Genomic DNA, 55,638 nt, shown 5'->3' with positions numbered 1-55,638 from the left:
GATTCGGGCCGTCAACCTGAACACCAACGGAATTCGGCTCGCCAGCGACCGGAGGTTCGTGGCAGCGCTCGGCGAGCGGAACCGTCCCGACCGGGCGGTCAACATCTACCTGCAGTTCGACGGGTTCGACGAGCGGACACACCGGGAGATCCGGGGGCGGGACCTGCGTGAGATCAAGCAGCGCGCGTTGGACAACTGCGCCGAGGCCGGCCTCACCGTCACCCTGGTGGCCGCGGTCGAACGAGGGCTCAACGAGCACGAACTCGGCGCCATCATCAGCCACGGCCTGGCGCACCCGGCCGTGCGCAGCGTCTCGTTCCAGCCGGTCACCCACTCCGGCCGACACACGCCCTTCGACCCGCTGACCCGGCTGACCAACTCCGACATCATTCACCTCGTCGCGCGGCAGCGGCCCGACTGGTTCCGGGCCGAGGACTTCTTCCCGGTGCCGTGCTGCTTCCCGACCTGCCGGTCGATTACCTATCTGCTCACCTCGGGCACGCCCGGCGCCGAGGATTTCGCGGTGGTGCCGATTCCTCGGCTGCTCGATGTGGCAGACCATCTCGACTACGTCACCAACCGGGTGGTGCCGGACCCCGCTGTCCGGGAAGCGCTGGAGAAGCTGTGGTCGGCGTCGGCATTCATGGGCACCGACACGACCAACGTGCGCCTCGCCCAGACCGCCGCGGCGCTGGACTGTGCCGACGCCTGCGGCGTCAACCTACCCGAGGCGGTGGCGAACCTGACCGACCGGGCCTTCATGATCGTGATCCAGGACTTCCAGGACCCGTACACCCTCAATGTGCGGCAGCTGATGAAGTGTTGCGTCGAGGAGATCACCCCGGACGGCAGACTGATCCCGTTCTGCGCCTACAACTCGGTCGGCTACCGGGAACAGGTCCGCGAGCAGATGTCCGGGGTGCCGGTCGCCGACGTGGTGCCCAACGCACTCGCGCTGCGTTCGATGATCACCGACTCCCCGTACGGGTCGAAGGTCGCCCAGCGTTCCGACGGCGTCGCCGCCGAGCGGCGGGTGGCACCGGACGCCACCAACGTCGGGCGGCGGATCCGGTGACGGGGAGTGAGCCCGCAGCGGACCCGAAGGGCTGCTGCGCCGCGGTCTACGGTTCGGACCTGGTCGCCCTGCTCCTCGGCGAGGCATACCATCCCGGTGGTTCGTCGCTGACCCGCCGACTCGCCACCCGACTGGCCTTGACCGGCGGTGAACGCGTGCTCGATGTGGCGAGCGGACGGGGTACCAGCGCGCTGCTGCTGGCGTCCGAGTACGGCTGCACGGTGACCGGTGTGGACCTCGCCGGTCCCAACGTCGCGGCGGCCACCCGGGTGGCCCGGTCCGTTGGCCTCACCGACCAGGTGCGGTTTCGGCGGGGAGACGCCGAGCGGCTGGCTGTCGACTCGCACTCGGTTGAGGTGGTGGTCTGCGAATGCGCCTTCTGCACCTTCCCCGAAAAGCCCACCGCAGCGGGGGAACTGGCCCGGGTGCTGGTCCCGGGCGGGCAACTCGGGCTGGCCGATGTTGTCGCCGTCCCCGACCGGCTGCCCCCCGAACTGACCGGGTTGGGAGCGTGGATCGCCTGCGTTGCCGATGCGCGTCCCCTCGATGAGTACGTCGCCCTGCTGGCCGGCGCGGGGTTGACGACAACCCACACCGAACGGCACGACTCCGCGGTGACCACGATGATCGACCAGATCGAGGCGCGCCTGACCGTGCTGCGGATGACCGCCGCGGATCAGGCGGCGGCGCTCGGCCTGGACTTCGACCGGGCCCCGACGGTCTTGGCCGCGGCCCGGGCCGCGGTCACCGATGGTGTGCTCGGCTACGCCCTCCTGACGGCCAGGAAACCGGGAACCGGCCTGTGCTGAAGCTCTCGGCTCGTGGCGCAGCGTGGCGTTCGGTTCGCCGCAGCCGGCGGAGGCGGGTAGCGATTGGCGTGAATCGACAGCTTGCCGTCTGGGCGGGTGCCCGATAGCCTCTCGCCGTCAAGGTGCACGGGAAGCCGGTGGAAGACCGGCGCGGCCCTCGCCACTGTGACCGGGTAGTGATCTCTGACTGTGCCACTGGGCCCAACCAGGCCTGGGAAGGCTGGAGTGAACGTCGATCCGGAAGCCAGGAGACCGGCCTTGACACGGATCTCATCCACGAGGTGCTGGAAGGGAAGGTCATTCGATGCATATCGCCGAGGGGTATCTCCCTCCGGAACAGGCGGCGGCGTGGTTCGTCGTGTCCGCGCCATTCGTCGTACACGGGAGCCGGGCCCTGGTCCGGCAGGTCCGTGCAGATCCAGACTCGAAACTGCTGCTCGGCGCGGCCGGTGCCTTCACCTTCGCGCTGTCCGCATTGAAGATCCCGTCGGTGACCGGGTCGAGTTCCCACCCGACCGGCACCGGGCTGGGGGCGGTGCTGTTCCGACCGCCGGTGATGAGTGTGCTGGGCGGCATCGTGCTGCTGTTCCAGGCGCTGCTGCTGGCCCACGGCGGGCTGAGCACGCTGGGCGCGAACATCTTCTCGATGGCGATCGTCGGCCCGTGGGTGGCGTATGGGAGCTACACCATGGTCCGTCGTGCTGGCGGTGGACTGGGCCCGGCGGTGTTCGCCGCTGCGGCCCTGGGCAGCCTGGCGACGTACGGTGTCACCGTCGCCCAGCTGGCCCTGGCGTTCCCCGACCCGGTCGCCGGCGTCGGCGGTGCGCTGGCGAAGTTCGGCGGGATCTTCGCCGTGACCCAGATTCCACTGGCGATCAGCGAGGGACTGCTGACCGTTCTGGTGGTCCGCCTGCTGAGTCGGACCAGCGGGGATGACCTGCGTCGGCTCGGCCTGCTGCGCCCGGCGGCGGAGGTACGGGCATGAGGCGCTTCTCCTGGGTCAACCTGCTGTTGCTGCTCGCGGTGCTGCTCCTGGCGGTGGTGCCGCTGGCGTTCGGCCTCGGGTCGGGGGAGGAACCCTTCTCCGGCGCGGACGCCCTCGCCGAACAGGCCATCGTCGACGATCATCCGGACTACCAGCCGTGGTTCTCGCCGATCTACGAGCCGCCGTCGGCCGAGCTGGAGTCGGCGTTCTTCGCCCTCCAGGCTGCGCTCGGCGCCGGCCTGCTCGGCTACTACTTCGGTGTTGCCCGGACCCGGCAGCGGCAGCGCGACGCTGTCGATCGGCAGCGCGGTTAGCGTGTTCGCCCTCGACATCGCGGCGCACACCGGTCCCTGGCGAGGTCGGCACCCCGCCGAGAAGGCGCTGCTCGCGCTCGGGCTGCTGGTCTGTGCGGTGGCCCTGCCCACCTGGCCCGCCGCGTTCCTGTCCGGTGGTGCGGCGGCGGTGCTGCTGGCCGCCGCACGGGTGCCACTGGTCGTGGTGCTGCGGGCGGCCCGGGTGCCGCTGCTCTTCGTGGCCACGTCGACCGTCCCGTTGCTCGTGTCGATGCCGGCTCCGGCCCGACTGGCCATCGACCCCGCCGGCGTGCCGCTGGCGGTACAGACCGCGGGCCGGTCCGTGGCGGCGTTGACCTGCCTGCTGCTGTTCACCGCCACCACACCGTTGTCGGATGTCCTGCCACGACTGCACCGGCTGGGGATCCCCCCGGCGGTCACCGAGGTTGCCGCGCTGACGTACCGGATGCTCTTCCTGCTGGTGGAGAGCGTGCATGCGGTCCGACAGGCGCAGGCGGCCCGGCTTGGCTTCCGTACCTGGCGGACCGCCTACCGGTCGCTGGCCGGACAGGCGGGGGCGGTGTTCGTCCGGGCGTTGCACCGAGCGCGGCGGCTGGAGGAGGGACTGGCGGTGCGGGGCTACACCGGTTCACTCGCCGTGCAGGTGGCGGCCCACCGGGTATCGGTGCCGTTCGTCGCGGCGACCACGGCGTTGCTCGGCGCGATTGTCATGGTCAGCACCGGATTGGTGTCCCCTTGGTGAACGCCTCGCTGCTGGAGTTCGATGAGGTGGGCTTCGCCTACCAGCCGGGTCGGTCGATCCTGGCCGGGGTCAATCTTCGGATCGACCCTGGTCAGCGGCTGGCCGTACTGGGCCCGAACGGCGGCGGCAAGACGACGCTGTTCCGACTGGCGGCCGGCGCGCTGCGGCCCGCCACGGGCCAGATCGCCGTCGCCGGCACCCGGGTGCGACACACCCGGGCCGGCCTACGGGAGCTGCGGCAGCAGGTGCAACTGGTGGTGCAGGACCCGGACGACCAGCTCTTCTCCGCCAACGTCCGGCAGGATGTCTCCTTCGGGCCGGTCAACCTGGGGCTCCCGGCCGCGCAGGTGCGGCGGCGCTGTGACGCGGCACTGGCGGCGCTCGGTGTGTCGGCGATCGCCGAGCGACCCACCCATCTGCTCTCCTACGGCCAGCGCAAGCGGGTGGCCATCGCCGGTGCGGTCGCGATGCACCCGCGGCTGCTCATTCTCGACGAACCGACCGCCGGGCTCGACCCGGCCGGGGTGGAAGCACTGCTGCGCACCCTGGACGACCTGCACACGGCGGGTACGACGGTGGTGCTCTCCACTCACGATGTCGACCTCGCCTTCCGCTGGGCGGACGCGGTGGCGGTGGTCTCCGGCGGTGGCGTGCGGACCGTAGCCAGGGCGGACGGCCTTGCCAATGAGGGCCTGCTCGCGGCGGCACACCTGGTGCCGGCGTGGGCGCCGCTGGTGCACCGGCTCCTGGATCGGATTCCGGAGCTGGCGGGGGCTCGTCCGCGGGCGGTGACCGAACTCGCCGAGCTGCTCAACGATGCCGAGCTGCTCAACGATGCCGAGCTGCTCAACGATGCCGAGCTGCTCAACGAGGCTGTGCCGGATGACCGGTGATCGCCGCAACCCGCTGCGTGGCGTGGCCGGGGCAGCGGTCCCGCCGCCCGGCCGTGGCAACGGCGCTGATCCCGCTGGGACAGCGGCGCCAACGGGTGCCGGGCCGTGCTCGGCACCCGTTGGCACCCGTTGGTCAGGCTGTGCCGCGTCGGCGGCGCAAGAGCACCAGGCCGCCGGCCACCAGGACCAACAGGATCCCGCCGCCGATCGCCGCCGTGCCGATCCCGCTGCCGCCGCCGTCGTTGTCGGTCGCCGCCACCGGGCTGGCCGCCGCAGGCTCCGTCGGCGGTGTGGTGGGCTCGGCCGTGGGGGACGACTCCGCCGGCGTCTGAGCTGGCGCCTCGACCCCAGCGGGGTCGGCGACGGTGAACGCGTACGAACCCTGGACCGGGTGCCCGTCGGCGGAGACGACCCGGTACGCCACGGTGTAGGTGCCGTTCGCGAGAGTTCCGTCGATGCTGATCGTGCCCTTTGCCCCGGTGACCACGGGTTCACCGGTGGGGACCTTCTGCTCCGCGGCGTCGGAGAGGACGATGGTGGTGAACGCCGGATCCAGCTTCTGGAGGAACTCCAGGGTGATCTCGGCCGGCGCCTTGTCCAGCTCGGCGTTCTTGGCCGGTGTGGTGGTCTTCAGGGAATTGTGCGCGGCAGCCGGCGCGGCCGGTACGAGCAGCAGCGCGGCGGCGGCGAGGACGGCGGCGAGGAAGCCGGCGGGTCTCGGGCGGGTGTTGGTCCGCATGGTTCTCCTGTCGAGGTCAGCCGAGCAGTTGCTGGCCGATCCAGCCGCCTTCGGAGCAGCCGGGTGGGATCGCGAAGACGGCGGAGCCGATCGGGGTGGTCCACTCGTTGAGTAGGTCCCGCTCGGCCAGCCGTCGTTGGATGGGTAGGAACTGCTGGGTGATGTCGGCCTGGTATGAGGCGAAGATCAGGCCGCTGTCCGCAGTACCGTCGGCGCTGGGCACGCCGTCGTAATTGTAGGGGCGGCGCAGAATCCGGAGCCGGTCCTCGGTGACGTGGGAGCGGGTCAGGTGCGAGAAGTCCGGGATGACGGTGAGCCCGCCCGACCCGAGGGCGTCGAAGTCGGGCTCGTCGTGTTCGTCCGTGCCGGTCAGCGGCGCGCCGGTGTCGAGCCGGCGGCCGACGGACAACTCCCGGTCGGTGCGGCCGAGGAGGTCCCACGTCTCCAGGTTCATGCTGATTCGCCGGACGACCAGGGTGGTGCTGTCGCGTAGCCAGGCCGGCCCGTCCGGTACCCACACCGCGGTATCCAGGGGAGTGCCCGGCTTCGGGTTGGCGGTGCCGTCGAGTTGGCCGAAGAGGTTGCGTTGGGTGCGCCCCGGCTCGGCCCCGGCCGCGCGCCGGAAGCCTTGCTGAACCCAGGCGACGGTGGCGAAGGGGCGGCTGTCTTTCACCAGCACCCGCTGGGCATGCGCGACGGTCAGCGGGTCGTCGGCGCAGATCTGCAGCAGCAGGTCCCCGCCGGACCAGCGGGGGGAGAGCCGGTCGATGCGGAACGCCGGGAGGGCGGCCACCGATGGTGGCCGCCGCTCGTCGACGTTGGCCGCCTGGTAGAAACCGGGGCCGAAGCCGAAGGTCACCGTCAGCCGGGCCGGCAGCAGCCCGAGCTCCGGCTCGGTGTCGGCCAGGGCGGGACGGCCCTGGGTGAGGCGGGCGGCGTCGTCGGAGAGCAGTCGCAGCATCCGTCCCAGCGCCTCCCGGTCCGTCTCCGGTCGGAGGGCGAGCGCGACGAACGCCGCGTGTGCCTGCGGCTCGGTGGCGACCCCCGCCTGGCGGGTCCCGTGGAACGGTTCGACGGCGAGCCCGATCTCCGCCACCGGCGCCAGCTCGGCGGGGCGGGTCGCGGGGCCGTCCGAGGAGCCAACGGCGGTGACCGCCACGGTGGCGCCGAGCGCGCCACCGGCGGCCAGGGCGCCGCCCGCGAGTAGACCGCGCCGACTCACCGCGCGGGGGCCGCTCCCAGTCACGACGCTGCGCTGGGGCTCATGGACATATCCGGCATACTGTGCTCGGGGTCGTAGCTCTCCTCCGCGCCGGTGAACGGCTTCGCCACCGCGGTGAAGGACTGGGTCCGACCGTCGGCGAAGGTGAGGGTGAAGGTCAGCTCATCCCCGGCCCGCACCGGCTGCTGCAGATCCAGCATCATGAGGTGGTCGCCGCCGGGCTCGAGCATGTGGCTGCTCTTCGCCTTGATCACGATGCCGCCCTCCTTGGCCTGCATGACCATCTCCCCATCCTTCATGGCCATCTCATGCAGCTCCATCGGCGACACCTCGGTGCTGACGCCGGTCAGGGTCACGTCGGCGTCGCTCTCGTTCACCAGGGTGGCGAACGCCGCGGTCATCCCCTTGTCGGCGGCCTTCACCCACGGGTCGTTGACCCCGACCACGTCGGCGGGGGCATCCGCCGCCGGAGCGGTCGTCCCCGACGGGGTTGGGTTGGTCGCCGACGAGTCGCCGGAGGAGCCACAACCGGCCATGGCGGCGGTCAGCAGGGCAGCGGCGACCAGGGCGGCCGGGCGTAGGCGCCGACCGGTGACGTTGCTTGGCATGTAGGACCTCTCTGAGTTCGGTGTCGACTGTTGGTCGGTTCGGCAGGGCGGGAAAGTTCCCGGTGATTCGGTTAGCAACATCACCGGTATCGGGACGCTCAGGCCGCCGCGTTGTCCCGATGGCACGCCGTACCCGGAACCGGCGGGGACACGAGCCGCAGACCCGGCGCGGGCGGCTCATCCTCGGCCTGGATGCGCCAGCGGGGACGATCAGCGCGAAGGCCGGTGGGCGGGCCGTCCGGGCGTAGGCCCGGCCGGGACATGGCCACGACGATCGCATAGCCAACGAAGAGGAACCCGTGACTGACCAGCCGGGCGGTCTCCACCCGGCCGGTCATCAGGTCGTTGACCGACAGGAGTACCAGTGTGCCGACGAAGGCGCTCAACATGGGCAGCAGCCCGGTTGGTGGGGTGCGGCGGGCGGCCACGAACAGGAACCCGGCACCGACGGCGATGTTCCACGCCGCTGCCTCGTGCCACAGGTGGCCCGAGGCCAGCGGTCCGCCGGCGTGAATGTGCGGGCCTGCCGCCGCCTGACCGACCTGGGTCAGACCCAGCAGGACCTGCAGCGCCCCGGTCAGCCCGAGTGCTGCGCGCAGGGCGATCACCAGCCGCTGCCGCCCCGGCGGCCGCGTCGTTGACCCGGCCGGGGCTGCCGGGGCCGTTGCGGGAAGTGCGGCCAGGACCGCATCGGTGAGGTCGGGGCCGATCACGCTGACCGACAGCCGGGCCCGGCGGGTGATCGCCGCCGCCTGGTCGAACCACGTCCGGCACCCACTGCAGCTGGCCAGGTGGGAGTCGGCTGCCGCCCGCTCAGCCGGGGTCTCCTCCCCGTCCAACTGCGCCGACAACACCTCGCGCCACTGCTCACACCCCATGTACCGGTAGTCGGACCGGTGCCGGCGTTGGTTCCCGTGCGGGACGGGAAGGTCTTCAACCGGTTGCGGTGTGCCCGGCCGACCTGCTGGAGCGGGCCTGTAGGGCGACAACCAGGTCTTCCCGAGCCCGGGACACCCGGGACCTGATCGTCCCGACCGGGCAGCCGCACACCTGTGCGGCCTCCGCGTAGGAGAGGCCGAGAACCTGGGTGACGACGAATGCCTCCCGGCGGTCGGTCGGCAGCGCCGCGATGATCTGTTCCAGGGCGACCTGCCGGTCGAAGCTGCTCTCGTCGGCGTCGGTGATGTCGTGGGAGTCGGTCATCGGGACCGTCCGCGGCCGGGACGTGGCGGTCCGCACGTGGTCCACCGCGACCCGCCGGGCGATGCTGAACAACCAGGTACGCGCGGAGGAGCGGCCGGCGAATGAGGGAAGCGACCGCAGCGCGCGTAGGTAGGTCTCCTGCGTCAGGTCGTCCGCCTCGGCTGGGGAGATCAGGGCGGCCAGGAAGCGCCGTACCTGCTGCTGGGTGGCCCGGATGAAGGCGGCGGCGGCCCTCTGGTCACCGCGCCCTGCCTGGAGAGCCCACGAGGTGACATCGGTGTCGTCGGTCACGGTGGGTACCTCCGGTCGCCGTTCGGAGCGAACGACGGGCACAAATGCCCGTACGGGACGGCTGAGCATTGTGCTGAACGGTAGCGTACGACGTTCCCGGCACGCCGGTCTCTCGCCGGTTCGGGGCCGCCAACTGTTGTGGATCACTTCGCGGCGGTGGTTCCCACCTCCCGGACGGCCCGGCCCATCCGGGTGACGGCGTCGGTGAGGATGCCGGGGGAGGCGGCGAAGTTCAGCCGGACCCAGCCCGCGCCACCGGTGCCGAAGGCGTGCCCGGAGCTGAGGGCCACCCGCGCGTGTTCCAGGAACAGCTGGGCCGGCCCGGCGCTGTCCTCGCCGGGTGCGCTGTCGGGTTGGGCACTGTGCGGGCCGAGATGCCGGCAGTCCAGCCAGGCCAGGTAGGTGCCTTCGGGGCGGTGGTAGCCGACGGTGGGCAGGTGCTCGGCCAGCAGCGCCTCCAACCGGGCGCGGTTGGCGTGGAGTCCGTCGAGGAGGTGATCGAGCCACTCCCCGCCGGCTCGGAGGGCGGCCGTCTGCGCGACCACACCCAGGTGGCTCGGCCCGTGGCTGACCTCTTCCGGCATCCGGGCCAGCTCGGCCCCGGCGCGTGGTCCCGCGATCGCGAGTGCCGCCTTCAAACCGGCGAGGTTCCATGCCTTGGAGCCGGAGGTTACCGCGAAGGCATCCTGGGTGCCGGTCACGGTCAGGTACGGGGTGACGTCTGCCCCCGGCAGCGCCAGCGGAGCGTGGATCTCGTCGGAGATCACCCGTACGCCGTGCCGGTTGGCCAGCTCGGCGACGGCCTCGAGTTCCGTGCGGCGATGTACCACCCCGGTGGGGTTGTGCGGGTTGCACAGCAGGAAGGCCGGCCGGTTGCTGCGGGCCCGGGCCCGCCGGAAGGCCTCGTCGAGGGCGGCGAGATCGATCCGTAGGTCGGCCCCGAGCGGGGCCTCGACGACCTGCCGTCCGGCGTGCCGGGCGAACGCGTAGAAGGGCGGGTAGACGGGGGAGCAGACCACCACGGCGTCGCCGGGGTCGGTCACCAGCCGGAGCACCTCGACGATGCCCAGCATCACGTCGGCTACCACCGCGGTTCGGCCGGGGGAGAAGTCGGTCCAGCCCCAGCGTTCGGCGGCGAACTTGCCGAACGCCTCCGCGTACCCCGTGGGGTGGGCGTAGCCGGTGTCGCCGAGCGCGATGGCGCGCTGTAGCGCGTCGGCGACGGCGGGGGCGAGGGGGACGTCCATCTCCGCCACCCAGAGCGGAAGCACGTCCGGGGCGTACCTGCCCCACTTCACACTGGTACGTCGCCGCAGCTGTTCCAGCGTGAGCTGGGTGAGCGGGTTCGGTGCGGCGGTGGGGTGATCGTCGGAGGGTGCGGAGCGGGACATCCGCCCACCCTAGGGCGTCCCGGCGGCGGCCGGACTCGCGGCACTGGTCGTTGGCGCTGGACCGGACGCCTCGGCCCGGTACGTGCTTGCCCAACATTGAACGACTGTTTAATCTATCGGGGTGGCATCCGACGGCGGCGTTGTCGAGACTCGGGTTGGTGGCTTCGGCACCACGGGTCCGCGCCGCGGTGCCACCGGGACCGCATCGGGCCCGCACCGCGGTGCCACCGGTATCACGGCGCCGGTCCTCGCGCGTTTCACCCAGGGGCTGCACGTCGACCGCTCAATGCTGGATGACTATCTGATGTACGTCCCGGACCCGCCTGCGGTGGGCGACGCAGCAGGCACTGCGTACCGGCTGTCACGCCCCTCGGCGTGAATCTTCTCCGCGGCGGCTCACCGACTCTTTGTGGCTCCGCGTGACCGACGACATCGGACCAACCCCGGGGCTCAACCCTGCCCGGGGTCCTCCCTCGAACGAGGTCTACCACCATGACCACGGCAATCGATATTCAACACATCGACAAGCACTTCGGCCGTATCAAGGCACTGGACGGTCTCGACCTGCGGGTCGAGACCGGTACCGTGCACGGCTTCCTCGGCCCCAACGGTGCCGGCAAGTCCACCACCATCCGGATCCTGCTGGGGCTGCTCCGCGCCGACCGCGGCCGGGTCCGGCTCCTCGACGGCGACCCGTGGGCCGACGCGGTGCGACTGCACCGCCGGCTCGCCTACGTCCCCGGCGACGTGGAGCTCTGGCCCAACCTGACCGGCGGTGAAGCGATCGACCTCTTCGCCCGCCTGCGCGGCGGGACCGACCCGGTTCGCCGCGACGAGCTGTGCCAACGCTTCGACCTCGATCCGCGCAAGAAGGGGCGGACCTACTCGAAGGGCAACCGGCAGAAGGTCGCCCTGATCGCGGCGCTGGCCAGCGACGTGGACCTGCTGCTGCTCGACGAGCCGACGGCCGGGCTGGACCCGCTGATGGAGGCGGTGTTTCAGGAGTGCATCCGGGAGGCCTGCGCGGCCGGCCGGACCGTTCTGCTCTCCAGCCACATCCTTGCCCAGGTCGAGGTGTTGGCCGACCAGATCTCGATCATCCGACAGGGCCGGATCGTCGAGACCGGCTCCCTGACCGACCTGCGTCACCTGACCCGGACCTCCGTGGACGCGATCGTCGACAGCCCGGCCGCCTCGCTCGCCACCCTGGCCGGCGTACACGGGCTGCAGGACATCGACGGCCACGTCCGCTTCGAGGTTGACGGCGAGCACCTCGCCGTCGTCGTCCGGCGGTTGGGCGACCTCGGCGTACGCGGGCTGACCGTCCGGCCGCCGACCCTGGAACAGCTGCTGCTGCGGCACTACGGCGATGAGTCGGCCCGCCACGGGGCGGTGGCGTGATGGCCACCGTGATGGTGAACCGTCCGGTGCTCGCCGCGCCCGGTCAGGGCGGCGGCCCGGTCACCGGGACCGGCACGCTGCTGCGGTTCATGCTGCGCCGGGACCGGATCCGCCTCCCGGCGTGGACCCTCGGCCTGGCGCTGCTGATGGGATACTTCGCGACCGCGCTGGAGACCTTCGTCGAGAGCCCAGCGGATCTGGAAGGGCTGACCGCCTTCTCCGGCAGCCCGGCCGGTGCGCTCTTCGGCGGCCCGGGATTCGGCTTCGACGACCTGACCATCGAGCGTTTCCTCGCCGGTCAGTACGGCCTCTACGTGGCCATCGGCGCGGGCCTGATGGGGCTGTTGACCGTCGTACGGCACACCCGCGCCGAGGAGCGCTCCGGTCGGGCCGAGCTGATCCGCGCCAGCGTGGTCGGCCGGCACGCCCAGCTCACCGCCGTGCTGGTGCTCGCCGCCACGATGGCGGCGGTCGTAGCCATCCTGATCGGTGGCCTGATGGCCAGCCGGGGGTACGACCTCGGGGGGTCGTTGCTGTTCGGTGCCTCGGTCGGTGCGGTGGCGCTGGTATTCGCCGGGGTCGCGGCGGTCACCGCCCAACTGTCGGAGTATCCGCGGGCCGCCTCCGGCACCGCCGGTGCCCTGCTCGGAGCCGCGTTCGTGCTGCGCGGGCTGGGTGACATGGCGGCGGTGCAGGGCGGCGGCGCGTCCTGGCTGTCCTGGCTGTCACCGGTCGGCTGGTCCCAGCAGACCGCGCCGTACGTGCACGACCGCTGGTGGCCACTGGTGATCTCGCTGGCCTTCGCGGTGACCGCCGCGGTCGCCGGGTACGCGCTCTCCGCCCGCCGGGACTTCGGTGCCGGGCTCGTGCCGCCCCGCCCGGGGCCGGCCCGGGCGGCGGCCTGGCTGGACGGGCCGCTCGCGTTCGCGTTCCGGCTGCACCGGGCCAGTCTGATCGGGTGGAGCCTCGGACTGCTCGCCGCCGGTCTCGCCTACGGCTCGTTCACCCAGCCACTGCTCGACGGGTTCACCGATGCACCCGAGGACATGGTCGCCATCATGGGCGGTGCGGAGAACCTGCTGGACGGCTACCTCGGCACCATGGGGCTCACCATGGCCCTCGCCGTCGGGGTCTACGCGGTGCTTGCCATGCAGACCCTGCGCTCCGAAGAGAGCGAGGGGCGGGCCGAGTCGGTCCTCGCGACGGCCGTCAGCCGGTCGGCCTGGATCGGCAGCCACCTCGCGGTGACGGCGGTCGGCGTACCGTGGCTGTTGCTGGTCGCCGGCACCGGCATGGGGGTCGGGGCGGCGGTGAGCACCGGCGACGCCGGGTCCTTCGGTGGCCTGCTGCTCGGCCACGTGGCGCACACTCCGGCGGTCTGGCTGCTCCTCGCCGCCGCCGCGGTGCTCTATGCGGTGGCGCCGCGGGTGCTGCCGCTGATCTGGGTGGTGCTCGGCTACGGGCTGATCGTCGGGTACTTCGCCCCGATCCTCGAGATTCCCGCCGGCGCCGTGCGGCTGTCCCCCTTCGCGCACGTCGGCGAACATCCGTTGGAGGAGGTCAGTGCGGTCGCGGTCCTGGTACTGACCGTGCTTGCCGCGGTGACCGCCCAGGCGGCTCGCCTGGTGTTCCGGCGGGACGTGGTCGGTCGAACCTGACCGGATTGTCGAGCCTGACCGCGTTTCTGTGGGGCGGCGAGGGATCGTCGCCCCACGGGAACCTTCCGGCGCCCGGCCACGTCTGATCCGACATGACCAATAGTCGACTCCGTTGGACGGCGCCCGCCGTGTCGCTGCTCCTGCTCGTCACCGCCTGCGGCCCGCAGGGTGAGGCGGCCAACGCGGACGATCCCGGCCAGCCGGAGGCGCCGCACCCCGCTGACGCGGTGGTGTTCCAGATGACCGCCATCGGTGGGTTCGGGATGCCGTCGGCGCTGGCCAGCCGCATCCCGTCCCTCAGCGTCTACGGTGACGGACGGGTGATCAGTGAGGGCCCCACGATCCTGATCTACCCGGGGCCCGCGCTGCCCAACCTCCAGCTGCACCCGATCGCCCCCGAAGACGTGTCGACGCTGCTGGAGTCAGCGCGGGCCGCCGGCCTGGACGGCGCGGTGGACTTCGGCACTCCGGCGATCGCCGACGCCCCGACAACCCGATTCACGGTACGCGGCGCGAACGGCACCGAGCAGATCGACGTCCCGGCCCTCACCGAGGCGAGCGCCGACGCGCCCGGCCTCACCGCCGACCAGCGGGCGGCCCGGACGCAGCTGCGGGCGTTCGTCGCGTCGCTCACCAGCGATTCGGGTCTGCTGGCGCCGACCAAGGCGGACAGCGCGAAACCCTACGTGCCCACCGTGGTCGCGGGTGTCGTGGAACCGTTCAGCGACGCGGAGGGCCTCGGCCAGCCCGAGGTGGCCTGGCCCGGGCCGACGCTGCCCGGCGAGCCCCTCGGTGCCGACACCGGGCCGGGCTGTGTGACCGTAACCGGAGCTGAGCTGCAGACGCTGCTCGCGACGGCGGCGGAGACCACCGTGGCGGCGCCGTGGACCTCGGACGGCAAGAGCTGGACGGTGCAGCTGCGACCGTTGCTGCCGGATGAGACGAGCTGCGGGGATCTCGTGGTCAACGGCTGACGCGGGTCCAGGCCGGGCAACGCGAGCCACCCGGGGGATTGCGGAGGCGAACGCGAGGGTTGATCATGTGCTGCCATGGACTCGGCATTGACCCTGATCGGATTGCCCGTCGCGCTCGGCATCATCATGCTCGGCCTGGGCCTCGGGCTGACCGTGGCGGACTTTCGGCGGGTGGCCCGTTATCCGAAAGCTGCCCTCATCGCCCTGGTGTGTCAGGTGCTGGTGCTGCCGGCGCTCTGCTTCGGGCTGGTGCTCGCCTTCGACCTGGCCCCGGAACTTGCCCTCGGGATGATGCTGCTGGCCGCGTCCCCCGGGGGTACCACGGCCAACCTCTTCAGCCACCTGTTCGGCGGGCACGTCGCCCTCAATATCACCCTGACCGCCATCAACTCGGTGCTGGCAGTGGTCACCCTGCCGATCGTGGTCAACCTCTCGGCGGCGTACTTCCTCGCCGACAGCGGGGGCCTGGGTCTGCAGTTCGACAAGGTGCTGCAGGTCTTCGCCATCGTGCTCATCCCGGTCGCGATCGGCATGCTGATCCGGGCCCGGGCGCCCCACGCCGCCGTACGCCTGGACCGGCCGGTCCGGGTCCTGTCGGTCGTGGTGCTCGTCGCGGTGGTCGTCGGCACGGTGCTGAACGAACGGGAGAACCTCGCCGACTACTTCGTCTCGGTCGGCCTGGTGGTGTTGGCGTTCAACGTGCTCAGCCTCGCTGTCGGCTACGGGGTGCCCCGGCTGGCCGGGGTTGACCGGGGCGCCGCGACCGCGTCCGGATTCGAGATCGGCATCCACAACAGCACCCTGGCGATCACCGTCGCGCTCAGCCCGGCGTTGCTCGACAACACCCGGATGGCCGTACCCGGTGCGGTCTACGGCATCGTCATGTTCTTCACCGCCGCGGCCTTCGGCTTTCTGGTGACCCGTACCGGGGCCCGGTCGGAGGGGCCGGTTGGCCGGAATCCGTAGCAGCGGGGGGATGGTAGACATGCGGCGTGGTGGAGCGGAGTAGGACCGGTGAGCGTGGCATCGAGGACGCGGTTCTGGACGCCGCCCGTGACTGCGTCCTGGCCTACGGCGTACGTCGCACGACCGTGACCGACGTGGCGCGTCGGGCCGGGGTCTCCCGGATGACCGTCTACCGGCGCTGGCCGGACGCGCAGTCGCTGATCGGCGATCTGATGACCCGGGAGTGGCAGCAGGTGCTGCTGGCCACGACCGACGAGGGTACGGGACACGCTCGATCCCGCCTGGTCGAGCGGGTGGTGGCGGGAGCACGGGTGATGCGCGAGCACCCGCTGCTGTGCAAGATCCGCGATGTCGATCCGGAGGTGCTGATCCCGTACCTCCTCGACCGGCGCGGCGCGGGCCAGGAGGAGATGCTGCGGTTCCTGGTGGACGCCGTCGCCCACGGCCGGGCCGACGGCTCGGTCCGGCCCGGCGAGGCCGAGACCATGGCCCGGGTTGTCCTGCTGACCACGCAGTCCTTCGTGCTCTCCGCTCGGATCGTCGCCGACGGTCTTCCCGCCGCCAGCCTGGACCGGGAACTGGCCCGGTTGGTGGACGGCTACCTGCGGCCAGACTAGAACTCATCCACGCTGATCTCCTGCATGTCTCAGAGGTGGCCGGTGGCAGGCGGTCGAGGTTCGTGGGCGAGCCGCACCGCTGTCGTGAACGCTGTTGTCCAGGGGAAGGCTTGCTGCCGCTCGTTGCCGCTGCCGGGCGGGTGCGGTTCCCATTGGTCGTCGGGGCCGAGTAGGACGTGTACCCCCTCGTCGCGGAGGCTGGCCACGGCGTGCCGGAACGGCGCCCGGGCGGCGAGGGCGGCGTTGACGAACGGGACGATGACGGTCGGTACCTGCCTGCCGATCAGCTCGGCGACTGAGGTCATGGCGTAGTTGTCCGCTAGACCGAGGGCGATCTTGTTGATCGAGTTGTAGGTCGCGGGGGCGATGACCAGGGCGTCGGTGGCAGGAAGCGACCGGCGGGTGCCGGGTGGCGATTGGTGGGTCGACCGGACCGGACCGCCGGTGAGGCTTTCGAGTGGCTGCGACTCGATGAAGTTCATCGCGCTCGGTGTGGCGGTGACCGTGGCTGTCCAGGATCGGCCCTGTGCGGCCTTGACCAGCTGGGCTGCGTTGGTCGCCGGGCCGGCGCCACAGACGACGATCTGGAGGTGACCGCCGATCACAGCGCGATCCCGGCGCTCTGGGCGAAGTCGACAGCGGCGGTGCGGGTGGAGCCGGTGGCGAGAATGGCGAGGTCGCTGGCGACGCGGTGGACGTTCGGCCGGCAGCGGATCTCCTCGGGTGCCACCTCGTACGCGTTGCGCAGCGCGTTGAGGCCGTGTTCGTAGCGGCCCCACTGGGTGTAGGCGCGTGCAACGTCTACGTACAGAGATGCCCGGCGTTCTACCAGCGTCACCTTGTCGAGAGGAACGGTGCGGGCGACCGCGATGGCGGTGCCGGCATCGCCGAGGGCCAGCGCGATGTTGACCTGGTGGAGCAGGACATTGGCGGCGCCGAAACCGGTCCACCGATCGTTGCCGTCGTAGCCGAGGCGGGTCGCGGCGCGGGTCGCTCCATCGAGCATCGCGTAGGCGGTGTCCCGGTCGTCTCGGCGGGCGGCGGCGATGGCCCCTCGAAGGACGAGGGCACCGTAGACGGCCACCGCATCGGTCGACGCGAGGCGGGTGTCCCGGTCGAGTGAGTCGGCCGCTTTCGCGGCGAGGGTGACTGCCTGGTCGTCGTGGCCGTTGCCCATCAGCGCATGGGTCATGATCCGGGCGCTCGCGGCAATCGCCACCGGGTCCTGGCTCAGGGCAGCGGCGCGGGTACTCCGTTCGGCTGCTACCAGGGCCGGCCCGCGGTCGCCCACTTTCAGCAGGACGCTGCCGACGACGTGGTACAGGTCAGCTGCTAGGACCTCGACGCGTTGCCGTTGCTCACCCGTCGCGCCTGACCGCACCGCTTCGAGGCAGGGCAATAGCATCACGAGTCGGTCGAGTACCCGTTCGTACCGGCATGCCTGATAGTCGACCTTGGCGGCGGCGACGGATCGGGAGAACTGCGGAAAGGTGAGAGCCGCATCCGCTGCGGGAGCGGGCGAGAAGAACGCGTCGAGCAACGGAGCGACGTTGGGCGTGGCAGCGACGCCGATCGCTACTCCGCGTAGGAGGGCTCTCCGTCGCACGTCACCCCCCGAATCCGAGTCGCGGTCTCCGCCATCGCCAGTATCCGCATGCCCGCCGGCACCCGGCCGTGCGGCACCCGCAGCTGTACCGCTGGTGCCCACCGTACGCAGGGCCTCGAAGCGTTCCCGTGCCTCAGGTGTGGCTCGGGACAGCACGGTGTCGAGCGCGGCCTGCATGTCGGCGCGGGGAAGCACCTTGTCGCCCTGGCTGCTCCACTTGGCCACGGTCCGCCGCGCCGCGCCGAGGTGCTCGGCGAACCCGGTCATGCTCATCCGTAACGCCTGTCGCAGCGCGTTGGCGTCCCGGCCGGTCCAAGTCGTCACCGTCGTCATCGCATGTCCTTCCGGAACGGACAGTCATCGGTGGAGGTGATGCTAGCCGCACATGGGGTGACGGTAGGTGCACCGCGGGTGCATCGCCGAGACATTCCGGCCGTGCGCCGACTGGGGCCAGCCTGGTTGTGCCGACGCAACCGATCCAAGCGGTGCGCCGGTGGGCCAGCGGCAACCTTACGGCAGGGAGATCCAGATGGACGTGTCGATCGGTGACAGGTCGGAATGGGACCCAAACCACCGGCGAGGGCTTGTGCCGGGCACTCCGTCGACCGCACGGGTGATTCCCCATTCGCGTACCGCCAGCAGGGCTGCGTGGGTGGGTGACCGGCGGTCTGCTCCCAGCCGCCGGCCGACGGCGGTGGGCTTGCCAGCATGCGGGCAAGCCCACCGCGCACCCGCGTCCTCTGGACGCCGGCGATGACGACGTATGTGTCTCGGTACGCTGCGACCGGCGAACTGGGAGCAGACCGCATAGCGCCGATCGCGGCATCGACGCGGCCGTGCTCGGCTGATCCGCCACTGCTGACGCACGTGTGGCGGATCGTGTTTGAGCGTCAGGCGCGGGACAGCGAGCCGCGATGAGCAGGCATGGCGTGCCTCCTGTTGCGGTCGGACCGAAGATGCCGTCGGAACATCTGCCGCTGCGTCCGTTCTGGCTGTGCCGTCGATGCGGGCAGCCGTGGCCCTGCGGCGCGGCGAAGCTTGCGCTCCTGGCTGAGTATCGAGAAGTGCCGGTGAGCCTGTTCCTCTACCTGGCTGGCTGCCTGCACGACGCGATCGACGACCTGCACCGGCTCAACCCGAGCGTCATGGGCAGCGCCGCCGACCTGTTCGACCGGTTCCTCGGCTGGCCTGCCCGAGTGGCGTGCCCACCCCGCGCTGAATAGCCAGCTCGGCCCAGCACCGCGCTGGGGTACGGCTACGGCACCAGGATGCCGGGGTTGAGGATACCGGCCGGGTCCAGCTGCCGCTTGACCGTGCGGAGCAGGTCAACGGCGAGCTCCCCGATCTCGGCCGCGTACCAGTCGCGGTGATCGGTGCCGACTCCGTGATGGTGGGTGATGGTGCCCCCGGCGCGGGCGATCGCGTCGCTGGCCGCCGCCTTCGCGGTGCGCCACCGGTCGATCGGATCGGAGCCGGGGGAGCAGATCACGGTGAAGTACAGCGAGGCGCCGGTCTCGTAGACGTGGGAGACGTGCGCCAGCACCAGCGCGCCCCCCGGCAGCGCGTCCAGGATCGCCGCCCGGACCCGCTCGTGCACCTCGGGCAGCCGAGACCAGTACGCCGCGGTCTCCAGGGTCTCCGCGAAGGCCCCCGCGTCCAGCAGCGCGTCGCGCAGGTACGGGGCGTCGAAGCGGTGCCGCAGCCACTGCCGTCCCGGCTCGGCGCCCAGCGGTTGGCCGCCCTGCGCGGTCAGAACCGCGGCGGCCGCCTCGGCGGTGGCATGAACCTGCTCGCCCTCGTACCCGACGACCAGTAGGCAGCCCCCGTCGGACTGGCCCTGGCCGCTCGCCCCGATCAGGGTTTCGACCTCGTCGGAGAGCCGCAGCACCGTGGCCTGCGGCCCCTCCTGCGCGAGCCTCCGGACAGCGTGTAGCCCGGCGGGGAAGGAGTCGAACCGCCAGCCCTCGTAGTGGGTCTGCGCCGGGATCGGTCGTACCCGCACGGTGACGTCGGTGATGACGCCCAGCGTTCCTTCGCTGCCCAGGAAGAGCTGTCGCAGGTCGGGGCCGGCGGCCGAAGCGGGGGCGCGTCCCACCCGGATGGTGCCGCGGGGGGTGGCGACGGTCAGGGCGGTCACCAGGTCGTCGAAGCGGCCGTACCCGGTTGATGCCTGCCCGCAGGAGCGGGTGGCGGCAAAGCCACCGATGGTGGCGTATTCATAGGACTGGGGAACGTGGCCGAGGGTGAGTCCGTGTTCGGCGAGCAACTCCGCGGCGCGGGGGGTGGGGAGTCCCGCCTGGAGGGTCGCGGTGCGGGAGACAGCGTCAACGGCGAGGACCCCGTCCAACCGGCTCAGGTCGATCGTGACGTGGGCCGGCGCGGTAGGTGTCAGTCCGCCGACGACCGAGGTGCCACCACCGAAGGGGACCACGGCCACCTGGTGCTGGGAGCACAGTTCGAGTAGGGCGAGGACCTCGGCGTGGTCTGCCGGGCGGACCACCGCCTGCGGGGCGTGGTGGAGTCGGCCCAGACGCCGCCGTAGTAGGTCGGGTGTGGATAGACCGGTGGCGTGGCGGGCTCGGATCGGCCGGGAGGTCAGCACGTGCTCGGTGCCGACGGCCTCCCGGAGGGCGGCCAGGATCGCGCCGCCGGGTTCGGCTGCGGGCATCGCGACGTCGGGCAGGGGTACGGCTGGGGGCGCGGGGGTCAGCTCGAGTAGCTGCGCCAGGAGCTCCGACGCGGATTCCGGTAGGGGCTGTGCTCCCGAGGCCGCCCCCCAGCGGGTCCATCGGTCGGCGTCTTCCCCAGCATCATTCACGTGTGACACAGTGACATTCAGTGTCACTTTTCCGCAAGGGGGTGTGCGCGTGGACGCCACGCTGACCGGGCCGCGCCGGGACCGGGAACTCGCCGAGTTGGCCGGTGGCGCCGGCGTCGACCTCCTCGTCGTCGGGCTCGGCGTCACCGGCGCGGGCGTGGCGCTGGACGCGGCCAGCCGCGGCCTCTCCGTGGCGGCCGTCGAAGCCCAGGACCTGGCCCACGGCACGTCCCGCTGGAGCTCCAAGCTGGTCCACGGTGGACTGCGCTACCTCGCCCACGGTCAGGTTCGCATCGCGTACGAGAGTGCGGTCGAACGTCACGTCCTGATGACCCGCACCGCCCCGCACCTGATCCGGGCACTGCCGATGTTGCTACCCACCACCGACTACACCGCCGGTTGGCGGGACCGGGCCGCGACGGTTGGGCTCCGCGTCGGCGACCTGCTCCGCGTCAGCGCGGGAACCAACCGCCGGACCCTGCCGGGAACCCGACGGCTCGGCCCGGCCGAGGCGGGCGCGATGGCACCGGGGTTGCGTCGGGTCGGCCTCCGCGGCGCCCGGTTGTCCTGGGACGGCCAGCTCTGCGACGACGCCCGGCTCGTGGTCGGCCTGGCCCGTGCGGCGGCGGCGCGTTCCGCCCGCATCCTGCCCCGCGCCCGGGTGGTCGCCCTGCACGGCGACGGCGCCACCGTCGAGGACACCCGCACCGGGGAGACGCTGCACATCGCTGCCCGCGCCGTGATCAACGCCACCGGGGTCTGGGCAAGTAGCCTGACTCCGCACGTGCGCCTGCGGCCCTCCCGCGGCACCCACCTCGTACTGCCCGCCGCGGCGCTCGATGGGCTCTGGGCCGGTCTGACCATCCCGGTCCCCGGCGAGTTCACCCGCTACGTCCTCGTGCTGCCCCAGCCCGATGGACTGGTCTACGTCGGGCTGACCGACGAGCCGCTGGCTGGGCCCATCCCGGACGTACCGGAGCCCACCGAGACCGACATCGCGTTCCTGCTCGACGTGCTCAACGGCGTCCTCGACCGGCCACTACACCGCGGCGACGTCCTCGGTGCCTACGCCGGGCTCCGGCCGCTGCTCGCCGACGCCGCCGACCGTACCGCCGATCTTTCCCGGCAGCACGCCGTCATCGACGACCCGGACGGGATCATCAGCGTTGTCGGCGGAAAGCTCACCACCTATCGGCGGATGGCCGAGGACGCGGTGGACACCGCGGTGCATCGTCGGAACCTGACCGCCGGTGTCTGCCGTACTCGCCGTCTCCCGCTCCCGGGCGCCGCGAGCCCCGCCCACCTGGCCCGGGTCCCGGCCCCCCGGCGGCTGGTCGCCCGCTACGGTGTCGAGGCGGTCAATGTCCTGGCCGAGGCGCCGGCGCATCTGCACCGGCCGATCGGCGCAGAGATCCCGGTCACCGGCGCCGAGCTACTCTGGGCCGCCCGGCACGAACTCGCCCGTACCGTTGATGATCTGTTGGACCGGCGAACCCGCCTCGGTCTCGTTCCTGCCTACCGGGACGCGGCGTTGCCCGTGGCGGGTGAGGTCCTTGAGCTCGCCGCGACCCGGTGACCCGGTGTCGTACGCCGGCTCGCCGCCGGGTCCGGAACGCCTACCGGTCACCGGTCGGTTCGGCCCGGACCTCGCCCGACGTCCGGATGCGTCGGCGGTCCTCGCGGACTGCGTGCCGGATCGACCCGAGGGAGGCGTCCGGCGCGAAGATCAGTGCGTACCAGCTGTCCAGCGTGGTGCGAAGCTGGGCGATGCTGGCCTGGAGCCGACGGCTTTGCTCGTTCGAGGCGCGTAGCTGCTCCCGGATCGTCTGCGCCTCGGCCTCCAACTCGGCCATCCGGATTCGCATCGGCTGCACCAGGGTCAGGGCGGTATCAGTGATCACACCAGCCGCCTCGGCGCGGAACTTTCCCCGCTTCACCACCACCGCGGCGATGGTCGCGAATCCGCCAGCGCCGCCCAGGACGCCGAGTATCGACAGCACGACCTGGAGCCACTGTGGGGCGGCAGCTGCTGCGTCGGTCGCGGGTGGAGGTGGAGGCGGGGGTGGGGGTGGGGCTGTCATGGGAACTCACCAGCCAGGTCCGGGGCTGGGCGCTGCGGCTCGACCAGCCGGTACAGATCGTGTAGGAGCTCCCCGCCCCGCCACCATGAAGCGAGCGCCACCGCGGTGATGAAGGAGACGGAGGTGACGGCCGCCAGACCGCCACCCACCCCCATGGTGATCGCGTACATGCTGGTGACAGTGCCGAGCATCAGCATGGACGCCAATTCCAGCCCGAGCCCGGTGGCATACCGGCCTGGCCACAACAGCCCGGCGATGCCGATCAGGCCGGCTACGATCAGCCCCAGCTGCCAGCCGATGCGGATCGGCTCCGGCATGGCGACCCCCAACGAAGGTGGCGCCCCCAGGACGAGCATCACCGTGCCGCACATGGGCGAGGTGAAGACGACGGCGTTCTCGAAGGGCCGTCGATTTCGCCAGATAAGCCTTTTCCGCACCGCAGCTCCTCAAGTGGTCACTCGCCGAGCCGGTCTCAGGGACACGCTCGGACCGGCGCTGCGCGAGGAGGGGATGACGACGAGCGTCATTGATTGCCGATAACTCAGTCATATCACCCAGCGGAGCTGTCGCCCAAAAGATGCTGAGATCCGACAAAACTGCAGGTCAGGAGGGGTGTAGAGGTGATTTGGCCCGGTTGTCGACCGTGGTCATGATGGCCCGGGCGTACAGGGCGACGCCGGCGAGGAGGCTGACCATGGCGATCGGCACGCCGTAGAGGGGTCGTACGTACATCGCCAGGAACCAGGACTTGACGTTGATGTCGGCCAGGATGAACACCAGCGGGATGGTCCCCTGCGGGATCAGCAGGATCGAGCCGAGGCCCCAGCTCAATCCCTCGACCGTGCCGCCCTTCCTGGCCGCCGCGCCGCCGACGGCGGCGGCGCGGACCACGGTGGGTCGGCCGGTGCGCATGGTGTGCAGCAGGTCCGGCCCGTGCCGAGATAGACCATTCAGCGCTGTCGGCGTCCATGCTGCGCTACTCGCAGGGTGTTGCACACGTCGGCCACGCCCGGGATGTCCCACGCGAGTTCGCCCGCGACCTGCCGGGTTTCGAGGTCGGCGATGATACCGGTCAGGATGATCACCCGGTTCTGCACGGTAACGGTGATCTGCTGGCGACGCGTCGTCCAATCAGATCGGAGCCGCTGGGCGGCTATCGAGGCGAGCCGGGCGTCCTCGTCGTGGTGCGCCGGCGGGTTCCAGGCCGGGTGGAACGGGTCGTCGTCGGGCGAGGGCCAGGGCACCATGTGGCAGTCCTCATCGCTGGAGCTGGCAGCGGGGTGCGGCCGGTCGCGGGTCGCGACGCGCCCGTCCGCTGTTCACACCAGCACCTTGGGTTCGTTCGTGGGGTTTGGTTGGTCGGTCACGACGGGGAAGGCGGTGTCCAGGCGCATCGTGTGTAGCACGGTCAACACGAACCGGGAGGGCGCGCGGAGGCACAGCTCCGCGCCGCGCTGACGAGCCTCCTGTCGGGCCCGGACGAGTAGGCCGAGGCCGACGGAGTCGATCTGCTCGACGGCGGAGAGGTCGACGACCACGCGTCCCTCGTGCTCGGTGGCCTTGCTCAGCGCGGTGCGTAACGGGTCCGTCGTCGCGGTGGCCTCGACGACCTCGTCGTGGTCGGCGCCCCCGAGCGGCTGGGCGGGGGCGGCCCGGCCGGGCGGGGATGGGGGTGGGGTGCACCCGGCGCACCGGTGTGGACCGGTGGCGAACGGAGACCCGCTCCAGCCATGCTCGGACACGAGCGTCCAGACCACTTCGTCATCGGGTAGCACGACGGCCGTGCTGGCGGCGGTCTCTCCGCAACCATCGCAGATCAGGGTCATCATGTTGTCGTCTGGCACGACCGTCATGGTTGGTTCCCTTCCTGGTCCGTCGGCGCCGAGGGGTCGGCGGCGGTACGCCACCGGCGATTGGACCGCCTCGTCGGCCCCGGCGTACGCCTCGCCGTTACGACCGCGAGGGTAGCCGCGGCGCCGGCGAAGCCGACCTGCACGGCCAGCCGCAGTCCGGAGGGAGCAGCGACATCGACGCCAGCGACTCGGGCGGTGATGGTGCCGAGTAGGGCGGCGCCGAGGCCCACGGCGACGGCCAGCCACACCGGGGCAGCATCACGGCCCGGGAGAACGAACCGCCCGAGTAGGCCGACGAAGACGCCGACGAGAACGCCGACGACGAGGGCGTGGATGAGGGCGTTGCCGGTCACTGCTGCCTCCTCTCAGTGGGATGGGGCCGGCGTTGGCGCGGCGGGCGGCCCGACACGCCTCTCACCCTCTAAGTGGGTCGTGTAGCGGTCGGTGCGGTTGGATGACAGTCACATGACAAAAAGTGTGGCGGCTGCCCCGGAGTGGGTGGTTGCCGGGGCGCCGGGGATGATGCCGTAATGACCGCGGTACTGGTGATCGAGGACGACGACCGGATCCGGTTGGCACTGTTGCTCGCCCTGGAGGAGGAGGGCTACACCGCGCGAGGGGCGGCGACTGCCGAGGAGGGGCTGCGGATGCAGCGGTCCGACCCGGCCGATAACGTGTTGTTTGACCTGATGCTGCCCGGCATCGATGGATTCGAGGGGATCCGTCAGCTGCGCCGCGACGACGATGTCCCGATCGTGGTCGTCAGCGCCCGGGACGACACCCACGACATCGTCGCCGCGCTGGAGGCCGGTGCCGACGACTACGTGGTCAAACCGGTCGCCATCAAGGAGCTGTCCGCCCGGCTGCGGGCGCTGCGCCGGCGGGCCCGGACGGTGGCTACCCCGGTCGCGGTGCAGGTCATCGGGGACCTGGAAATCAGCCCGGAGGCGGGGGAGGTACGTCGTGCCGGAGCGCCGGTGGCGTTGACCCGCACCGAGTTCCGACTTCTCTGCGAACTGGCCGAGCACGCCGGCCGGGTGTTGTCCCGGCAGCAGTTGCTGCAGCGGGTATGGGGGTACGACAGCGGCGACGAGCGTCTGGTGGACGTGCACGTCGGGCGCCTGCGCCAGAAGATCGAGGCGGAACCGGGTAATCCGCGACATCTGGTCACGCTCCGTGGCCTCGGCTACAAGCTGCAGCGATGAGACATCTCGGGCTCCGCGCGCGGGTGACGGCCGGGTTCGCGGTCGGCGCCGCGTTGCTGGCCTCCTCGATGGCGTTGATCTCCTATGACCTGACCCGGCGCAGCCTGCTCGACGAGCGGGAGCGCACGGCTGTACGGGCCGCCTACTTCGACGCCGGCGTCGTACGGATCGGGTTGAACACCGACGACCCCGACGTCGTCGAAGTGCTCCGCTCGTTGGACACCGGCAGCTCCCGGCGACCTCTGCTCCACCTCGACGGCTCCTGGTATGGGCGTACCGCCGAGACGGCGGCGACGAGCGTGCCGGTGGCCTTGCAGCAGCGGGTCCGGGCCGGACAGCCCGGGGTGCAGCGGGTCCAGCTGGCCGGGCAGGCGACCCTGTTGGTTGGGGTGCCACTGCCCGATGGCGCCAGCTACTACGAACTGACCTCCCTACGGGAGTTGGAGGAGACCTTCCAGGTTCTCGCGTTGGCGTTGACCGCCGTGGCGATCATGGTGGCCGGCGCCGGCGCCGCCTTCGGCTGGTACGCGACCCGGCACAGTCTGCGCCCGCTGACCGCCGTCGCGGACGCCGCCGAGCGGATCTCCGCCGGAGACTTCACGACCCGGCTGGCCCCGGCCACGGACCCGGATCTGACCCGCCTGTCGACCTCCTTCAACGACATGGTTGACCAGCTGGCCCGACGGAACGAACGGGACCGACGCTTCGCCGCCGACGTGAGCCACGAGCTGCGCTCGCCGTTGCAGACCCTCTACGCCGCCGCGAGCGTGCTGACCCGTCGGCGGGGACACCACGACGAACGGACCGCGACCGCGGCGGGGTTGGTAGCCGACGAGATCGGCCGGTTCCAGCAACTGGTCAACGATCTCCTGGAGCTGGCCCGTACCGACCAGCCCGCCCAGCGGGAGTCGGTGGACATCGTCGCGCTCGCCAGCGAGGTGTGCCAGAGCCGGGAGCTGCCGGAGAACCTGGTGCAACCCGAGTCCGGTATGCCCACGGAGTGGCGGGTGGACCGGCGGCGCACCGAGCAACTGCTGGTCAACCTGCTCGAGAACGCGGTCCGCTACGGCGGGGGCCCGGTCGCGGTCCGGCTGTCAGCGGTCGGCGCCACGGGCATCGTCGAGGTGGACGACGCCGGTCCGGGCGTACCGGCGGCCGATCGTGGTGTCATCTTTGACCGCTTTGTTCGCAGTCGCGCCGCGCGCGCCCGCGGGGGTACTGACGGCACCGGGCTCGGCTTGGCGATCGTCGCGCAGCACGCGACCGCGCACGGCGGGCACGCCACGGTCGCCGACCGGCCCGGGGGCGGGGCGCGGTTCCGGGTGGAACTACCGGGGAGCGTGGAGTGAAGGCCCGTCTGGCGGTGGCCATGCTGCTCGTGCTGCTGACAGGTTGCGGTGTGCCCACCGACGACCAGCCGCGGGCGGTAGAGGCGCCGTACGGGCCGTTCCCGACCCCGAGTACGGCGGTCTCCGACCCGGCCGGGCGGTTCACCGAAGCGCTCTACTTCGTCCGCGATGACCGCCTCGTTCTGGTCCGCCGTCGCCTCGACGTCCTGCCCACGGTCAACCAACACCTGGAGCACCTGCTGGCCGGGCCGAACGAGGCCGAGCGGGCCGAAGGGCTGGCCACCGCGCTCTTCGGCGCGGTCACCGTGGCCGGCATCCGCCTCACCGGGACGCGGGCCGAGGTGGACGTACCGTCGGTGGCGGAGGGCGCTGGCCGGAGCGACGAGGTCTTCGCCTTCGGCCAGATCGTCTGCACCCTCACCGCCCGCCCCGAGGTTGACTCGGTGTCCTTCCTACGTGACGGTGCGCCGCTGGGCGTCCCTCGGGCGGACGGGTCGCTGTCGCAGGGGCCACTCACCGCCGCCGACTACGTCGAGCTGTCCGGGGCGGACTGAGCCGTAGCGGTCGAGCTGTCTGGGCTCCGGCGCAGCGGTGGTGGTCAGCCGGCCTGGCGCCGGCGCAGCGGTGGTGGTCCGCCGGCCTGGTGCCGGCGCAGCGGTGGTGGTCACCTGGCGACCGCTACCGTCTCGCCAGGGAGGGTCGGCTGGTCGGGGTGCGCCGGGGCTGCGCCGGGCAGTTCCGAGGCCTCGCCGCGGTGCCCGTTGTCACCGCCGGCGCCCTCGTCCGGTAGCTGTGCCGGCTGGCCGCTGGCCGGGTGATCCTGGCCGGGCGCGGGCGCGGGCGCATCGCCACCGGCGGGGACGTTGCGGGCGACCACCTGCGGGTACTCCGCGGTCGCGGCACCGCCGGTAGCGGCTGCCATGACCGCTGCCGCGGCCAGGTCGGCCACCCGCTTCGCCTCGCGCTTGACTCGCGACCTGACTTCCTTGGCGTGCTGGTCGGCGTAGTCGGCCGCGCGCCGGGCCTCCTCCAGCCGGTGCAGCTCGTCGGCGAGCTCCCGACGGGTGGTGCCGAGTCGCTGCTGCTGCTTGGCCAGCTCCTGGTCGATGGCGTTGCCGTCCTGGCGGACCTGAGCGAGCTGCTGCTGGCCGGCCTCCAGCTCGGACTGGAGCCGGCCGAGCCCCTCCCGACGGTCTCGGATGTCCTGCTGCACCGCGGCGAGCTGCTGCTGGTGGCTGGCGGCCTGCTCGTCGATTCGCTGGCGTACCTTCGCGGCGTACTCCTGGGCCTCGGCGATGAGCGCGGCGATCTCCTGCTCGGCGGCGGTACGTTGGGTCGCGAGCTCCCCCTCGGCCGTGGTCCGCTGCTCGGTTATCTCCTGTTCGACAGCGGTACGCCGGTCGGTCAGCTCCCGCTCCACAGTGGATTGCCAGCGGGCCAGCTCCTCCTGGGTTCGGGTCCGGGCCGCCTGCACCTCCTGCTGGATCTGGGTGCGGGCGGAGCTGAGGAACGCCTCGGCCTCGGCCCGGGCCTGCTCGATCCGCTGGGCGCTCTGCTCGTCGACCTGGATCGCCTCCTGCCGGGCCCGCTCGTGGGCGGCCTCGCCCGCCTCCCGCAGCTGGTCGGCGGCGGCGCGGATCTCGGCCAACTCGGCCTGGGCGGCGGTCCGCCGCTCCTCGTCCGCCTGCTCCTGGTCGGTCCGTCGGGTAGCCAACTCCTCCTCGAAGTCGCGCATGGTTCTGGCGGCGTGTTCCTGGGCCTCGGTGAGCGTCCGCTCCGCCTCCGCCGTGAGCTCGGCGGCCTGCTGTCCGGCCGCCTCGCCGATCATGCCGGCCTGCCGTTCGGCCAGCACCAGGATCTCCTCGACTATCGGTCCCAGATCGCGGAACGCGGCACGGTCGACCCGGGCTGGCCGCTCGCGTAGCTCGGTGACCTCCGCCTCCAGGGCGGCGAGCTGGGCCGTCAGTGCCTCGGCTCGGGCGTGTGCCTGGTTGCGGTCGGTCACGGTCTGGAGCAGCTCGCCGTCGAGCTGGTCAAGGTGCCGTTCCACCTGCCGTTTGTCGAAGCCTCGCATGGTGACGTCGAAAGCCGGCCGCGACACCTTGTGGTCGCTGACCGCGAACGACTCGTCGCCGTGGGACATGGCTGCATCCTCCGTACGATCGCTAGCGCCACGCCGGGGCGGGGACCACCCCACGGGCAACGGTGTGGCGACACGCTACCGCCGTCGTGATGTGGGCTGAAGACCTGCCCCGCCCTTGGGAGCCGTGGTGGCGAGCTGTCGGCCGGTCGAGTCGTTCGACTGCGTCGATCTCCACTTGACAGCGGTCAAGGTAAGGCTAACCTAACTGGGTCGAGTGCGGCGCGGGACCGGTTCCCACGTCCGACCCCGGAAGGCATCATGACCCAGACCCTGCCCGTTGCGCCCTGGCGGCTGTTCACCGTCGAGGTTCGCGCCGTACGTCGGCTCAGCCCGTCGTTCGTGCGGGTTACCTTCACCGGCCCGGACCTGGACCGGTTCGCCGACAACGGCTACGACCAGCGCGTCAAGCTGGCATTCCCGCTGCCGGGCCAACGGGAAGCCAGGTTGCCGGAGGGTCCGGACTGGTACGCCCGCTGGCGGGTACTGCCGGAGCACCAGCGCAATCCGATCCGCACCTACACCGTCCGCGCCGCGCGTCCCGAGCTCGCCGAGGTCGATGTTGACCTCGTTCTGCACGGTGACGGTGGGCCGGCGACCCGCTGGGCGCGTCGAGCGCAGCCCGGAGACCAGATCGTGATCGTCGGCCCGGATGCCGGTCACGACGGCGAACACGGCGGCGAACACGGCGGTGTCGAGTTCCGCCCACCGGCCGCCGCGAAGCTCCTGCTCGCCGGCGACGAGACGGCGGTGCCGGCGATCTGTTCCATCCTGGAGCGTCTCCCCGTCACCGCCCGTGGTCGGGTGCTGCTGGAAGTGCCGGAGGTCGGCGACGCGCAGCCGGTGGCGGCGCCACCCGGGGTGGCGGTGCAGTGGCTGGCCCGAGGCGGACACCCACCCGGCAGCCGGCTGGTCTCGGCCGTGTCGGCCGCGGCGGCGGAGTTGATGTCCGGTCCGTCGGTCGGGGTGCCGGTCACCGAGCTCAACCTGGACGTGGAGCTTCTCTGGGAGGTGCCCATCTCGGTTCTCCCGACGCCGCTGTACGCCTGGCTGGCGGGCGAGGCGGGCGTCATCCGTACCCTTCGTCGTCACCTCGTCACCGAACGCGGCCTGGATCGTCGGGCAGTGGCCTTCATGGGCTATTGGCGCCTCGGTCGCGCCGACCCGGTCTGACCGTCGGGGCGGGGGTGGGGCACGGTCGGCACGGGGCAAGGAGCTCGGGCCAGATCGAATGCGACCGGGCCGTCGTCCTGTCGGGTCACCGACGACACCCATCGCCATGAAAGAATTGAGCGATGCACAGCCTCGCTCAACCACTCGACGGCATGAACGCGCTGGTTATCGGTGGCGGAGGCAGAGGAATCGGACGGGCGATCTCGCGGGCGTTCGCCTCGGCCGGCGCTGCCGTCGCCGTCGCTGACATCGACGAAGGGCGCTCGCGGGATGTCGTCGAGGAGTTGATCGGATCAGGCGCCCACGCCCTTCCCCTCGTCGGCGACGTACGGTCTCAATCGACTGTGGACGAGTTTGTTGCCGCCACCATTGCCGAGTTTGGGCGGCTTGACACGCTCGTAACTGTCGTGGGCGGGCAGGTCGCGTTCGTGCCCGCGGTGCGGCTGCACGAGATGAGCGACGACGACTGGGATCTCGCGTACGAAATGAACCTTGGCTATGCCGTCCGTGCGGTCCGCGCCGCGATCCGTGCCTTCCTGGCCCAGGGGCAGGGCGGTTCCATCGTCAGTGTCGGTTCGGTCGCTGGGGTAATGGCCGCACCCAGGCAGGCCGGCTATGGTGCCGCCAAGGCCGGCCTCGTGAGTCTCGCCAGGACTGTCGCTGCCGAGTACTCCGCCGACGGTATCCGCATGAATGTCGTGTCCTGCGGTGCCATCGCGACGGCGGTGGCAAATTCCACGCAGCCTGCCGGCGAGGTGCCCGAGATCCCGCTGCGCCGACTTGGCGCTCCGGACGATGCTGCTGCAACCGCCGTTTACCTGGCCTCACCGCTTTCGTCCTACGTGACCGGGCAAAGCGTTGCCGTCGACGGGGGCGTGACGGTCCGAGGCCCGTTCGCCGCCTGAGTCGCCCTTCGGCGCAATCGGGCTGCGCCAACTACAACCGGGCTGCGCCAACCTCCGTGGGGCTCGACCGCGGTTGGAGGAGGAATCGTCCTGGCCCCCCGCCCGACGGTCCAGCGTCGCTCGATGCCCCATCCTTCCGGTGCCCGGGCGTCCCGCTCCCGGCGGCCCGGTCAGCGGCCCCGGCGGCCCGTTCAGCGGCCCCGGCGGCCCGTTCAGCGGCCCGCGGCGGCGCGGTCCAGGAACATCAGCCGGGCCTGCTTGCCCGGCAGGTCGACCAGCGGCCCATCGACGAAGCCGGTACGGCGCAGTCGAGCGTGTGCCCGCTCGTTGCGGGCGTCTGGTTCAGCGACGATCCGCTGGTGGGTGGGGTCGGCGAAGACGAAGTCGACCAGGAGCCCGAAGAGGTGGCCGGTGAAACCCGGCTCGGGGCGGGCGGGGCGGGCCGGCGGGCCGATCAGAAAATGGATGCCGTGGTCGCCGGGCTGGACCGGGTACACCTCGCCGACCGGATCGGCGTCCGGCTGGTACGTCTGGAACAACGCCGCCGGAACCCCGTCGCGTAGCGCCAGCCAGGCATGGTGGGTGGGGAGTGAGTCCAGGTAGCGGTAGATCTCCGCCACCCGGTCGCGACCGGCGTCGCGCATCCCCCAGAACCGGGCCCGCTCCTGGCTGACCCAGCCGTGGATGAGGTCCAGGTCGCCCTCCGGATCCACCGGCCGCAGCTGCACCTCGCCGAAGCCCGCGATCACCCGTCCGAAGACCACCCGGTCACCCATTTCGCTCCTCAGTCAGCTTGTCCCAGTCGGTGACCACCGGTAGCAGCTCCCCGCGCTGCCAGGCGGCCAGCTGGTCGTCGTCGTGCGCCGAGCCCGGCACCCCATCAGCGCCGAGGGGCACCACCCAGCGGCTGTTCTCGCGCCGCGCGAGGTCCCAGGCGTACCGGGCGGCCGGCCCGCGCCGGCACAGGTCGGTTACCCCCGGCACGCTGGAGGTGGAGAGCACACAGTCGTGCTCGCCGCCGAGTTCCGGTCCGGCATCCACCTCCGGGTAGCCCGGCATCGGATTGTCCGCGAGCCCGGGCTCCGCCACCACGGTGACCGGCACCGCCCGCCAGGGCGCGAGCCGGTGCCGGGCGCCCCACCGGGCCGCCTCGCCGCCGATGGCCGGGTCGAGGTCGCTGCCCGCGACCTCCAGCAGTGCGGCCCGGACCAGAGCCGGCGCGTCCAGCCCGGGGAGCGCGTCGGGAGCGAGCAGCGCGCCCAGCGCCGTCCCCACCCGAGGGGCCAGCGCCAACCAGGGCGCGAAGACCTCCGGGTACGCCGGTGGGTCGGCGAGCGACGCCAGCGCCGGATGCGCGGTGATCCGCCGGACCAGGGCGGCCCGGACGGCGGCGAAGGCGCCCGCGTCGGCGCTGTCGGCGGCCATCCGTCGATCCCAGCTCAGCAGCCGGTCCCGCAGCGCGGCGGCCGGCGTCGGCAGCTCCGCCAGGCCCGCCAGGAGGGCGAGCAGCGGCCCGGCGGCGGCCGTGTACGTGTCGGTGTGCACGTCGGCCATTCGCTCCACCGTCCAACCGGCGGTCGCGTCGAGTAGCTCGCGGATGCGCCGGGCCCGGTGCGGGGGTGCGAACTCGACCCCCAGCGGAGCGGAGACAGCCCTCTCGTTGGCCATCACGGCGACCTCGGTGGCGGTGGCCCGGGGCATCGGGCACCAGCCGGACCAGGCGTAGCGGGGCTCCCACGCCGGCACGACCCGTAGGCCGTTGTCGGGTGGGCGGGTCGGCACCGCACCGGCGACCCGGTGCAGTAACCCACCGGCGGTGTCGGCAGCGAGCACCACGTTGACCGGCTCCACCCAGTGCTCCACGGCGGCGTCAACGTCGGCGACGGTGCATGCCCGCAGTAGCGCGGGCAACGCGGCGAAGCCCAGCTCGCCGGTGACCCGGGGCGGGTAGCGGAGGCTGATCGCCTCGGCCGACTCCGGGCCGCCGACGACCACCGGCCCCCGGTCGGTCTCCACCACCTCCACCTCGACCGGCTCGCCGCCGGCCACCGTGATCGTCTCTGCGTGGGTATGAGTCGGCTGCCAGCCGTCCGGCCCGTACGCCTCCACGCCGCCGCCCCGTCGACGTAGCCGCTCGGCGTACAGGTCCTGGTAGTCGGCCATCGCGTTGGTGATCGCCCAGGCGACCTCGCCGGTGTGCCCGAAGTGGGCGATGCCGGGGACTCCCGGCACTGCCAGGCCGACCACGTCGTACGCCGGGCAGGCGAGGCGGATCTGCTGGTAGATGCCCGGGTCCTCGATGTACCGGTGTGGGTCGCCGGCGAGTAGGGCGGCACCGGTGGCGGTACGTTCGCCGGCCAGCAGCCAGCCGTTACTGCCGGAGCTGACCGGCGCGTCCGCCTGGAAGAGCGCGACGGCGTCCGGGCCGAGTCGCCGGGCGACGTGCTCGCGCCAGAGCTTGCTGGGGAAGCCGGCGAAGAGGACGTGGTGGGCCAGCCAGATCGCCAGCGGGGTCCACGGCTCCCACCGACCGGCGTCGAGCCCCGCGGTGGCGAAGCGCGGGTCGCGGGCCGCCCCCGCGGCCAAGCCGGCGTTGACTCCGGCCACGTACCGGCCCACCCAGGAGGCGGTCGCCGGGTCGAGGCGGGCGTGGCAGCGCCGGGCGGTGTCGGCGAGGCGGGCCTGGCGGGCGAGCCGGTCCCACGGCACCGCCTCGGTGCCGAGGAACGCGGCGCTCGCCCCCAGCGATCGGTGCCGCTCCACCTCGATCTGCCAGGCCCGGTCGTACGCGGTGACCCGGCCCTGGGCGTTGGCCAGCTCGTCAGGGTCGGCGGCCCGCAGGTGCGGCACACCCCACCGGTCTCGGAAGAGTGTCACGTCGTGACTCCGATCGGGCTCCGGCGCCGGGCCGCCGGCACCACCAGCGGGGTGCCGGTCTCCGGATCGTCGATGACCCGGCAGGGGAGGCCGAAGACCTCCTCGACGAGCGCGGCGGTGACCACCGTCCGGGGCGGGCCCGTCGCCACCACCTGCCCGTCGCGCATCGCGATCAGGTGGGTGGCGTAGCGGGCGGCCTGGTTCAGGTCGTGGAGTACGGCGACCAGCGTACGGCCCTCCTCCTCGTGTAGCCGGGCGCAGAGGTCGAGGATCTCGATCTGGTGGGCGATATCCAGGTACGTGGTGGGTTCGTCGAGCAGCAGCAGGGGGGTCTGCTGGGCGAGGGCCATGGCGAGCCAGACCCGCTGTCGTTGCCCGCCGGAGAGTTCGGCTACCGGACGGTCGGCGAGGTCGGCGACGCCGGTGGCGGCCATCGACTCGGCGACCACCGCCTCGTCCTCGCGGGACCACTGCCGCAGCAGCCCCTGGTGTGGGTACCGCCCCCGGGAGACGAGTTCGGCCACCGCGATGCCGTCCGGGGCGATCGACGACTGGGGCAGCAGGCCGAGGGTCTTCGCGATCTCCCGGGCGGGGCGTCGGTGGATGTCCGCCCCGTCCAGCAGGACCGCACCGGCGCTCGGCCGGAGCAGCCGGGACAGGGCGCGTAGCAGGGTGGACTTGCCGCAGGCGTTCGGGCCGATGACGACGGTGAACGACTGGTCCGGAACGTCAACGGTCAACTCGCGGGAGATGGTCCGCCGTTCGTACGCCAGGGTCATCGCGCTACCGCGTAACCGGGACCGCATCTTCGGTGCTCCGTTCTCCGTCGGGGTCACAGCCGGCCCGCCCGGCGCTCGGCTGCCAGTAGCCAGATCAGGTATCCGCCGCCGATCACGCCGGTCACCACGCCCACCGGAAGTTGGTGGCCGGGTACGGCGCGCTGAGCGAGCTGGTCGGCAACGACCAGGAGTAGCGCCCCGAGCAGCGCGGAGGGCAGCAGGTTGGGCCCGGGTGCGCGGGTGAGTCGTCGGGCCAGGTGTGGCGCGGTGAGCGCCACGAAGTTGACCGGGCCGGCCGCTGCCGAGGCGAGGGAGACCAGCAGCACGGCCGCGCCGAGCAGGGCCAGCCGCAGGCGCTCGACCGGCACGCCGAGGGCGTTGGCGGAGTCATCGCCCATCTCCATAAGCCGCAGGGCGGGTCCGGCGCCGGCCAGCACCGCCGGCCCGAGTAGGGCGAGGGCGATCAGGACCGGCAGGGCGTGGATCCAGCCCCGGCCGTCGAGGCTGCCGGTGAGCCAGAGTACGGCCCGGGCGGCGTCCATCAGTGGGGCGCGGGTGAGCAGCCACCCGTTGATCCCGGTGAGGATCGCGGCGATCCCGATGCCGGCCAGCACGAGTCGGTAGCCGTGCACCCCGCGTCGCCAGGCGATCACGTAGACCAGGAGGCCGGTGGCGAATCCGCTGATGGCGGCGGCGCCGGAGAGCATCGTGCTGGTGCCGCCGACGACGATCACCACCAGCGCGCCGGTCGCCGCGCCCTGGGTGAAGCCGAGCAGGTCGGGACTGCCGAGGGGGTTGCGGACCAGGGTCTGGAAGATGGCGCCGGCCAGCGCCAGCGCGGCGCCGACCGCGATGGCGGTGGCGAGGCGGGGGAGCCGTAGCTCGTGGACGATGAACTCCTCGGCCGGGCTACCGTCGCCGGCCAGGGTGCGGAGCACGTCGGTGGCGCTCATCGGGTAGTCGCCGCTGCCCAGTGCCAGCACGCCCCCGGCGAGGGTGAGTAGCGCGCAGGTCAGGCCGACGGCAAGGGCGCGCGGGTGCAGGCGCAGCGAGACACCGCCAGGAGTACGCAAGACGATCATGGCCGCCCCACCCGCCCGCGAAGTACCAGCCAGAGGAAGAGCGGTCCCCCCAGCACGGCGGTGACCATGCCGACCTGGAGTTCGCCGGGGCGGCTGAGGATCCGGCCGAGCACGTCGGCACCGAGCAGGAGCACGGGTGCGAGCACGGCGCAGTACGGCAGCAGCCACCGCAGGTCCGGCCCGGTCAGTGCGCGTACCAGGTGCGGGACCAGCAGCCCGACGAAGACGATCGGTCCACAGGCGGCGGTGGCGGCGCCGCAGAGCAGGGTGACCGCCGCGATGACCGCGGCCCGGATCAACGCCGGCCGCGCGCCGAGCGCCCGTGCGGTGTCGTCGCCGAGGGCGAGGGCGTTCAGTGGGCGGGCCACGGCGAGGGCGAGCAGCAGCCCCGCCGCGATGAACGGCGCCACCGTGCCGACGAGGGCCAGTTCGGCGCTGGCCAGCGAGCCCACGGTCCAGAACCGCAACCGTTCCAGGGAGGCGGTGTCGAGCAGCATGATCGCGCTCACATACGAGTAGAGGGTGGCGTTGAGCGCGGCGCCGGCGAGGGCCAGCCGCGCGGGAGTGGCGCCGCGCCCGCCGCCCACGACGTAGCCGGCGGCGGTGACGACGGCAGCGCCGATCAGCGCGAACCAGACCTGTCCGTTCAGTCCCGCGACTCCGACGAGGGCCGTGCCGGTGGCTACCGCCGCCGAGGCGCCGGCGTTGATGCCGAGTAGCCCGGGGTCGGCCAGCGGGTTGCGGGTGAGCGCCTGCATGACCGCCCCGGCCACCCCGAGGGCGGCTCCGGCGAGCAGGCCGAGCAGCGTGCGGGGCAGTCGCATCTGGTGGACCACGGTGTACTCGTCCGCGCCGGGGTCGAGCAGGGCGGGCCAGACGTCGGCGAGGGGGAGGGCCTTCGCCCCGACGGCGATGCTGAGCACCGCGACGACGGCGAGCAGGAGCACGGCGGCGGCGAGGCCGCTGGCGCGGGTGACGGTGCGACCGCCTCGGATGGGGTGCGCCGAAACCGTTTGCGCAGCGGACGGCGGTGAATGAGTGACGGACAGGGTGGGCTCCGAGTTGGTGCGAAACGCGGGGGCAGGACTTGACAGCATCATCGGTTAGGTTAGCCTAACCTCGCTGTCCATGGTCACCCGCGACCCCGACCGAAAGATCTAACATGTCGCATCCCGCGTCCGCCCGTCGACTTTCCCGTCGCGGCCTACTTGCTGCCGCCGGTGGCGTCAGCCTGGCCGCTCTCCTCGCCGGCTGCGGCAGCGAGGACACCGACACCCCCGCCGCCGACACTGACTCCGGCCCCTGGTCGTTCACCGACGACCGAGGCGAGAAGCTCTCCGCCGACGCGCCTCCGACCCGCGTCGTCGCCTTCACCGGGGTGGCCGCGGCGCTGGTCGACTTCGGCGTCGACAAGCAGGTCGTCGGCGTGTTCGGCGAGACCACCCGCGCCGACGGCAGCAAGGACCCGCAGGCCGGGGAGCTGAACGTGGAGAGCGTGGAGATCCTCGGCAACACCTGGGGCGAGTTCAACCTGGAGAAGTACGCCGGCCTGCGGCCCGAACTGCTGGTCACCCACATGTATGACCCCGATGCGCTCTGGTACGTGCCGGACGAGAGCAAGGACAAGATCGTATCCCTCGCCCAGGTCGCGGCGATCACCACTGCCCGGGTGCCCATGACCCAGCCCATCGAACGGTACGCGCAGCTCGCCGAGTCCCTCGGCGCGGACCTGTCCGCGGCGGCGGTCACCAAGGCGAAGGCCCGCTTCGACGCCGCCGCGGAGTCGGTCCGCGAAGCCGTCAAGGCCAACCCGGGTATCAAGGTGATGGCCTGCTCCGGCAGCCCCGACCTGTTCTACGTCTCCAACCCGCAGGTCAGCACCGACCTGATGTACTTCGCCGAGCTCGGCGTTGACCTCGTGGTGCCCACCAAGCTGGAGGCGGGCGACTACTTCGAAGCGCTCAGCTGGGAAAACGCCGGCAAGTTCCCGGCCGACCTGCTGCTGCTCGACAACCGCGGCACCGCGCTGCAGGCCGACGACCTCGCCACCAAGCCGACCTGGGCGCAGCTGCCGGCCGTGGCGGCCAACCAGGTCACCGCCTGGGACTCCGTGCCCCGATTCTCGTACGCCGGCGCCGCTCCGTTGCTGGAGAACCTGGCCACCGCGATCAAGGGTGCGAAGAAGGTCAGCTGACCGTCGTGTCCCGGCCGGCGACGCCGGCCGGGACTGCCCGAACCTACTCCCGCAACCGCCGTCAGCGCACGGCGGACGATGGCGGCTGCCCTAATCCGGGCGCCATGAACATGAGGATCACCCATGAACCCGTCCGCAGGCCGCGTTGACGCCGTACCACTCGACCCGGGGCCCGCCTCGGCCCAACCCGACCCGGAGTCCGCAGCACCGGGGGCCCTCGAGGCCGCCCAGGCGTACCTGCTCGGCAATGGCTCGGTCGACCACTATCGACAGGCGCTCGCCGACGGGGTGGAGCGGGTGGCCCATCGGGTCGCGACGGTCGAGAGACCCTTCACCGGGATAACCCCGGACGAGCTGGCCCCGCTCGTCGGCGGCATCGAGCTCAACCGGCCGCTCGGCGACCACACCACCGCCCTGGACGAGTTGGACGAGCTGTGGCTGCGCGACGCGGTCTGGTTCCACCACCCCCGCTCCCTGGCCCACCTCAACTGTCCGGTGGCGATCCCCGCGCTGCTCGGCGAGGCGATGCTCACCGCGGTCAATCCGTCGCTGGACACCTGGGACCAGAGCGCCGGCGCCACCCTGATCGAACGCCGGTTGATCGAGTGGACGGCCGCCCGGATCGGCCTCGGAGCGGCCGCCGACGGGATCTTCACCAGTGGGGGAACCCAGTCCAACCTGCATGCCCTGCTGCTCGCCCGGGAGGAGGCCGTCGCGCACGCCGCGGATGCCGACGCCCGGGCCGCGCTCCTGCCCCGGCTGCGGATCCTCACCTCCGCCGCCGGGCACTTCAGCGTCCAGAAGGCCGCGAAGCTGCTCGGACTGGCGCCGGACGCGGTGATCACCATCGAGACCGACGCGGCCCGGCGGATGTGCCCACAGGCGCTGGACCGGGAACTGGAACGTTGTCAGCGGGCCGACCTGCCGGTGATGGCGGTGGTCGCCACCGCCGGTACCACCGACTTCGGCACCATTGACCCGCTGCCGGAGCTCGTCGGGCGCTGCGCCACCGCGGGCGTCTGGCTGCACGTCGACGCCGCGTACGGCTGCGGCCTGCTGGTCTCGCCGACCCGCCGGCACCTACTCGACGGCATCGAGCAGGCCGACTCGGTGACCGTCGACTACCACAAGTCCTTCTTCCAGCCGGTCAGCTCCAGCGCGCTGCTGGTCCGGGACCGCCAGGTGCTGCGGCACGCCACCTACCACGCCGACTACCTCAACCCGGCCCGGGCGGTCGCCGAGCGCATCCCGAACCAGGTGGACAAGAGTCTGCAGACCACCCGCCGGTTCGACGCGCTGAAGCTGTGGTTGACCCTGCGGGTGATGGGCCCGGACGCCATCGGCGCGCTCTTCGACGAGGTCTGCCGCCGCGCCGTCGACGCCTGGACCCTCGCCGACGCCGACCCCCGCTTCGAGGTGGTCGCCCGCTCACCGCTGAGCACCGTCGTCTTCCGCTGGTGCCCCGCCGGCACCCACGCCGAGCTGGCCGACGAGGCCAACCGGCACGCCCGGGCCCAACTCGCCGCCTCCGGTGCCGCCATGGTGGCCGGCACCATGGTGGACGGCCGGGCGCACCTCAAGTTCACCCTGCTCAATCCCGCGACCACGAGCGCGGACGTGACCCTCGTGCTGGACCTGATCGCCGAACACGCCGGCCGGTATGCGCACGACCACGCCCCCGGGCGGAGCGGTCGCCCCGCCGACCTGTCCTGCTCGGTCGCCTGACCACATCATCTTTGCAACACCGCGTCTGGAGAAGCACATGACCACCCACGACTTCATCGCGATCGGACTCGGCCCGTACAACCTGGGCCTGGCCTGCCTGACCGAGCCGATCTCCGAGCTGGACGGGCTCTTCCTGGAGGCCCGGGCCGATGTCTCCTGGCACCCCGGGATGCTGCTGGAGTCCACCCGACTGCAGACGCCGTTCCTCGCCGACCTGGTGACCTTCGCCGACCCCACCTCACCGTTCTCCTTCGTGAATTTTCTGAAGGAGACCGGCCGGCTCTACCCCTTCTACATCCGGGAGAGCTTCTTCCCACTGCGGGCGGAGTACGACGCGTACTGCCGGTGGGCGGCGGACCGGTTGTCGAACCTGCGCTTCGGGCACACCGTCACCACGGTGTCCTACGACGAGGCCCACGGCGAGTACGTGGTGCACGCGGAGACCGCCGACGGTCCGGTCACCCACCGGGCCCGGCGCCTGGTGCTCGGTACCGGCACCTCGCCGGAGGTGCCCGCCGTCTGCCAGGGCCTGGGTGGGGACGCGTTCCACAACGCCCGCTACGTCGAGCACCGCGACGCGCTACGGAGCAAGCGGAGCATCACCATCGTCGGTAGTGGGCAGAGTGCCGCCGAGATCTACCACGAACTGCTCACCGACATCGACAGCTACGGCTATCAGCTCAACTGGGTGACGCGGTCGCCCCGCTTCTTCCCGCTCGAGTACACGAAGCTGACGCTGGAGATGACGTCACCGGACTACGTGGACTACTTCCACGCGCTGCCGGAGGAGACCCGCTACCAGCTGGAATCCGAGCAGGTCGGGCTGCTCAAGGGGATCAACTCCGACCTCATCAACAGCATCTTCGACCTGCTGTACGCGCGCAGCGTCGACGGCCCGGTCCGTACCCGGCTGATCACCAACACCGAGCTGGTCAGCGCCGCCCACGACGCCGGTACGTACACGTTGGGTCTGCGCCACCACGAGCAGGGTCGGGACTTTACCCTCGACACCGAGGGCCTGGTGCTGGCCACCGGCTACCGGTTCCAGGTGCCGGCGTTCGTGGACGGGATCCGGGACCGGCTCCGCTGGGACAGCCACGGCCGGTTCGACATCGCCCGTAACTACAGCGTCGACCACACCGGACGGGAGGTCTTCCTGCAGAACGGCGGCACCCACACCCACAGCGTCACCTCCCCCGACCTGGGCATGGGACCGTACCGGAACTCGTACCTCATCCGGGAGCTGCTCGGCCGGGAGTACTACCCGGTGGAGAAGAGCGTCACCTTCCAGGAGTTCGGGGCCCCGGCGGCGGTGGACGCGTGACCGTGCACACCCGCCGAGACCCGCTGCTGGGCGAGTTCACGCTGCGCGCTCTCGACCCGGACCGGGACGCCCCGCTGCTGCACCGTTGGGTGACGCATCCGAAGGCGGCCTTCTGGCTGATGCAGGACGCCGACGTGGCGCAGGTCGCCGCCGAGTACCGGCGCATCGCCGACCACCGGCACCACGATGCGTACCTCGGGTGGCACGAGGGGGCGCCGGTGTTCCTCGCCGAACGCTACGACCCGGCCCACGTGGAGCTCGTGGGCCGGTACGACGCGCACCCCGGCGATGTCGGCATGCACTTCCTCTGTGCTCCCACCGAGGCGCCCGTGCCCGGGTTCACCCATGCCGTCCTCACGACGGTGCTGGACTGGCTCTTCGCCGACCCCGCCACCCAGCGGGTCGTGGTCGAGCCGGACATCCGCAACACCGCCGTGCACGCCCGGAACGCCGCCGTGGGCTTCCAGGTCGTCGGCCCGGTGGAGCTACCGGCGAAGACCGCCCTCCTGAGCATCTGCACCCGTACGGCCTTCCGCGCCGCCACCGAAGGAGCGCCCGCATGACCCCCGGCGACGCCGTCACGCACCTCACCCCGGCGCGCTGGGAGCAGGCCAACCGGCTGCTGGTGCGCAAGGCCCTCGCCGAGTTCGCCCACGAACGGCTGCTCACCCCGGAGCCGATGCCGGCCGAACCGGGTCGCTACCGCGTCCGCAGCGACGACGGCACGGTCGAGTATCGTTTCGCCGCCCGGCTACTCGCCCTGGACCACTGGCAGATCGACCCGGACCGCATCACCCGGCACGGGGAGTCCGGGCCGCTGCCCGTTGATGCCGGCGACTTCTTCCTGGAACTGCGCGACACACTCGGTCTCTCCGACCGCGTCCTGCCGGTCTACCTGGAGGAGATCACCGCCACCCTCGCCGGGACCGCGTACAAGCTCGCCCGAGGTGGGCCGGCGGCGGAGAAGCTGGTCAACGCCGACTTCCAGACCGTGGAGTCGGCGATGACCGAGGGGCACCCCTGCTTCGTGGCCAACAACGGCCGGCTCGGGTTCAGCTCCGACGAGTACCACCGGTACGCGCCGGAGGCCGCCGCGCCGGTGCGGCTGATCTGGCTCGCCGCGCACCGGGACCACTCGACCTTCAGCTGCTCGGCCGAGCTGGACTACGACACCCTGATCCGTGGCGAGTTGGATGACCAGACCCGGGCCCGGTTCGCCGCCACCCTGGCCCGGCTCGGCCTGGACCTCGCCGACCATCACCTGATCCCGGTGCATCCCTGGCAGTGGCAGCACAAGCTCTCGGTGACCTTCGCCGGGGAGGTGGCCCGCCGGCACCTGGTCTACCTCGGTGCGGGGCCGGACGAGTACCGGGCCCAGCAGTCCATCCGGACCTTCTTCAACCTCACCGAACCCAGCCGGCACTATGTGAAGACCGCGCTGTCCGTGCTGAACATGGGCTTCATGCGGGGCCTGTCGGCCGCCTACATGGCGGCCACCCCGGCCATCAACGACTGGCTCGGCGACCTGATCGACGGCGACGAGGTGTTCCGCGGCACCGGGTTGACCATCCTGCGCGAGCGGGCCGCCGTCGGCTACCGGCATCGGCAGTACGAGGCGGCGACGGATCGCTACTCCCCGTACCGGAAGATGCTGGCGGCGCTGTGGCGGGAGAGCCCGGTGCAGGGGTTGGCGCCGGGCCGGCGCCTGGCCACCATGGCCTCGCTTCTACATGTGGACCCGGACGGCCGGTCCCACACCGCCGCGCTGGTCGCCGCCTCGGGGCTGACCCCGGCGGCCTGGCTCCGCCGCTACCTCGACGCCTACCTGGTGCCGTTGCTGCACGCCTTCTACGCGTACGACCTCGCGTTCATGCCGCACGGCGAGAACGTCATCCTGGTCCTGCACGAGGGCGCGGTCGAGCGGGTGATCTTCAAGGACATCGCCGAGGAGATCGTGGTGATGAGCGCCGATGCGCCGCTACCCCCGGCGGTGGAGCGGATCCGAGCCGACGTACCGGAAGAGCTGCGACTGCTGTCGATCTTCACCGACGTCGTTGACTGCTTCCTGCGGCACCTCAACGCCGTGCTGGTCGAGGCGGGGGTCTGCCCGGAGGAGACCTTCTGGCGGACGGTCGCCGAATCCGCCGCGGGATACCTGGACCGGGTGCCGCACCTGGCCGAGCGGGCCCGCCGGTACGACCTCTTCGCGCCCGAGTTCGCGCTCTCCTGCCTCAACCGACTCCAGCTGCGGGACAACCAGCAGATGGTTGACCTGGCCGATCCGGCGGGGGCGTTGCAACTCGTGGGGACGCTGGCCAATCCGCTCGCCCCGTACCGCCCCGGGACCTGACGGCCCCGAACCCGAGACGGACCGCGTCGCCGCGCCCGCTACCCCGCCGGGTAGGCGTGCGTCTCCGTCACCCCGACCGCGGCCCACACCCGTTGACCCGGAACCAGGCGCAGGGTCGCCGCGGAGGCGGGCGGCACGTCGGCTGCTACTCGGACCGGCCCGTCCAACTGCACCCGCAGGTTGTCACCGTGGCGTTGCAACCCGGCGACCGTGGCCGGCCAGGTGTTGGGTGGGCTACCGGCGGGCTGGTCGTCGTGCAGCGCCACCGCCGAGGGGCGGAACGCGACGAAGGCGTCGCCGTCGAGGCGCTCCGGGACGGTGAGCAGGAGGTCGTCGGCGACCCGGATGTGGTTGTTCTCGGCCTGGCCCCGGTGCAGGTTCAGCCCGACCAGCTGGGCGACGTAGTCGGTACGGGGCCGGGCGGTGACGGCGGCCGCATCACCCTCCTGGACCACCCGGCCCTCCTCCACGATCACCAGCCGGTCGGCCAGCACCAGCGCGTCGAGCGGGTCGTGCGTGACCAGCACGGTGGCGCCGGGGTGGGCGGCCAGGTGCCGGTGCAGCTCGGCGCGGGTGTCCAGGCGGGTACGGGCGTCCAGGGCGGCCAGCGGCTCGTCGAGCAGCAGCACGGCCGGCCGTACCGCGAGCGCCCGGGCCAGCGCCACCCGCTGCGCCTGCCCGCCGGAGAGCTGCCCGGGGCGCCGGCGGGCGTGCTCGACCAGCCCCACCCGGGCCAGCCAGTCGCTGGCGCTGCGCCGGGCGGCCCGCCGGTTGGCGCCGTGCCGGCGCGGGCCGAAGGCCACGTTGTCGAGCGCGTTCAGGTGCGGGAAGAGCAGATAGTCCTGGAAGACCACGCCGACCGAGCGGCGCTCGGCGGGGACGAACGTGCGCCGGTCCGGCCGGTCTAGGTCGCTGCCCGCCACCGTGAGGTGGCCGGCGGTCAGGGGCTGCAGGCCGGCCAGCGCCCGTAGGGCGGTCGTCTTGCCGGCGCCGTTCGGACCCAGCAGCGCCACCACCTCACCGGCGGCGACCCGCAGCGGTACGTCCAGCCGGAAGTCGCCCCGCTCCACCGCGAGGCGCGCGTCCAGGAGGTGCCCGGTCACGGTGTGCTGATCCACCGGTCGCGCAGCCCTGCCAGGATCACGACCGAGACGACGAGCAGGATCAGGCTGAGTACGATCGCGGCCTCGACATCGGTCTCCAGCGCCAGGTAGACCGCGAGCGGCATGGTCTGGGTCCGGCCCGGGTAGTTGCCGGCGAAGGTGATCGTGGCACCGAACTCGCCCAGCGCGCGGGCCCAGCACAGCACCGCGCCGGCGGCCAGGCCCGGGCCGACCAGTGGCACGGTGACGTGCGTGAACGCGGTCCACCGGCCGGCGCCGAGGGTGGCCGCGGCCTCCTCGTATCGGCGGTCGGCGCCCCGTAGCGCCCCCTCCACGGCGATGACCAGGAACGGCATCGCCACGAACGCCTCGGCGAACACCACACCGGTGGTGGTGAACGGCAGCGTGAACCCGAAGGTCTGGTCGAGCCATCCACCGATCAGCCCGCGCCGACCGAAGACCAGCAGCAGGGCCACCCCGCCCACCACCGGCGGGAGCACCAGGGGCACGGTGACCAGGGCGCGCACCAGCCGCCGGCCGGGGAAATCCACCCGGGCGAGTAGCCATGCCAGCGGTACCCCGAGCAGCAGGCAGAGCAGGGTCGCCAGGGTGGCGGTGAGCAGCGACAGCCGCAGCGCGGCGAGCACCCCGGGCTCGGCGAGCCGCTGCGGCAGGGTGCTCCACGGGGTGCGGGCCAGCAGACCGATCAGCGGCAAAGTCAGGAAGGCCAGACCGAACAGCGCCGGCAGCAGCAACGCGACTGGGACGCCACTGCCTCGCCGCCGGGCGCCGCGCGGCCGGCGGGCGCCCGTGGACTGACGGACCGGATGCTCGGTGAGCGTCACGGCGCCTGGAACCCGGCCTCGGTGAGCACCGCCCGCGACCGGGCGGAGCGGACGTGGGCCACGAAGGCGTGGGCCGCGGCCGGGTTCGGCGCGTCGGCCAACACGGCGATCGGGTAGTCGTTGACGGCCTGGGCGGACTCGGGGAACTCCACCGCCGCCACCTCCGGCGCGGCGGCGCGGGCGTCGGTGCGGTAGACGAGGGCGGCGTCCACCTCGCCCAGCCGTACCTTCGCCAGGGCCCCCCGCACGTCCGCCTCCAGGGTGACCGGGGTCAGCGCGACGCCGGCGGCGTCGAGCGCCCGGTGGGCCGCCGATCCACACGGCACCTGCTCGGCGCAGAGCGCCACCTTCAGCCCGGGCCGGGTCAGGTCACCCGGGCTCCGTATCCCCTCGGGGTTGCCGGCGGCGACCGCGATGACGAGCTGGTTGCGGACGAAGACGGCCGGTGTGCCGTCCGTGCCGTCGGCGGTGGTGACGGTGGCCAGGTGCTGCGGGGCGGCGGAGGCGAAGACATCCGCCGGGGCGCCTGCGGTGATCTGGGTGGCGAGGGCGGAGCTGCCGGCGAAGTTGAACACGACGGTGCTGCCGGGGTGGGCTGCCTCGAAGTCGCGCCCGATCCGGTCGAACGTCGCGGTGAGCGACGCGGCGGCGAAGACGGTCACCGTGCCGGTCACGCCACCGCCGACGGCTTCACCACCCGGGGTGCCGCAGCCGGCCAGGATCAGCGTGACGGCGCCGGCCAGGACCGAGGTACGCGGCCTCACGGCGCCGGCCTTCCCCGGGTGCCGGCCGGCGGCGTAGCCCGCTCGACCAGTACGTTCGTCGACTTGATTACGGCGACGGCCAGCGAGCCGACCCGCAGGTCCAACTCGTCGACGGCCTCCCGGCTCATCAGGGAGACGATGCGGAACGGGCCGGCCTGGATGTCGACCTGGGCCATCACGGTGTCCCGGACCACGCCGACGACGATGCCGCGTAGTCGGTTGCGGGCCGACGAGGCGTCGGACCGCTCGTCGCGCTCGGCTGCCTGCGCGCGGGCGAACGCCGCCAGATCCACCCCATCCACGGCGCGGTGTCCGTGCTCGTCGCGTTCTGCCCGAATGCGCCCGGCGTCGATCCAACGACGGACGGTGTCGGCGCTCACCCCGAGCAGCTCGGCCGCCTCCCCGATCCGGAACCTCGTCACCCGGTCACCTTAGCGCCTGCATCCGAGAGGTGTTTCCCCGCTCATCTCCGGCGGTTGCAAGGTGCTGGAGTCGTATTTCCTCGCAACCGCGAGGTCCGGATGCCGGCAACCGCGAGGTCCGGCCGGGTCGGGCACCGGTGTGCCGACCTGACCCGGCGGTCAGCCGACGCGTCGGCGGCGGGATCGACGGGGGCGGCCGGTGCCGCGGTGTACGCCGCGGGCTGGTCCGACCCGACCGCGCATAATGTGGGTACGCCGGAGCTGCCCCGGCGGTCAGCACACGTGAGATGGTGGGGAGTACGGTGCCGCAGACGATTCCGAACGCAACCCGGAACACCCGGCAGCGAGCCGAGGTGCTCGCGCTGCTCGGGGAGGTCGACGGGTTCCACACGGCGCAGCAACTGCACCGGATGCTCTGCGACCGCGACGCCCGGGTGGGCCTGACCACCGTCTACCGGACCCTGCAGCTTCTGGTGGACGCCGGTGAGATCGACTCCACCCGGCTGCCCGGCGGCGAACAGCTATTCCGCCAGTGCAGCCAGAGTCGTCACCACCACCACCTGGTCTGCCGGTCCTGCGGACGGACCGTGGAGGTGGCCGGCCCGGCAGTCGAACGCTGGGCCGACCAGGTGGCGGCCGAGCACGGCTTCACCGAGGTCGGGCACACCCTGGAGATCTTCGGCAACTGCGCCGGCTGCGCCGCGTCCTGACCTCCGCCGGCTGCGCCGCATCCGGACCTGCCGGTTGTCACCAGCCGGGGTGTTTCCCGCCCCGTCGCGCGGGAAATCAGCACCACGGCACCCCGGCAACGCGGCGTCGCGCGCCGCCCGACGAACGGACGCCGATCGCCATGACGTACCGTCCGGCCACCGACCGTCCCGACCTGGACACCCTCACCCTCGGGGTGGAAGAGGAGTTTCTGCTGCTGGACTCCGACACGGGGGAGAGCATGCCGGTCGCCGCCCGGGTACTCGACGGGTTGTCCGGCACCGCCTACGAGCAGAGCCGGCAGGAGTTTCGACACAGCATGGTCGAGATGGTGACGCCGGTCGTATCCGACCTGACGGAGCTGCGGCGGCACCTGGTGGCGCTGCGCACCGCCGCCATTGACGCGGCCGAGACCGCCGGCGCCCGCCTCGTCGCGGTGGGAGCGACTCCGGTGAACGAGGCACACCGGACCGTACCGGACGAACCCCGCTACCACGCGATGTCCCAGCGGTTCGGACCGGTCGCGCACGACCCGGCGGTCTGCGGTTGCCACGTGCACGTCGGCCTGCCCGACCGGGAACTGGCGGTCCAGGTCTGCAATCACCTGCGCCCGTGGCTGCCGGTCGTGCAGGCCCTCACCGTCAACTCGCCGCTGCACGACGGCCAGGACACCGGGCACGCGAGCTGGCGGGGGATGCAGCTGGAGCGTTGGCCGAGCATCGGCCCCACCCCGTACTTCGACTCGGCCGCCGACTACGACGCCACGGTGGCGGACCTGATCAAGGCGGGGATCATGCTCGATGCCGGGATGGTCTACTGGTATGTCCGGCCCTCCGTCGTGTACCCCACGGTCGAGGTTCGGGTTGGCGACGTCTGTCCCACGGTTGACGACACGGTGCTGGTGGCCGCGTTGGTACGTGCCCTCGTCGCGACCCTCGCGGCGGAGGTCCGGGGCGGTGCCCGCGCGACCCGGACCCGAGGCTGCCTGGTCTCCGCCGCGCACTGGCGAGCCGCTCACGACGGGCTCGACGGTGACCTCGTCGACCTTCGTACCGGGCACGCCCGGCCGGCCTGGGACCTGGTGGACGAGATGTTCGCCCTCGTCACGCCCGCCCTGGAGCGACAGGGCGACCGGGGGTACGTGCTCGACCAGCTGACCCGGCTCCGGGACGAGGGCACCGGTGCGGCCCGGCAGCGTCGGATCCTGGAGCGGACCGGCTGCGATGTCCGCGCCGTGCTGGCCCACCTGGCCGCGCAGACCCGCCCCACCCCGGCCTGATCTCGATCGCGCACCAGGACTTCGCTGTCGACGACGGCCCGGCTGACCGACTACCACCATAACAACGTCGGTGGTTCTCAAACCTCCCGATCCGGCACGGGGCGCCAAAGCCGGCCATTGTCAGCCGGGTTAATGAGGCCCAAGCCGCAGGTCGTGTACATGGCTGCGGTCGGCTTACTCGGCTCGAGCAGGACTACCTACAGCCGTGCACCAAGACGACGCAGTCTTACCGCGTAATAGGCCAGCCGCGCGGTTACAGGCCGGGTCTTGCGGCGTTCGCGCGCCGCAGCCAGTCCTGTGCCAGCGCGCGTAGTGCGGCGGGCTGCTCGAAGGGCAGGTAGTGCCCGGTCTCGTCCAATACGGCGAACGTGCCGCGGGGGTAGTTTCGCATGGCATGGAACTGATCGGCGTAGCCGACGACTCCGTCTTGCCGTCCGGCGAGGACACTGACCGGCCCGGCGAACCGGCTCTCCGCCGCCTCGTCGGGCAGGGAGTAGGCCGGGCCGGTCTGCAGCTTCCGCCTGAACTCCTCATCGCCCGCGCCGCCGAGCCGCAGGGCCTCCATGACAGCGGCGGCAACGGCCGGAGTGCGGTTGCCAAGGGCACTCTCCAAGTGCTCGTGCCACTCAGTCGGCGTTCCGCTCAGCCAGCCCGTTGGCGCCGCAGCAGGCGGTGACCCGGGCAGGTCACGGTGCTTGCGCACCATCCGTACGCCGGGACAGACCAGCAGCAGCCCTCGCACCAGCTCGGGCCGCTGACGGGCGATCCCCGCAGCCAGATAGGCGCCGTAGGAGGCGCCCGCGAGCATGACCGGCGTGGTGGTGTGCCGTTCCAGCCACGAGCAAACAGTTTCCAGCACGCTCTGTGAGTCGGGTGGGCAGCTCACCGGGGAGTCCCCGTGCCCCGGCAGGTCCAGATGAGCCGTCCGGAGGCCGAATCCGGCGAAGGCGGGTTGAAACGCCGTCGCCATGGCCTGTCTGGTCATCCCGAACCAGGGCAGGCAGACGATGTGCGGCGAGGAGTCAGCGAGCGCCGGGTGAGGGCTGGCCTCGTCAACGTGAACCTCGGACACTATCGCTCTCGGACCGTCGTGAGTGTTCATGACGACAGTGCACATCCGCGGAACGGCTATGGGCAACCCGAACCGCCGTGGGTGCGATGCACTCCCCGCGAACGAGCCGGATCGCCCCCGCTCCGCCGGCGCCGCGCATCGAAAAGCGCGGTCCACCAGGGGTGGGATGTAACATTGCGTAAAGACTTGCACCAAGTCCGGAGCGGTCCCGAACACGCCGCGAGCATCACTACCCGTGACGCCGCATTCGCTGCCTCCGCAGCGCAGGCACGACCCGCCACGAACGTGACCCGCCCAGCCGTCGCCGAGGATATGACTTGATCATTGTGTTGACATGCGCTAGGGCCGCCGGCGGCTATCACGGTCCGTGTTTTTCGTCTCCGCTTTGGTTGCATAGCGTGACGCCTATGGGGAGTCGGGCCAGGACCCGACACCAGGTGACCGCCCGGCTGATCGTGCGCCGGACCCGCCGCAACGACCCGGCTCAGGCTCCTGGTCAGGAAGAACTCCTGCCGGCCTACCGATATCACGCGGTCTTCACCGACAGCCCGTTCACCCTCGTGCAGGCCGAAGCCCAGCACCGCCAACACGCGGTCATCGAGCAGATCAACGCGGATCTGATCGCCGGACCACTCGCGCACCTGCCGTCCGGCCGGTTCAACGCCAACGCCGCCTGGCTCACCTGCGCCGGCATCGCCTACAACCTGACCCGCGCTGCCGGGCACCTCGCCGCCGGAGCCTGGCCGGCCGCCCGGGCCGCCACCATCCGGGCCCGGATCATCAACGTCGCCGCCCGTCTCGCGCATCGGGCCCGTACCGTCCACCTGCACCTACCCGAGCACTGGCCCTGGCAGGCCGGGTTCGACAACCTGTTCACCGCCGTCCACACCGCACCCGGCTGACCACCACATACCGACCGGAACCAGGCGGCCCGACCACAGGCCACGAACCCCGCTGTCATCCCGAACGACCACGCCCGGAGCAAGCCGATCACGAAATCGGCGACTCCGTCCTGCCCGAAACCACTCGAAATCGAATCTATTCAACCGCGGCCATCACGAACCGCATCGGTGGATCGAGGCTCAGTAAGTCCGATGCGCTTGAATCGTTACCCGGGGCAGCCGGGTACAGCGCCGGAGCAGTTGTTCGGCCGATTCTTCACCACCACAGTGCCGGTGGCCGTGTTCAGCTCGACCGTGCCGCCCGCGTTGAAGATGCCGCCGCCGTCGGTAATGGCAATATTTTCAACGACCGCAGTGGCGAAAAGGGTTAGCGTACCGCCGCCGCCGTTATAGATTCCGCCGCCCAGGTTGGCCTGATTTCCGGTGACCTTCGTGCCCCGTAGCACCATCCCGGCAGAATTGAAGATAGCACCTCCCTGGTTGCTGCTGTTGTTGTTCTTAACAACGCTGTCCTCAATGACAACGGAGGAGTTTGCGTCTGTCCCAAGGCCGCCAGCAAGTCCTGAACTAGCCACGTTTCCGGCGAGGGTGACCGATTGGAGTGTCACCTGCGTGGAGACGTTAACAAAGATACCGCCAATCGATCCTGCAGCGACATTATTCGTCACTTCACTGTTCGCGATAAGGCTAGTCCCGCTGTTTATAAAATAGCCACCGATAGCACCCTGTACCCGATTGCCGGAAATACTACTGCCTTCTATCTGAGAAGTTCCCGAGCTCACGATACCGCCTCCAAGAGAGGCATTATTAAAATCTATGTGAGACTTGCTGATGCCGAGTACGCCGATGCTTGAAACACCGCCACCACTAGAGTTCGAGGTGTTGCGGTTGACTGTGGAATTGTTGAGTTGGGTGTTGCCGTTGTTTGCGATGCCGCCGCCACTACCGCCGGCAATATTGCGAGTGACGGTGCTGTGGTTGGTGGTCAACGCTCCGCCCACGTTCACGAAGATGCCAGCGCCGTCAGTGCCAGCGTTGGTGGTCTGCCCGCCGGTGATCGTCAACTTCTGGAGAGTAAGGTCACCGCCTGGGTCGACGGCGATGATACGGAACTGTTCGACGGCGGCGGCGCGTTCGATGATGGTGTGTTTGCTGCCGTTGAGCGTGATGGGGGCGGTAATCGCGGGCAGTCCATTGCCGTCGATGTTGGCGGTGAGGAGATAGGTGCAATTCTTGGCGAGATCGAGGACGGCACCGCCACGGGCATTGGCGAAAGTGATCGCGGCGATCAGGCTGTCCGCGTCGCAGGGAACCGGAACACCCTCCGGTTCTTTCTCCTTCTGCCCCTTCCGGTCGTCTGTTCCCTTGCCCCGGTCGTCGCGTTTACCGTGGTAGCCCTCGGTAGGGGGCTGGTCGCCGGTGGTGGTGAGGCTGCGTTCGTTGGCGTCAGCAGCCGAAGCGACGGAAGCGCCGACGGTGGTCAGGGCCAGGCAGGACACACCGGCCAGGCCGACAGCCCACCATCGTGACCCCACCCGGCGTCCACCTGGTCGGTCCGGTTCATGTTCGTGATGCTTCATCGCGGTGTCAGGGTCCTTTCCCGTGAACGACAAGGTACGAACCACCCGGGCAGACCGGGGGGGGCTCCTCGACTACCAGGCAGGCGATAGTAGCCACCACGAGCTAAACCGATACAAGCTCAATAGGTGCGCGAATACGAAGGGATTGATCGAACGAGACATCAAAGCCGTGCCGGGTGGGATCTCGGCTTCATCAGGTGTTGGGAGACATCGTCGTCCTGCCGTTCGTCGCAGTGGGGCAGGGCGGCACGCATTAGCCTGTAGGGGCTCAATACTCCATACCTGCGGTGGCCTGCGGCTTCTTGAGGATCTACGCGGCTCGCTCGTACTCGTTGATCAGCCCGCCGAGGATCGGTCTTCGCCGTACTCTGGTGGTGGTGCGGCCGTCCGTCCTACCGCTGGTGCGTCTGCAGCCACAGCTCCAGCAGCCCGAGCTGCCACAGTTTGTTGCTGCCGGCCGCGGCCTGCGTCGCCGCCGGATCGGCGAGCAGTTCGTCAACGTACCCGGGCTGGAACAGCCCCCGTTCCTGGGCGGCCGGTGCCCGCAGCGCGTCCAGCACCAGCTCCCGCACCCGCCCGGAGACGTTGCGCAGCGCCGGCACCGGAAAGTACCCCTTCGGCCGGTCGATCACCTCCGCCGGCAGCACCTCCCGAGCGATCTCCTTGAGTACGCCCTTGCCGCCCTGCGCCACCTTGTGCTCCGGTGGACAGGCCGCGGCGAGCGCGACCAGATCCTGGTCCAGGAAGGGGGTGCGGACCTCCAGCCCCCACGCCATGGACATGCTGTCCACCCGCTTGACCGGGTCGTCGGGGAGCATCCGGTGCGTATCCAGGCGCAGCACCGCGTCCAGCGCGGTCTCCGCACCGGGCGCGGCCAGTTCGGCGACGAGTAGCTCCCGGCTGGCATCCCGGTCGTGGGCGTACGCCGGACTGACAACCCGGGACAACTCGGCGTGGTCACGGTCGAAGAAGGAGGCGGCGAAGACCTCCGCCGCCCCGTCCCGGTGCGCCCTCGCGAGCGGCTGGTGGTAGCCGTACCCGGCGAACACCTCGTCGGCGCCCTGCCCCGACTGGGCCACTTTGACGTGCTTGGCCACCTGCTCGCTGAGCAGGTGGAAGGCCACCACGTCGTGGCTGCCCATCGGCTCGGTCATCGCGGCGATGGTGGCCTGTACCGCCGGTAGGAGGTCGTTGTCGGCGAGCCGGATCCGCCGGTGGTCGGTGCCGAATGCCCGGGCCACCTGGTCGGAGTAGTGAAACTCGTCGCCGACCTCGTCGCCCTGGCTGTCGAATCCGATGCTGAACGTTTGCAGGTGGTGTTGGCCCGCCTCGGCGAGCAGGGCCACGATGAGACTGGAGTCCAGTCCACCGGAGAGCAGCACCCCGACCGGGACGTCCGCCACCAGCCGCCGGCGAACCGCCGCGCGCAGGGCGTCCCCGACCGCTGCCTGCCAGTCCCGGGCATCCCGACCGGCGTGGGCGGGGTCGCGGGCGTACTCCGGCTGCCAGTAGACGTGTTCGCGGCTGCGCCCGTCCGCCTCGACCACCCGCAGCGTCGCCGGGGGCAGTTTCCGGACGCCGCGCAGTACGGTCCGCGGCGCCGGCACGATCGAGTGCCAGGAGAGGTAGTGGTGCAGGGCAACCGGGTCGATGTCGGTGTCCACCTCGCCGGCGTGCAGTAGCGCGGGCAGGGTTGAGGCGAAGCGCAGGCGACCGGGGGACTCCGCCAGGTAGAGCGGCTTGATGCCGAGCCGGTCGCGGGCCAGCAGCAGCCGCTGGCGGGTCCGGTCGAACAGCCCGATCGCGAACATGCCGACCAGGTGGTCGACGAAGGCCTCCCCCCACTCGGCGTACGCCACCAGGATGACCTCGGTGTCACTGGTGGAACGGAAGGTGTGCCCGGCGGCCCGGAGCTCCGCGCGCAACTGCGGATAGTTGTAGATACACCCGTTGAAGACCAGCGCTGATCCGAGGTCCTCGCGCACCATCGGCTGGGCGCCAGCGTCGGAGAGGTCGATGATGGTGAGCCGGCGGTGCCCGAGGGCCACCCAGCCGTCCGTCCAGTGGCCGGTGTCGTCCGGGCCGCGGGACTCCATCGCCTGGCTCATCCGGATCACCGCCTCGGTGTCCGGCCTCGAGCCGTCAAAACGCGCTTCCCCGCTGATGCCGCACACGCTCAGTGCCCCTCTGGCCGCTGTCCGGCGGCCCGGGAGGGCCGATGGCCGAGCGTCGAATCCATGGCCACCGTCCCGTCGCACCGTCTACCTGGCCACCGAGCATGGCCGGGTCCCGTCCCGCGGACGGGTGCGCCGGGTACCCGCGCTCGGGCCAATCAAACCCGGCCCGGTGCCCGTCACCCTCCGGACCGAGTTTCGAGCCGGATTCGACACCGTTATAGCGTGGCGCGGGGCCCCTAGGGTGATGGTGATCGGTTCACCCGGGCGGGGTACCGAGCGCGCACCCGGCGCGAACTGACGGCGACAGGAGATCCCATGCCCGTTATCGCGATTGACGGCCTGGTGAAGAGCTTCGGCGCGGTCCGCGCGCTCGACGGGCTCAACCTGCAGGTGGAGGCGGGGGAGGTGCACGGCTTCCTCGGGCCCAACGGCTCCGGGAAGTCCACCACCATCCGCGTCCTACTCGGGCTGCTGCGTGGTGACGCCGGCAAGGTGCGACTGCTCGACGGTGACCCGTGGCGCGACGCGGTGGCGCTGCACCGCCGGCTCGCCTACGTTCCGGGCGACGTGAACCTGTGGCCCAACCTCTCCGGCGGGGAGGCGATCGACCTGTTCGGGGCCCTGCGCGGTGGCTTGGACCAGCGCCGCCGCGACGAGCTGCTGGAGCGGTTCGACCTCGACCCGACCAAGAAGTGCCGGGCCTACTCCAAGGGCAACCGGCAGAAGGTGGCGATCGTCGCCGCCTTCGCCTCCGATGTCGAGCTGTACGTGCTCGACGAGCCGACCTCCGGGCTCGACCCGTTGATGGAGGCGGTGTTCCAGGAAGAGGTGCGGCGGCTCACCGGCAACGGCGCCACGGTGCTGCTCTCCAGCCATGTGCTCGCCGAGGTGGAGGCGCTCTGCGACCGGGTCAGCATCATTCGCGCCGGCCGTACCGTCGAGTCCGGCTCCCTGAGTGAGCTGCGGCACCTCGCCCGCACCACGGTCACCGTCGAGACGGTGCGCCCGTTGACCGGCGTCGCGGAGCTACCCGGCGTGCACGAGGTCCGCGACGTTGACGGCCGGGTCCGGTTGGAGGTCGAGCCGGAGCACCTCGACGCGTTGCTCGCCCACCTGATCCGCTTCGAGGTCCGGGCGCTGGTGAGCGCACCGCCCACCCTGGAGGAGCTGTTCCTGCGGCACTACGACGGGGCCGATGACGGCCAGGTCGTCGCCGACCGCGGCGCGGAGTCGGCCCGGTGAGCGCATTCACCGGCACCGGCCGACTGGCCCGGCTCGTCCTGCGCCGCGACCGGATCAAGCTCGGGGCCTGGCTGCTCGGTACGCCGCTACTCGGGTTCGCCCTCGCCGGCAGCGTCATCGAGTTCTACCCCGACGAGGCCGCTCGCCTCAGCTATGCCGACACCGCGCTCACCAGCGTGGTGGCGCGCGCCTTCA

General features: G+C 71.3%; 58 protein-coding genes and 1 riboswitch (2 of these 59 cut by a window edge). Of the genes, 30 read left to right on the top strand and 28 right to left on the bottom strand.

The window, feature by feature from the left end:
* The 6 genes from H0524_RS05780 to H0524_RS05755 all read left to right on the top strand — a co-directional run.
* On the top strand, window positions 1–1,075 hold the 3' portion of the coding sequence (locus H0524_RS05780) for a radical SAM protein (protein WP_180197721.1). 518 nt of this gene lie to the left of the window's left edge; the window shows 1,075 of its 1,593 coding nt (coding positions 519–1,593); its start codon lies off the left edge, out of view; the stop codon is at window positions 1,073–1,075.
* Window positions 1,072–1,884 (top strand): class I SAM-dependent methyltransferase, encoded by an 813-nt coding sequence (locus H0524_RS05775; protein WP_180197720.1) that lies wholly within the window; start codon window positions 1,072–1,074, stop codon window positions 1,882–1,884. Before H0524_RS05780 ends, H0524_RS05775 begins: the two co-directional genes overlap by 4 nt.
* 103 nt (window positions 1,885–1,987) lie before the next feature.
* Window positions 1,988–2,160, top strand: a riboswitch (cobalamin riboswitch).
* 28 nt (window positions 2,161–2,188) lie between these two features.
* On the top strand, window positions 2,189–2,869 hold the full coding sequence (locus H0524_RS05770; RefSeq protein WP_180197719.1) for an energy-coupling factor ABC transporter permease: 681 nt from the start codon (window positions 2,189–2,191) through the stop codon (window positions 2,867–2,869).
* Window positions 2,866–3,183 (top strand): energy-coupling factor ABC transporter substrate-binding protein, encoded by a 318-nt coding sequence (locus H0524_RS05765; protein WP_018215766.1) that lies wholly within the window; start codon window positions 2,866–2,868, stop codon window positions 3,181–3,183. The genes H0524_RS05770 and H0524_RS05765 overlap by 4 nt, the downstream gene beginning before the upstream one ends.
* Window position 3,184: 1 nt before the next feature.
* A complete protein-coding gene (cbiQ, locus tag H0524_RS05760) occupies window positions 3,185–3,925 on the top strand; it encodes a cobalt ECF transporter T component CbiQ (RefSeq protein WP_180197801.1) in 741 nt (246 codons plus the stop codon).
* Complete coding sequence (locus H0524_RS05755) at window positions 3,922–4,818, top strand: energy-coupling factor ABC transporter ATP-binding protein (protein WP_180197718.1); 897 nt, start codon at window positions 3,922–3,924, stop codon at window positions 4,816–4,818. Before cbiQ ends, H0524_RS05755 begins: the two co-directional genes overlap by 4 nt.
* Window positions 4,819–4,951: 133 nt before the next feature.
* Here H0524_RS05755 and H0524_RS05750 read toward each other — a convergent pair whose 3' ends face one another.
* From H0524_RS05750 to H0524_RS05725, 6 genes are all read right to left on the bottom strand, one after another.
* Entirely contained in the window at window positions 4,952–5,557 is a 606-nt protein-coding gene (locus tag H0524_RS05750; RefSeq protein WP_180197717.1) for a copper resistance CopC family protein, read from the bottom strand.
* 16 nt (window positions 5,558–5,573) lie between these two features.
* The gene (locus tag H0524_RS05745) at window positions 5,574–6,803 is read right to left on the bottom strand and encodes a Dyp-type peroxidase (protein WP_180197716.1); all 1,230 of its coding nucleotides are present in this window, start codon (window positions 6,801–6,803) and stop codon (window positions 5,574–5,576) included.
* On the bottom strand, window positions 6,800–7,387 hold the full coding sequence (locus H0524_RS05740; protein ID WP_018724701.1) for a copper chaperone PCu(A)C: 588 nt from the start codon (window positions 7,385–7,387) through the stop codon (window positions 6,800–6,802). The genes H0524_RS05745 and H0524_RS05740 overlap by 4 nt, the downstream gene beginning before the upstream one ends.
* A 98-nt stretch (window positions 7,388–7,485) precedes the next feature.
* Window positions 7,486–8,265 carry a zf-HC2 domain-containing protein gene (locus H0524_RS05735; protein WP_180197715.1) on the bottom strand — a complete coding sequence of 260 codons (780 nt, stop codon included), beginning with the start codon at window positions 8,263–8,265 and terminating at the stop codon, window positions 7,486–7,488.
* A gap of 55 nt (window positions 8,266–8,320) precedes the next feature.
* On the bottom strand, window positions 8,321–8,881 hold the full coding sequence (locus tag H0524_RS05730) for a sigma-70 family RNA polymerase sigma factor (protein WP_180197714.1): 561 nt from the start codon (window positions 8,879–8,881) through the stop codon (window positions 8,321–8,323).
* A 143-nt stretch (window positions 8,882–9,024) separates the two neighbouring features.
* The gene (locus H0524_RS05725; protein ID WP_180197713.1) at window positions 9,025–10,272 is read right to left on the bottom strand and encodes a MalY/PatB family protein; all 1,248 of its coding nucleotides are present in this window, start codon (window positions 10,270–10,272) and stop codon (window positions 9,025–9,027) included.
* A gap of 121 nt (window positions 10,273–10,393) precedes the next feature.
* On the opposite strand from H0524_RS05725, the gene H0524_RS05720 reads away from it, so the two are divergent.
* From H0524_RS05720 to H0524_RS05695, 6 genes are all read left to right on the top strand, one after another.
* The gene (locus tag H0524_RS05720) at window positions 10,394–10,651 is read left to right on the top strand and encodes a hypothetical protein (protein ID WP_018724705.1); all 258 of its coding nucleotides are present in this window, start codon (window positions 10,394–10,396) and stop codon (window positions 10,649–10,651) included.
* Window positions 10,652–10,764: 113 nt separating this feature from the next.
* Window positions 10,765–11,673 (top strand): ABC transporter ATP-binding protein, encoded by a 909-nt coding sequence (locus tag H0524_RS05715; RefSeq protein WP_180197712.1) that lies wholly within the window; start codon window positions 10,765–10,767, stop codon window positions 11,671–11,673.
* Window positions 11,673–13,331 (top strand): ABC transporter permease, encoded by a 1,659-nt coding sequence (locus H0524_RS05710; protein WP_180197711.1) that lies wholly within the window; start codon window positions 11,673–11,675, stop codon window positions 13,329–13,331. The genes H0524_RS05715 and H0524_RS05710 overlap by 1 nt, the downstream gene beginning before the upstream one ends.
* A 92-nt stretch (window positions 13,332–13,423) precedes the next feature.
* Window positions 13,424–14,305 (top strand): hypothetical protein, encoded by an 882-nt coding sequence (locus H0524_RS05705; protein ID WP_180197710.1) that lies wholly within the window; start codon window positions 13,424–13,426, stop codon window positions 14,303–14,305.
* 75 nt (window positions 14,306–14,380) lie between these two features.
* Window positions 14,381–15,271, top strand: coding sequence for a bile acid:sodium symporter family protein (locus tag H0524_RS05700; RefSeq protein ID WP_018724709.1), 891 nt, complete (start codon window positions 14,381–14,383; stop codon window positions 15,269–15,271).
* A 26-nt stretch (window positions 15,272–15,297) separates the two neighbouring features.
* A complete protein-coding gene (locus H0524_RS05695) occupies window positions 15,298–15,888 on the top strand; it encodes a TetR/AcrR family transcriptional regulator (protein WP_018724710.1) in 591 nt (196 codons plus the stop codon).
* A gap of 29 nt (window positions 15,889–15,917) precedes the next feature.
* On the opposite strand, the gene H0524_RS05690 is transcribed toward H0524_RS05695, so the two are convergent.
* Both H0524_RS05690 and H0524_RS05685 read right to left on the bottom strand, forming a co-directional pair.
* On the bottom strand, window positions 15,918–16,493 hold the full coding sequence (locus H0524_RS05690; protein ID WP_180197709.1) for a flavoprotein: 576 nt from the start codon (window positions 16,491–16,493) through the stop codon (window positions 15,918–15,920).
* On the bottom strand, window positions 16,490–17,827 hold the full coding sequence (locus H0524_RS05685; RefSeq protein ID WP_180197708.1) for a hypothetical protein: 1,338 nt from the start codon (window positions 17,825–17,827) through the stop codon (window positions 16,490–16,492). The genes H0524_RS05690 and H0524_RS05685 overlap by 4 nt, the downstream gene beginning before the upstream one ends.
* Window positions 17,828–18,202: 375 nt before the next feature.
* Here H0524_RS05685 and amcA point away from each other — a divergent pair, with 375 nt between their 5' ends.
* Both amcA and H0524_RS05680 read left to right on the top strand, forming a co-directional pair.
* Complete coding sequence (gene amcA, locus H0524_RS25260; RefSeq protein WP_309225019.1) at window positions 18,203–18,412, top strand: multiple cyclophane-containing RiPP AmcA; 210 nt, start codon at window positions 18,203–18,205, stop codon at window positions 18,410–18,412.
* Complete coding sequence (locus tag H0524_RS05680) at window positions 18,409–18,717, top strand: hypothetical protein (protein WP_180197707.1); 309 nt, start codon at window positions 18,409–18,411, stop codon at window positions 18,715–18,717. Before amcA ends, H0524_RS05680 begins: the two co-directional genes overlap by 4 nt.
* A gap of 32 nt (window positions 18,718–18,749) precedes the next feature.
* On the opposite strand, the gene H0524_RS05675 is transcribed toward H0524_RS05680, so the two are convergent.
* Window positions 18,750–20,312: an FAD-binding oxidoreductase gene (locus tag H0524_RS05675; protein ID WP_180197706.1), complete on the bottom strand. Its 1,563-nt coding sequence runs from the start codon at window positions 20,310–20,312 to the stop codon at window positions 18,750–18,752.
* Between the two features lie 49 nt (window positions 20,313–20,361).
* Between H0524_RS05675 and H0524_RS05670 the strand changes: the two genes are divergently transcribed.
* Window positions 20,362–21,888, top strand: coding sequence for a glycerol-3-phosphate dehydrogenase/oxidase (locus tag H0524_RS05670; protein WP_180197705.1), 1,527 nt, complete (start codon window positions 20,362–20,364; stop codon window positions 21,886–21,888).
* A 40-nt stretch (window positions 21,889–21,928) separates the two neighbouring features.
* Here the strand turns inward: H0524_RS05670 and H0524_RS05665 are convergent, their stop codons facing one another.
* From H0524_RS05665 to H0524_RS05640, 6 genes are all read right to left on the bottom strand, one after another.
* A complete protein-coding gene (locus H0524_RS05665; RefSeq protein WP_180197800.1) occupies window positions 21,929–22,312 on the bottom strand; it encodes a hypothetical protein in 384 nt (127 codons plus the stop codon).
* Window positions 22,313–22,389: 77 nt separating this feature from the next.
* Window positions 22,390–22,830 carry a hypothetical protein gene (locus H0524_RS05660; protein WP_026322177.1) on the bottom strand — a complete coding sequence of 147 codons (441 nt, stop codon included), beginning with the start codon at window positions 22,828–22,830 and terminating at the stop codon, window positions 22,390–22,392.
* A gap of 166 nt (window positions 22,831–22,996) precedes the next feature.
* Window positions 22,997–23,305, bottom strand: coding sequence for a hypothetical protein (locus tag H0524_RS05655; RefSeq protein ID WP_180197704.1), 309 nt, complete (start codon window positions 23,303–23,305; stop codon window positions 22,997–22,999).
* Window positions 23,306–23,343: 38 nt separating this feature from the next.
* Entirely contained in the window at window positions 23,344–23,640 is a 297-nt protein-coding gene (locus tag H0524_RS05650) for a BON domain-containing protein (protein WP_180197703.1), read from the bottom strand.
* Window positions 23,641–23,712: 72 nt separating this feature from the next.
* Window positions 23,713–24,246 carry an STAS domain-containing protein gene (locus H0524_RS05645; protein ID WP_180197702.1) on the bottom strand — a complete coding sequence of 178 codons (534 nt, stop codon included), beginning with the start codon at window positions 24,244–24,246 and terminating at the stop codon, window positions 23,713–23,715.
* Window positions 24,243–24,599, bottom strand: coding sequence for a hypothetical protein (locus tag H0524_RS05640; RefSeq protein ID WP_180197701.1), 357 nt, complete (start codon window positions 24,597–24,599; stop codon window positions 24,243–24,245). Before H0524_RS05640 ends, H0524_RS05645 begins: the two co-directional genes overlap by 4 nt.
* A gap of 177 nt (window positions 24,600–24,776) precedes the next feature.
* Between H0524_RS05640 and H0524_RS05635 the strand changes: the two genes are divergently transcribed.
* The 3 genes from H0524_RS05635 to H0524_RS05625 are packed head-to-tail and all read left to right on the top strand — an operon-like array spanning window position 24,777 to window position 27,354.
* Window positions 24,777–25,451 (top strand): response regulator transcription factor, encoded by a 675-nt coding sequence (locus tag H0524_RS05635; protein WP_180197700.1) that lies wholly within the window; start codon window positions 24,777–24,779, stop codon window positions 25,449–25,451.
* Window positions 25,448–26,800 (top strand): cell wall metabolism sensor histidine kinase WalK, encoded by a 1,353-nt coding sequence (locus tag H0524_RS05630; protein WP_180197699.1) that lies wholly within the window; start codon window positions 25,448–25,450, stop codon window positions 26,798–26,800. Before H0524_RS05635 ends, H0524_RS05630 begins: the two co-directional genes overlap by 4 nt.
* Window positions 26,797–27,354 carry a GerMN domain-containing protein gene (locus H0524_RS05625; RefSeq protein ID WP_180197698.1) on the top strand — a complete coding sequence of 186 codons (558 nt, stop codon included), beginning with the start codon at window positions 26,797–26,799 and terminating at the stop codon, window positions 27,352–27,354. Before H0524_RS05630 ends, H0524_RS05625 begins: the two co-directional genes overlap by 4 nt.
* A gap of 110 nt (window positions 27,355–27,464) precedes the next feature.
* Here H0524_RS05625 and H0524_RS05620 read toward each other — a convergent pair whose 3' ends face one another.
* A complete protein-coding gene (locus H0524_RS05620) occupies window positions 27,465–28,943 on the bottom strand; it encodes a hypothetical protein (protein WP_180197697.1) in 1,479 nt (492 codons plus the stop codon).
* A 258-nt stretch (window positions 28,944–29,201) separates the two neighbouring features.
* Between H0524_RS05620 and H0524_RS05615 the strand changes: the two genes are divergently transcribed.
* Both H0524_RS05615 and H0524_RS05610 read left to right on the top strand, forming a co-directional pair.
* Window positions 29,202–30,113 (top strand): siderophore-interacting protein, encoded by a 912-nt coding sequence (locus H0524_RS05615; protein ID WP_180197696.1) that lies wholly within the window; start codon window positions 29,202–29,204, stop codon window positions 30,111–30,113.
* Between the two features lie 152 nt (window positions 30,114–30,265).
* Window positions 30,266–31,018 (top strand): SDR family NAD(P)-dependent oxidoreductase, encoded by a 753-nt coding sequence (locus tag H0524_RS05610; RefSeq protein WP_180197799.1) that lies wholly within the window; start codon window positions 30,266–30,268, stop codon window positions 31,016–31,018.
* 212 nt (window positions 31,019–31,230) lie between these two features.
* Here the strand turns inward: H0524_RS05610 and H0524_RS05605 are convergent, their stop codons facing one another.
* From H0524_RS05605 to H0524_RS05585, 5 genes are read right to left on the bottom strand one after another with little or no spacing between them, the layout of a single operon-like run.
* A complete protein-coding gene (locus tag H0524_RS05605) occupies window positions 31,231–31,794 on the bottom strand; it encodes a GNAT family N-acetyltransferase (protein ID WP_180197695.1) in 564 nt (187 codons plus the stop codon).
* A complete protein-coding gene (locus tag H0524_RS05600; RefSeq protein WP_180197694.1) occupies window positions 31,787–33,895 on the bottom strand; it encodes a penicillin acylase family protein in 2,109 nt (702 codons plus the stop codon). The genes H0524_RS05605 and H0524_RS05600 overlap by 8 nt, the downstream gene beginning before the upstream one ends.
* Complete coding sequence (locus tag H0524_RS05595) at window positions 33,892–34,701, bottom strand: ABC transporter ATP-binding protein (protein ID WP_180197693.1); 810 nt, start codon at window positions 34,699–34,701, stop codon at window positions 33,892–33,894. The genes H0524_RS05600 and H0524_RS05595 overlap by 4 nt, the downstream gene beginning before the upstream one ends.
* Before the next feature lie 26 nt (window positions 34,702–34,727).
* Window positions 34,728–35,756, bottom strand: a complete 1,029-nt coding sequence (locus H0524_RS05590; RefSeq protein WP_180197692.1) for an iron chelate uptake ABC transporter family permease subunit — start codon at window positions 35,754–35,756, stop codon at window positions 34,728–34,730.
* Window positions 35,753–36,853 (bottom strand): iron ABC transporter permease, encoded by a 1,101-nt coding sequence (locus tag H0524_RS05585; RefSeq protein ID WP_180197691.1) that lies wholly within the window; start codon window positions 36,851–36,853, stop codon window positions 35,753–35,755. Before H0524_RS05585 ends, H0524_RS05590 begins: the two co-directional genes overlap by 4 nt.
* A 65-nt stretch (window positions 36,854–36,918) precedes the next feature.
* Between H0524_RS05585 and H0524_RS05580 the strand changes: the two genes are divergently transcribed.
* From H0524_RS05580 to H0524_RS05560, 5 genes are all read left to right on the top strand, one after another.
* Window positions 36,919–37,950 carry an ABC transporter substrate-binding protein gene (locus tag H0524_RS05580; RefSeq protein ID WP_180197690.1) on the top strand — a complete coding sequence of 344 codons (1,032 nt, stop codon included), beginning with the start codon at window positions 36,919–36,921 and terminating at the stop codon, window positions 37,948–37,950.
* 123 nt (window positions 37,951–38,073) lie between these two features.
* On the top strand, window positions 38,074–39,675 hold the full coding sequence (locus tag H0524_RS05575) for an aspartate aminotransferase family protein (protein WP_180197689.1): 1,602 nt from the start codon (window positions 38,074–38,076) through the stop codon (window positions 39,673–39,675).
* A gap of 37 nt (window positions 39,676–39,712) precedes the next feature.
* A complete protein-coding gene (locus H0524_RS05570) occupies window positions 39,713–40,999 on the top strand; it encodes a lysine N(6)-hydroxylase/L-ornithine N(5)-oxygenase family protein (protein ID WP_180197688.1) in 1,287 nt (428 codons plus the stop codon).
* Entirely contained in the window at window positions 40,996–41,562 is a 567-nt protein-coding gene (locus tag H0524_RS05565; protein WP_180197687.1) for a GNAT family N-acetyltransferase, read from the top strand. Before H0524_RS05570 ends, H0524_RS05565 begins: the two co-directional genes overlap by 4 nt.
* On the top strand, window positions 41,559–43,349 hold the full coding sequence (locus H0524_RS05560) for an IucA/IucC family siderophore biosynthesis protein (RefSeq protein WP_180197686.1): 1,791 nt from the start codon (window positions 41,559–41,561) through the stop codon (window positions 43,347–43,349). The genes H0524_RS05565 and H0524_RS05560 overlap by 4 nt, the downstream gene beginning before the upstream one ends.
* Window positions 43,350–43,387: 38 nt before the next feature.
* Here H0524_RS05560 and H0524_RS05555 read toward each other — a convergent pair whose 3' ends face one another.
* The 4 genes from H0524_RS05555 to H0524_RS05540 are packed head-to-tail and all read right to left on the bottom strand — an operon-like array spanning window position 43,388 to window position 46,483.
* Entirely contained in the window at window positions 43,388–44,452 is a 1,065-nt protein-coding gene (locus H0524_RS05555; protein WP_180197798.1) for an ABC transporter ATP-binding protein, read from the bottom strand.
* Complete coding sequence (locus H0524_RS05550; protein WP_180197685.1) at window positions 44,449–45,297, bottom strand: ABC transporter permease; 849 nt, start codon at window positions 45,295–45,297, stop codon at window positions 44,449–44,451. The genes H0524_RS05555 and H0524_RS05550 overlap by 4 nt, the downstream gene beginning before the upstream one ends.
* Window positions 45,294–46,061, bottom strand: a complete 768-nt coding sequence (gene modA / locus H0524_RS05545) for a molybdate ABC transporter substrate-binding protein (protein ID WP_180197684.1) — start codon at window positions 46,059–46,061, stop codon at window positions 45,294–45,296. Before modA ends, H0524_RS05550 begins: the two co-directional genes overlap by 4 nt.
* Complete coding sequence (locus tag H0524_RS05540; RefSeq protein ID WP_018215722.1) at window positions 46,058–46,483, bottom strand: molybdopterin-binding protein; 426 nt, start codon at window positions 46,481–46,483, stop codon at window positions 46,058–46,060. The genes modA and H0524_RS05540 overlap by 4 nt, the downstream gene beginning before the upstream one ends.
* 287 nt (window positions 46,484–46,770) lie before the next feature.
* Here H0524_RS05540 and H0524_RS05535 point away from each other — a divergent pair, with 287 nt between their 5' ends.
* Together H0524_RS05535 and H0524_RS05530 are read left to right on the top strand one after the other, a co-directional pair.
* On the top strand, window positions 46,771–47,193 hold the full coding sequence (locus H0524_RS05535; protein WP_018724739.1) for a Fur family transcriptional regulator: 423 nt from the start codon (window positions 46,771–46,773) through the stop codon (window positions 47,191–47,193).
* 140 nt (window positions 47,194–47,333) lie between these two features.
* Entirely contained in the window at window positions 47,334–48,470 is a 1,137-nt protein-coding gene (locus H0524_RS05530) for a glutamate--cysteine ligase (protein ID WP_180197683.1), read from the top strand.
* 253 nt (window positions 48,471–48,723) lie between these two features.
* Here H0524_RS05530 and H0524_RS05525 read toward each other — a convergent pair whose 3' ends face one another.
* Entirely contained in the window at window positions 48,724–49,542 is an 819-nt protein-coding gene (locus H0524_RS05525; protein ID WP_180197682.1) for an alpha/beta fold hydrolase, read from the bottom strand.
* Window positions 49,543–49,949: 407 nt separating this feature from the next.
* Between H0524_RS05525 and H0524_RS05520 the strand changes: the two genes are divergently transcribed.
* Window positions 49,950–50,444 (top strand): transposase, encoded by a 495-nt coding sequence (locus H0524_RS05520; RefSeq protein WP_375371994.1) that lies wholly within the window; start codon window positions 49,950–49,952, stop codon window positions 50,442–50,444.
* A gap of 206 nt (window positions 50,445–50,650) precedes the next feature.
* Here H0524_RS05520 and H0524_RS05515 read toward each other — a convergent pair whose 3' ends face one another.
* Window positions 50,651–51,943: a right-handed parallel beta-helix repeat-containing protein gene (locus tag H0524_RS05515; RefSeq protein ID WP_375371993.1), complete on the bottom strand. Its 1,293-nt coding sequence runs from the start codon at window positions 51,941–51,943 to the stop codon at window positions 50,651–50,653.
* 473 nt (window positions 51,944–52,416) lie between these two features.
* Window positions 52,417–54,198 (bottom strand): N-acetylglutaminylglutamine amidotransferase, encoded by a 1,782-nt coding sequence (locus tag H0524_RS05510; RefSeq protein WP_180197680.1) that lies wholly within the window; start codon window positions 54,196–54,198, stop codon window positions 52,417–52,419.
* A 318-nt stretch (window positions 54,199–54,516) separates the two neighbouring features.
* Here H0524_RS05510 and H0524_RS05505 point away from each other — a divergent pair, with 318 nt between their 5' ends.
* Window positions 54,517–55,443: an ABC transporter ATP-binding protein gene (locus H0524_RS05505; protein ID WP_180197679.1), complete on the top strand. Its 927-nt coding sequence runs from the start codon at window positions 54,517–54,519 to the stop codon at window positions 55,441–55,443.
* Window positions 55,440–55,638: the start of an ABC transporter permease gene (locus tag H0524_RS05500; protein WP_180197678.1), read on the top strand. The gene runs 1,424 nt beyond the window's last position; 199 of the gene's 1,623 nt are visible here — the first part of the coding sequence; it begins with the start codon at window positions 55,440–55,442; its stop codon lies off the right edge, out of view. The genes H0524_RS05505 and H0524_RS05500 overlap by 4 nt, the downstream gene beginning before the upstream one ends.

Origin of the sequence: Salinispora sp. H7-4 (assembly GCF_013416675.1) — a bacterium.
GTDB classification, from domain to species: Bacteria; Actinomycetota; Actinomycetes; order Mycobacteriales; family Micromonosporaceae; genus Micromonospora; species Micromonospora vitiensis.
Note: the sequence above shows the minus strand (reverse complement) of the source record. Positions and strands in the feature narration are given on the sequence as shown.

Bases quoted from the DNA above. Each gene is read 5' to 3' on its own strand.
- H0524_RS05575 (WP_180197689.1), top strand. From the start codon at position 38,074: ATGAACCCGTCCGCAGGCCGCGTTGACGCCGTACCACTCGACCCGGGG.
- H0524_RS05590 (WP_180197692.1), bottom strand. From the start codon at position 35,756: ATGATCGTCTTGCGTACTCCTGGCGGTGTCTCGCTGCGCCTGCACCCG.
- H0524_RS05735 (WP_180197715.1), bottom strand. From the start codon at position 8,265: ATGGGGTGTGAGCAGTGGCGCGAGGTGTTGTCGGCGCAGTTGGACGGG.
- H0524_RS05560 (WP_180197686.1), top strand. From the start codon at position 41,559: ATGACCCCCGGCGACGCCGTCACGCACCTCACCCCGGCGCGCTGGGAG.
- amcA (WP_309225019.1), top strand. From the start codon at position 18,203: ATGCGGGCAAGCCCACCGCGCACCCGCGTCCTCTGGACGCCGGCGATG.
- H0524_RS05715 (WP_180197712.1), top strand. From the start codon at position 10,765: ATGACCACGGCAATCGATATTCAACACATCGACAAGCACTTCGGCCGT.
- H0524_RS05620 (WP_180197697.1), bottom strand. From the start codon at position 28,943: ATGTCCCACGGCGACGAGTCGTTCGCGGTCAGCGACCACAAGGTGTCG.
- H0524_RS05700 (WP_018724709.1), top strand. From the start codon at position 14,381: ATGGACTCGGCATTGACCCTGATCGGATTGCCCGTCGCGCTCGGCATC.
- H0524_RS05650 (WP_180197703.1), bottom strand. From the start codon at position 23,640: ATGGTGCCCTGGCCCTCGCCCGACGACGACCCGTTCCACCCGGCCTGG.
- H0524_RS05630 (WP_180197699.1), top strand. From the start codon at position 25,448: ATGAGACATCTCGGGCTCCGCGCGCGGGTGACGGCCGGGTTCGCGGTC.
- H0524_RS05765 (WP_018215766.1), top strand. From the start codon at position 2,866: ATGAGGCGCTTCTCCTGGGTCAACCTGCTGTTGCTGCTCGCGGTGCTG.
- H0524_RS05615 (WP_180197696.1), top strand. From the start codon at position 29,202: ATGACCCAGACCCTGCCCGTTGCGCCCTGGCGGCTGTTCACCGTCGAG.
- H0524_RS05580 (WP_180197690.1), top strand. From the start codon at position 36,919: ATGTCGCATCCCGCGTCCGCCCGTCGACTTTCCCGTCGCGGCCTACTT.
- H0524_RS05505 (WP_180197679.1), top strand. From the start codon at position 54,517: ATGCCCGTTATCGCGATTGACGGCCTGGTGAAGAGCTTCGGCGCGGTC.
- H0524_RS05605 (WP_180197695.1), bottom strand. From the start codon at position 31,794: ATGGGTGACCGGGTGGTCTTCGGACGGGTGATCGCGGGCTTCGGCGAG.
- H0524_RS05645 (WP_180197702.1), bottom strand. From the start codon at position 24,246: ATGACGGTCGTGCCAGACGACAACATGATGACCCTGATCTGCGATGGT.
- H0524_RS05530 (WP_180197683.1), top strand. From the start codon at position 47,334: ATGACGTACCGTCCGGCCACCGACCGTCCCGACCTGGACACCCTCACC.
- H0524_RS05725 (WP_180197713.1), bottom strand. From the start codon at position 10,272: ATGTCCCGCTCCGCACCCTCCGACGATCACCCCACCGCCGCACCGAAC.
- H0524_RS05750 (WP_180197717.1), bottom strand. From the start codon at position 5,557: ATGCGGACCAACACCCGCCCGAGACCCGCCGGCTTCCTCGCCGCCGTC.
- H0524_RS05595 (WP_180197693.1), bottom strand. From the start codon at position 34,701: ATGCGGTCCCGGTTACGCGGTAGCGCGATGACCCTGGCGTACGAACGG.
- H0524_RS05740 (WP_018724701.1), bottom strand. From the start codon at position 7,387: ATGCCAAGCAACGTCACCGGTCGGCGCCTACGCCCGGCCGCCCTGGTC.
- H0524_RS05655 (WP_180197704.1), bottom strand. From the start codon at position 23,305: ATGCGCACCGGCCGACCCACCGTGGTCCGCGCCGCCGCCGTCGGCGGC.
- H0524_RS05570 (WP_180197688.1), top strand. From the start codon at position 39,713: ATGACCACCCACGACTTCATCGCGATCGGACTCGGCCCGTACAACCTG.
- H0524_RS05705 (WP_180197710.1), top strand. From the start codon at position 13,424: ATGACCAATAGTCGACTCCGTTGGACGGCGCCCGCCGTGTCGCTGCTC.
- H0524_RS05770 (WP_180197719.1), top strand. From the start codon at position 2,189: ATGCATATCGCCGAGGGGTATCTCCCTCCGGAACAGGCGGCGGCGTGG.
- H0524_RS05680 (WP_180197707.1), top strand. From the start codon at position 18,409: ATGAGCAGGCATGGCGTGCCTCCTGTTGCGGTCGGACCGAAGATGCCG.
- H0524_RS05535 (WP_018724739.1), top strand. From the start codon at position 46,771: ATGGTGGGGAGTACGGTGCCGCAGACGATTCCGAACGCAACCCGGAAC.
- H0524_RS05685 (WP_180197708.1), bottom strand. From the start codon at position 17,827: ATGACGACGGTGACGACTTGGACCGGCCGGGACGCCAACGCGCTGCGA.
- H0524_RS05710 (WP_180197711.1), top strand. From the start codon at position 11,673: ATGGCCACCGTGATGGTGAACCGTCCGGTGCTCGCCGCGCCCGGTCAG.
- H0524_RS05635 (WP_180197700.1), top strand. From the start codon at position 24,777: ATGACCGCGGTACTGGTGATCGAGGACGACGACCGGATCCGGTTGGCA.
- H0524_RS05610 (WP_180197799.1), top strand. From the start codon at position 30,266: ATGAACGCGCTGGTTATCGGTGGCGGAGGCAGAGGAATCGGACGGGCG.
- H0524_RS05520 (WP_375371994.1), top strand. From the start codon at position 49,950: ATGGGGAGTCGGGCCAGGACCCGACACCAGGTGACCGCCCGGCTGATC.
- H0524_RS05585 (WP_180197691.1), bottom strand. From the start codon at position 36,853: ATGCTGTCAAGTCCTGCCCCCGCGTTTCGCACCAACTCGGAGCCCACC.